At 47.7% G+C, this 57,671-nt stretch carries 38 protein-coding genes (2 of these 38 running past the window's edge); 15 read left to right on the plus strand and 23 right to left on the minus strand.

Annotation, left to right across the window (positions count from 1 at the left end; genetic code table 11):
* The 12 genes from ACJJI7_RS20815 to ACJJI7_RS20870 form a co-directional block, all read right to left on the minus strand.
* Positions 1-465 carry the beginning of an OmpA family protein gene (locus ACJJI7_RS20815; RefSeq protein WP_444901298.1) on the minus strand. It extends 4,746 nt beyond the left edge of the window, so the window shows 465 of its 5,211 coding nt (coding positions 1-465); the start codon lies at positions 463-465; its stop codon lies beyond the left edge, outside the window.
* A complete protein-coding gene (locus ACJJI7_RS20820) occupies positions 465-13,514 on the minus strand; it encodes an isopeptide-forming domain-containing fimbrial protein (protein WP_444902628.1) in 13,050 nt (4,349 codons plus the stop codon). Before ACJJI7_RS20820 ends, ACJJI7_RS20815 begins: the two co-directional genes overlap by 1 nt.
* A gap of 297 nt (positions 13,515-13,811) precedes the next feature.
* Complete coding sequence (locus tag ACJJI7_RS20825) at positions 13,812-15,191, minus strand: AgmX/PglI C-terminal domain-containing protein (protein WP_282953117.1); 1,380 nt, start codon at positions 15,189-15,191, stop codon at positions 13,812-13,814.
* Between the two features lie 9 nt (positions 15,192-15,200).
* Positions 15,201-15,746, minus strand: a complete 546-nt coding sequence (locus ACJJI7_RS20830) for an ExbD/TolR family protein (protein WP_282953116.1) — start codon at positions 15,744-15,746, stop codon at positions 15,201-15,203.
* Entirely contained in the window at positions 15,743-16,333 is a 591-nt protein-coding gene (locus ACJJI7_RS20835) for an ExbD/TolR family protein (protein ID WP_444901297.1), read from the minus strand. The genes ACJJI7_RS20830 and ACJJI7_RS20835 overlap by 4 nt, the downstream gene beginning before the upstream one ends.
* Positions 16,333-17,064, minus strand: a complete 732-nt coding sequence (locus tag ACJJI7_RS20840) for a MotA/TolQ/ExbB proton channel family protein (RefSeq protein WP_020413199.1) — start codon at positions 17,062-17,064, stop codon at positions 16,333-16,335. Before ACJJI7_RS20840 ends, ACJJI7_RS20835 begins: the two co-directional genes overlap by 1 nt.
* 69 nt (positions 17,065-17,133) lie before the next feature.
* The gene (locus ACJJI7_RS20845) at positions 17,134-17,457 is read right to left on the minus strand and encodes a hypothetical protein (protein WP_020413200.1); all 324 of its coding nucleotides are present in this window, start codon (positions 17,455-17,457) and stop codon (positions 17,134-17,136) included.
* A complete protein-coding gene (locus ACJJI7_RS20850) occupies positions 17,454-18,038 on the minus strand; it encodes a tetratricopeptide repeat protein (protein WP_020413201.1) in 585 nt (194 codons plus the stop codon). Before ACJJI7_RS20850 ends, ACJJI7_RS20845 begins: the two co-directional genes overlap by 4 nt.
* A gap of 69 nt (positions 18,039-18,107) precedes the next feature.
* A complete protein-coding gene (locus ACJJI7_RS20855) occupies positions 18,108-21,245 on the minus strand; it encodes a tetratricopeptide repeat protein (protein WP_020413202.1) in 3,138 nt (1,045 codons plus the stop codon).
* Entirely contained in the window at positions 21,245-23,263 is a 2,019-nt protein-coding gene (locus tag ACJJI7_RS20860) for a tetratricopeptide repeat protein (protein ID WP_020413203.1), read from the minus strand. Before ACJJI7_RS20860 ends, ACJJI7_RS20855 begins: the two co-directional genes overlap by 1 nt.
* 2 nt (positions 23,264-23,265) lie before the next feature.
* Complete coding sequence (locus tag ACJJI7_RS20865; protein ID WP_020413204.1) at positions 23,266-23,775, minus strand: hypothetical protein; 510 nt, start codon at positions 23,773-23,775, stop codon at positions 23,266-23,268.
* 425 nt (positions 23,776-24,200) lie between these two features.
* The gene (locus ACJJI7_RS20870; RefSeq protein ID WP_020413205.1) at positions 24,201-25,220 is read right to left on the minus strand and encodes an NADP-dependent oxidoreductase; all 1,020 of its coding nucleotides are present in this window, start codon (positions 25,218-25,220) and stop codon (positions 24,201-24,203) included.
* Positions 25,221-25,368: 148 nt separating this feature from the next.
* Between ACJJI7_RS20870 and ACJJI7_RS20875 the strand changes: the two genes are divergently transcribed.
* A complete protein-coding gene (locus tag ACJJI7_RS20875; RefSeq protein WP_282953109.1) occupies positions 25,369-26,277 on the plus strand; it encodes a LysR family transcriptional regulator in 909 nt (302 codons plus the stop codon).
* Positions 26,278-26,291: 14 nt separating this feature from the next.
* Here ACJJI7_RS20875 and ACJJI7_RS20880 read toward each other — a convergent pair whose 3' ends face one another.
* Both ACJJI7_RS20880 and ACJJI7_RS20885 read right to left on the minus strand, forming a co-directional pair.
* Complete coding sequence (locus ACJJI7_RS20880) at positions 26,292-27,680, minus strand: MFS transporter (protein WP_282953108.1); 1,389 nt, start codon at positions 27,678-27,680, stop codon at positions 26,292-26,294.
* A gap of 98 nt (positions 27,681-27,778) precedes the next feature.
* Entirely contained in the window at positions 27,779-29,170 is a 1,392-nt protein-coding gene (locus tag ACJJI7_RS20885; protein ID WP_475717103.1) for an MFS transporter, read from the minus strand.
* A gap of 331 nt (positions 29,171-29,501) precedes the next feature.
* On the opposite strand from ACJJI7_RS20885, the gene ACJJI7_RS20890 reads away from it, so the two are divergent.
* On the plus strand, positions 29,502-29,930 hold the full coding sequence (locus tag ACJJI7_RS20890; RefSeq protein WP_282953105.1) for a DUF4174 domain-containing protein: 429 nt from the start codon (positions 29,502-29,504) through the stop codon (positions 29,928-29,930).
* 73 nt (positions 29,931-30,003) lie between these two features.
* Here ACJJI7_RS20890 and ACJJI7_RS20895 read toward each other — a convergent pair whose 3' ends face one another.
* Entirely contained in the window at positions 30,004-31,242 is a 1,239-nt protein-coding gene (locus ACJJI7_RS20895) for an alkylhydroperoxidase-related (seleno)protein (protein ID WP_444901296.1), read from the minus strand.
* A 261-nt stretch (positions 31,243-31,503) separates the two neighbouring features.
* On the opposite strand from ACJJI7_RS20895, the gene ACJJI7_RS20900 reads away from it, so the two are divergent.
* The 5 genes from ACJJI7_RS20900 to ACJJI7_RS20920 all read left to right on the plus strand — a co-directional run bounded on the left by ACJJI7_RS20900 (position 31,504) and on the right by ACJJI7_RS20920 (position 35,619).
* Entirely contained in the window at positions 31,504-32,151 is a 648-nt protein-coding gene (locus ACJJI7_RS20900; RefSeq protein ID WP_444901295.1) for an NAD-dependent epimerase/dehydratase family protein, read from the plus strand.
* A gap of 90 nt (positions 32,152-32,241) precedes the next feature.
* The gene (locus ACJJI7_RS20905) at positions 32,242-32,601 is read left to right on the plus strand and encodes a hypothetical protein (RefSeq protein WP_282953102.1); all 360 of its coding nucleotides are present in this window, start codon (positions 32,242-32,244) and stop codon (positions 32,599-32,601) included.
* Between the two features lie 13 nt (positions 32,602-32,614).
* A complete protein-coding gene (locus ACJJI7_RS20910) occupies positions 32,615-33,199 on the plus strand; it encodes an exopolysaccharide biosynthesis protein (RefSeq protein WP_020413213.1) in 585 nt (194 codons plus the stop codon).
* Between the two features lie 446 nt (positions 33,200-33,645).
* Positions 33,646-34,350 (plus strand): 2OG-Fe(II) oxygenase, encoded by a 705-nt coding sequence (locus ACJJI7_RS20915; protein WP_282953101.1) that lies wholly within the window; start codon positions 33,646-33,648, stop codon positions 34,348-34,350.
* A gap of 627 nt (positions 34,351-34,977) precedes the next feature.
* Positions 34,978-35,619 (plus strand): hypothetical protein, encoded by a 642-nt coding sequence (locus tag ACJJI7_RS20920; RefSeq protein WP_020413215.1) that lies wholly within the window; start codon positions 34,978-34,980, stop codon positions 35,617-35,619.
* A 180-nt stretch (positions 35,620-35,799) separates the two neighbouring features.
* On the opposite strand, the gene ACJJI7_RS20925 is transcribed toward ACJJI7_RS20920, so the two are convergent.
* Genes ACJJI7_RS20925 through ACJJI7_RS20935 form a run of 3 tightly spaced genes read right to left on the minus strand, consistent with a single transcriptional unit; the run spans position 35,800 to position 38,298 of the window.
* Positions 35,800-36,429, minus strand: coding sequence for a CPBP family intramembrane glutamic endopeptidase (locus tag ACJJI7_RS20925; protein WP_444901294.1), 630 nt, complete (start codon positions 36,427-36,429; stop codon positions 35,800-35,802).
* Positions 36,430-36,442: 13 nt separating this feature from the next.
* Entirely contained in the window at positions 36,443-36,985 is a 543-nt protein-coding gene (locus ACJJI7_RS20930; RefSeq protein ID WP_020413217.1) for a GDYXXLXY domain-containing protein, read from the minus strand.
* Entirely contained in the window at positions 36,982-38,298 is a 1,317-nt protein-coding gene (locus ACJJI7_RS20935; RefSeq protein ID WP_444901293.1) for a DUF2157 domain-containing protein, read from the minus strand. Before ACJJI7_RS20935 ends, ACJJI7_RS20930 begins: the two co-directional genes overlap by 4 nt.
* Positions 38,299-38,524: 226 nt before the next feature.
* Between ACJJI7_RS20935 and ahpC (ACJJI7_RS20940) the strand changes: the two genes are divergently transcribed.
* Positions 38,525-39,091, plus strand: coding sequence for an alkyl hydroperoxide reductase subunit C (gene ahpC, locus ACJJI7_RS20940; protein WP_020413219.1), 567 nt, complete (start codon positions 38,525-38,527; stop codon positions 39,089-39,091).
* 174 nt (positions 39,092-39,265) lie between these two features.
* Here ahpC (ACJJI7_RS20940) and ACJJI7_RS20945 read toward each other — a convergent pair whose 3' ends face one another.
* Entirely contained in the window at positions 39,266-40,360 is a 1,095-nt protein-coding gene (locus ACJJI7_RS20945) for a Gfo/Idh/MocA family protein (protein ID WP_444901292.1), read from the minus strand.
* A gap of 384 nt (positions 40,361-40,744) precedes the next feature.
* On the opposite strand from ACJJI7_RS20945, the gene ACJJI7_RS20950 reads away from it, so the two are divergent.
* Positions 40,745-41,359 carry a glutathione S-transferase N-terminal domain-containing protein gene (locus ACJJI7_RS20950; RefSeq protein WP_475717104.1) on the plus strand — a complete coding sequence of 205 codons (615 nt, stop codon included), beginning with the start codon at positions 40,745-40,747 and terminating at the stop codon, positions 41,357-41,359.
* Between the two features lie 100 nt (positions 41,360-41,459).
* Here ACJJI7_RS20950 and ACJJI7_RS20955 read toward each other — a convergent pair whose 3' ends face one another.
* Together ACJJI7_RS20955 and ACJJI7_RS20960 are read right to left on the minus strand one after the other, a co-directional pair.
* Positions 41,460-42,656, minus strand: a complete 1,197-nt coding sequence (locus ACJJI7_RS20955) for an MFS transporter (RefSeq protein ID WP_444901290.1) — start codon at positions 42,654-42,656, stop codon at positions 41,460-41,462.
* A complete protein-coding gene (locus tag ACJJI7_RS20960) occupies positions 42,653-45,925 on the minus strand; it encodes a Gfo/Idh/MocA family oxidoreductase (RefSeq protein ID WP_444902626.1) in 3,273 nt (1,090 codons plus the stop codon). Before ACJJI7_RS20960 ends, ACJJI7_RS20955 begins: the two co-directional genes overlap by 4 nt.
* A gap of 480 nt (positions 45,926-46,405) precedes the next feature.
* Between ACJJI7_RS20960 and ahpC (ACJJI7_RS20965) the strand changes: the two genes are divergently transcribed.
* A complete protein-coding gene (gene ahpC, locus ACJJI7_RS20965) occupies positions 46,406-46,972 on the plus strand; it encodes an alkyl hydroperoxide reductase subunit C (protein WP_282953091.1) in 567 nt (188 codons plus the stop codon).
* A 75-nt stretch (positions 46,973-47,047) separates the two neighbouring features.
* A complete protein-coding gene (gene ahpF / locus ACJJI7_RS20970; RefSeq protein ID WP_444901289.1) occupies positions 47,048-48,598 on the plus strand; it encodes an alkyl hydroperoxide reductase subunit F in 1,551 nt (516 codons plus the stop codon).
* An 87-nt stretch (positions 48,599-48,685) separates the two neighbouring features.
* Here ahpF and ACJJI7_RS20975 read toward each other — a convergent pair whose 3' ends face one another.
* On the minus strand, positions 48,686-49,675 hold the full coding sequence (locus tag ACJJI7_RS20975) for a right-handed parallel beta-helix repeat-containing protein (protein WP_444901288.1): 990 nt from the start codon (positions 49,673-49,675) through the stop codon (positions 48,686-48,688).
* Positions 49,676-50,826: 1,151 nt separating this feature from the next.
* Between ACJJI7_RS20975 and ACJJI7_RS20980 the strand changes: the two genes are divergently transcribed.
* Positions 50,827-52,338 carry a lytic polysaccharide monooxygenase gene (locus ACJJI7_RS20980; RefSeq protein ID WP_040628755.1) on the plus strand — a complete coding sequence of 504 codons (1,512 nt, stop codon included), beginning with the start codon at positions 50,827-50,829 and terminating at the stop codon, positions 52,336-52,338.
* 202 nt (positions 52,339-52,540) lie between these two features.
* Here ACJJI7_RS20980 and ACJJI7_RS20985 read toward each other — a convergent pair whose 3' ends face one another.
* Entirely contained in the window at positions 52,541-53,827 is a 1,287-nt protein-coding gene (locus ACJJI7_RS20985) for a hypothetical protein (RefSeq protein ID WP_444901287.1), read from the minus strand.
* Between the two features lie 220 nt (positions 53,828-54,047).
* On the opposite strand from ACJJI7_RS20985, the gene ACJJI7_RS20990 reads away from it, so the two are divergent.
* The 3 genes from ACJJI7_RS20990 to ACJJI7_RS21000 form a co-directional block, all read left to right on the plus strand.
* A complete protein-coding gene (locus ACJJI7_RS20990) occupies positions 54,048-54,554 on the plus strand; it encodes an ester cyclase (RefSeq protein ID WP_282953085.1) in 507 nt (168 codons plus the stop codon).
* 429 nt (positions 54,555-54,983) lie between these two features.
* Positions 54,984-55,583, plus strand: a complete 600-nt coding sequence (locus ACJJI7_RS20995) for a DUF4360 domain-containing protein (protein WP_444901286.1) — start codon at positions 54,984-54,986, stop codon at positions 55,581-55,583.
* 422 nt (positions 55,584-56,005) lie between these two features.
* A protein-coding gene (locus ACJJI7_RS21000) for a TonB-dependent receptor plug domain-containing protein (protein ID WP_353376704.1) crosses the window boundary here: on the plus strand, positions 56,006-57,671 show its 5' portion. The gene runs 443 nt beyond the window's last position; only the first 1,666 of its 2,109 coding nucleotides appear in the window; the start codon lies at positions 56,006-56,008; its stop codon lies off the right edge, out of view.

The raw sequence follows: 57,671 nt of genomic DNA on the forward strand, positions 1-57,671 counted from the left end.
CGTCTCTCCCAGTTCGTTTAATTTTGCCCGCAATAACTCCACAGTTTCTGCCGGAACCTCGTCATCCACTGTGTAAAACGATATTGGTTCAATAAAGTCTTCTACAATAATCGGGTCAAGCGGTGGAATAAAAGTGGTGGCATCCTGCAGCCATTGATTAGTAGGTGCACCCAGCAACATACCTTCGGTATTACTACCGATAGACGTTTCCTCAAACTCAACTTCGGGCCCTTCCACTTCCGAAGCCAAGCCGGGAATTTTCTGCCATACCTGCCACCAGCTTGCTTCCTGGTACGGAGTGTTTTGCGCTGCAGCTTTCTCTTGACCTTGCACGGGAAGAGTTAAAGCCAGGGCAATCGCTGTGGCAAGACAGTGTTCGCGACGACGGAAAGTCCTGGTCATTGTTTCCATTGAGCTACCAGAGCTGCGTAACCGACCCATATTGCTGCGCTTGACCGAGGACATTACTCCAATCCCCCCTTACTGGGCGGCGCTCCACGCCGCCAGAACACTTCAGTCTCAATATTCAAGTCGTAGTCGCCATTACTACGCGCCCACTCATCGGCAATCTCTGCCTTGATCGTTTGCAAACGCTCTTCCACCAGATCCGGATCTTCATTTTCCGCAAGGTAGGACAGGCGCAATACTGATGGAGCTTCACTGAGTTTTTCCAACAACAGCTCAATACGAGACTGCCACTGGGGACGCAACTCAGTAGAGCCCGGCTCAAATACCGCCTCGGCCATATCCAGGCGTACTACCCGATGCAAGCTGGCACCGAAGTTAAACTTCACCATCTTGCCTCGAGTTGCACGCATCACCCGCGGGTTTTCAGTAGTGAGACGATATCCGCTAGGCAAGCTGCGGTCGTCGAGCTTGAGCACAAAATTGGAACCGCGATCAGCATTTGGTACTACTGCACAGGTGATATGGAATCGCCCGTGAGCATCAGCTGTGGCATTTAAGCCGGTTGCAGTAACTACCCTTGCTCCAGGAAGGCCACCCTCACCGGCATCCTGGTAGCCGTTCATATTTTTATCATCGAAGACTTTGCCGATGACATCAGTGCAATCGAAAGTGGGGTCCGGCACCACGCGCACCGTGGCTGAGGCTTCACCGGACGCAACCTGGCCGGAGAGCTGGTTAAACATACGCGCGCGGTTGACATACTTACCCTCGCCTACACCGGAGCCAACTACCAGCAATAGTTTCAGTTCACGTGTTTGCTCGGCTTCCACATGCAGATCGGACCAGATCAGCTGTAGCCCATTCATCACCGGCTCCACTGGTTCGCCATCCATGCGCGCCGAACCAGCTACGTATTTAAAGCCTGCGGGGAAGAAGTCCACCAGCTGCAAATCCGAAAGCGGTATAGGCAAGGTATTGCCAAAGGTAATGGTGTAAGGCACCAGCTGGCTTCGGGTTACATTCAACATCGCCGCAGTTTTGGTAATGGAAAGTGCACCTTCCAGGTGCGGGTCCATGGCGATATGGTTATTGAACAGCTGGCTGTCTCCTGGAACCTGATCACCGTCCAGTGTCAGGCGCAGGTAATAGTCGGTAGCTGTATCGCGTGCTTCTATATCCAACGGTGGGAGCGCTGGAGATAGCTGTACTTCACAATGCTGAGCCGTGCCAGGAATCATATCGGCATTGCTGCCGAGGCACGCACCCACATCGAAGCCCGCAGTTTCCTCATTGGTCTGTGCAGGAATTACCAGGGATTCACCACCGACATAATCCTCATCGGCAATCTCCACTTTAATCAGGTAATCCGCATTGGCCGGGCAAGCGGCGTCATCGAAATTAATATCGAATTTGTAATAACCACCTGCACGGGTTACTTGCCCCTGCTGCTTTTTATCATCGAAGCAACGATCCGGCAGCTCCTGACCAGAGCTGGCGCGCAGCATAGTCAACGTAGCTCCGGTGATAGGAGCACGCAGAATAGAGTTATAAATCACTCCATTAGGCGTGAGCGGCAGGTTCAGGTCTTGCGGATTGGCTCCCGACTCCACAAAGATCTCGCTGATACGCTGAGGACCATTGGTAAAATCAGAAACCGGATTACCCAGGGATGCTGTTTTTTCGCCGGCATCTGGAGCGGTGTAACGCATCTCATAACTGAGTCCACCATAGCTATTAGGTACTAGCCCCTGAAATTGGAAGTAGCCATTTTCATCGGTCTGAATGGTTTCCAACAATGCGTCATTGAAGTAGAGATCTACGGCCCAGTTCAACAATAACCGTTCATCCATATCGACTTGGTTATTGAAGTTCACATCGTGCCACAAGTAGCCTGCCAGATTGGCGATTCCCGGTGTGCCACCAACATCAAGAGCAACGCTGGCCTGGTTGGTTGAAGGTGGATCATTCCAATGCACTTCCGCGGTGTTCAACACCGTATAACCAATTTCCAGGTTATCGGAGAGCTTGGCCTGGAAACGCAATACAGCACTTTCACCCGGTAACAAATCTCCATAAATAGCGGAGTAATCTGCAGTAATTACGGTACCGGCTATGCTGACTCCATCTACCTGACCATTAAGCATGGCGGAGTCTGTAACATAGGTAAGGACACCATCGCCAGCAACCATAAGATCATCAGTAATACTCACCATGGTCGCCGGTACACCACTGATATTTTCGATGGTCACCAGGTATTCAAGCACCACACCAGCTTCTGCTGCGCCGCCACCGACAACAGCAACTTCTTTTACAATCGACAACAGCTGCGCATCGCCCACAACCACAAGTGTCGGCTGTGCACCATTGGCCGGATTGCCATCCGCGTCAGTGAGTACCAGTGGCAGCTCCTCTGCGGTAACGCTGCCCTGATTGCTGATCACAGTACCCCTGGCAGCATCCACATTCACCATTACATCAAAAGTTACGGTGGCAGTTTGTGCAGAAGTAATCACACCCTCATTGGCACCCGGCAAGGGTGGCGTTAGGTCATCCGAAGCTACTGGCAATTCAGTATTTAGAAGCGACATACCACCGGCGTTATCAGCGACAGCCATACCATTTAAGGTGGTGCTGCCGGCAACATAAGTGGTATTTGCGGGCACTTGGTCAGTGAGTGCCACCTGCAGTGCATCAACGCCCCCCATATTGGATATTGCAATGGTGTAACGCAGTACATCACCGGGATCGACAATCCCCATAGAGATATTGTCCACGGCAATTGCCACCGTTTTATGAGCGATTAAAAGGGGAACATCGCCAACAATATCTATAGTCGGGTCGTTGGGAGCATCTGTAGCAGGGTCATCCGATGGCGCTTCATCGAAGGGTCCACTGCCTGCACCTTCGCCATTAACAAAGCCTTGGTTGGAAATTATGGTACCGTCATTGACATCATTAATGGTGACATCAAAGGTGATTACAGAAGCCGCGGCGCCAGTTGCAGTTGCACCAATAAAGCCATCGGCCTGACCAGGTGTATGAATACTCATACCAGCTTCAAGAGGCGAAGCACCACTCACATCTGAAAGCGCTGAACCGTTCAAGGTCGTAGAGCCAGCTACATAGGTGGTATTCGCCGGGATCTGGTCGCGCAACATCGCATTAACGATATTTTCGTTACCGGCATTTTCCACGCGAATGGTATAGCGCAGGGTATCCGCCACCATCAGTAAATCCGGGTCACCGGTGATATCTGCTGAGGTTTTATGAATCACCAGCAGTGGCTCGGACTCAATTAATATCTGGGTAGGATCTTCATCATCCGCAACGTCAGGGTCGTCAGTACCGTTGATATTGGGATCATCACTGTTTTTCAGCAGCTGACCAGGCAATTGCACCTGAGCCTGGTTCAACACCGGCGTACCGCTGTCGATCACAGCTGCCAAAGTGACCTCGTATACCAGCTGAACAGAATCACCAGTATTTCCTGTGGCCGCCAAATCCAGGTTTTTCACCTGTAAAAAGCCGCTGCCGTGTGTGCCAGCAGACGCATCAGAGTTACTGCTATCGCTACCCACCGGCGCTGTCACCATTTGTAGTGAACCCGACTGGAACAATGGCAGGCTGTTCAGACGACCCAGATCATCAGTAATTTCAATACCACTAACATCTGCACCACTCAGGTTGGTAAGCGTGAGTGTATAGCGCAGTACATCTGCCGGAGTGGCCAAAGTTGCCGGATTTTCTGCACGGGTAACATTCTCAACGGTTTTGTAGAAAGTTACCTTGGGCACAGAGGCGCTTACGGTATAGGCATCTTCGTGATCGAGTACGCCTGGCGTGCCATCAGTGGGCGCCGGGCGTGTGTACTGGCGAGCTTCCGGTAAGCCACTATCCCAACTGTGCCAGAGTTCCACACCGGCAATATTGGTCAGTGTATCGCCATCGATGGTATCCACGTCCAGGGTGGCATCGTAACTCAACAACAGGTGGTGGTCCGCAGCCAGCATAGCCGCCGCACCCATGGAGGTGATCGTGAGAGTGCAGCTGGCTTCATCAAAAACCGTATTAAAGTCAGTTCCTGCTACCAGAGTGGCAACCGCAGTGCCTGCACCATCAATAATTTGCGCAGCAAAATTATTCGGAGGAGTTTCACACATACCACCGGGATCTTTATCCGGCAGAATATCGGTCACTGTAATATCCCATGCGGGGCCAGTGCCAACATTGTGAAGGTCGAGGGTGAAGGTACCTGGCAATCCAGACTGCACACTGGCAGGGCCGGTTTTAGTCAGAGTGATGGCCGTTGGCTCCACTACCTGCATATCAAGGGTCGTGTTTCCGGCACCGGCACCCTGCCCGGCGGCCGCATTATCATTGTCGTAGTTATAGCTGTAGCTGGCGCTATTATTAAATGCCAACCCATCCACATTGGGTGGATTGCTGTCGCGCAGGCGCAGAGTCACATCAATAACCACCTGTTCACCCGCCGGTACATCAATGCCGCTAGTGGCATCGGCAATGACCAGCGCAGTGCCCGATCCACTATTTTCTGGAGTGAATACGTTGCTGCCCGATACTTTTGCCGCGCCGACAAATTCCAGGTCGGCTGCAGAAGTACTCAGGTCCATCAGCACACTGACATCGTGCAGGGCTGTGGGCTGCACGGTTTCCGGAATAGTGATGCGGTAATTAAACGGTTCGCCAATCGAAGATGTCGGCTGGGTATTTTCAATAAGCAACGGCGCTGCATTGGGCGTATTGAACTGCACACTGACTGGTGCTGTAGGACCGTAGTCCTCACGCATATCTGTGGTAACCGCGGTCGCACCCAGGGATGGTAAATTATCGTCATCTAATGAGTAATACAGCTCGACATAAGCGGCATTTTGCAGATTGAGACCTGCCCCCAGATTGGCATCTGCCTGAACGCGATACACCATCTCCAAAGCCTGGCCAGGATTAATGGCATAAACTGTGCCCGCAGAGAAATCCCAAACTGCCGCACCAGTGGCGTTGTCAAAAGTCGGGGCAACAATAGTTGCTGCAGCGCCATTCACAGTAAGGGACTGCACATTGACACCGCCCTGGCGCAGGCCAATGGGGATCATGTCGCGGAAGACCGGATCGTAGGCCGGCGCTGATCCGTTATTGGTAATCGTTATGGTGTAATCGACAATATCACCGGCAGACAAGGTAGTGCCGCCAGCAGGGGTAGCGCTGATTGCCGCAATGAGATCCGGCTGTAACAGGTCCAGGGTATCACTATCATTTCGCAGCTCGGCACCGGCGGCGGCATCGAAAGTGAATTCCACATTATTGGTTAGCGCTGTATTACTGGCCGGCCAGGGGTGTACGTCCTTATTCAGAACCCTTGCCTGATAGCGAAGTATAAATTCATCGTTAGTGAGATTGTTATCACCACTGTTGATCAGCTGTGCAATATTCCAGCTCAGTGTTGTCGTGCCGGTAGCGGGATCACCGGTCTGCACAGGTTCGGCAATATCGTTATGAGCAAAAGGTGCCGCCGATGCGAAGGGTGCAGTGGTAACGCCATTAATTGATTGGGTACCTACAAACACCATTCCCTGTGGCAGGGTATCGACAATTAAGGTATTGGGAGCGGTGCCCTCTGGCAGGGACAAACGCAGCTCGTATTCCACCAAGTCACCGACACGCAGCTGTGCATCTGCACTACCGTAACTGTCGTCAACGCGGGTTTTACTGATTGTGCTGTCATTGGCAGCGGTTAGCTGAGCGGCAATATTTTCCAGCACATAATCATTCAAACCACCAATACCATCGGCACCGTTTCGCTCGTAGGGGCTACTGTTATCCTCATCCAGGCTGGTCCACTCAATACGGGCAGAGGCAGACAGCGAGGCTTCAGCCAGCACTTCATCCAGCACCAGCACATCAAATACCAGTAGGCTGTTAGTGCCAGCAGCGATATCCAGGTCGCTGTTTGCGCGATTCCACTCCAGTAACTGCGCAGCATTAATACCATCCCCACTCACAGTAGGATCAGCCTGGGCGACACCGGCAAAGATCACACTGCCCGGAACAAATTCCAGGCCAAGGGACAACTGCTCCCTGACCAACAAATCGTAAGCAGCGGCGTTTTCCGGATTACCTGCGGCGGTGAGATCCAATGTGAAACGCAGGATATCGCCAGCATCCGGGTCGTTACCAGGGTTAGTCTGGTTAGCCACAGAATTTGTCGCAGACAAATCCGGCTCCACGATAGTTAAGGTCGGTGCAGCACCCGTGCCACCGGCTTGAATCACACCACCGCTTGTAGCGGCATAGGAATAGCTGGCTTCATTATTGAAATTATGACCCGCCTGTGCCGTTGCATTGTTTGCAACCCGGGCACGCAACTCGAAAATAGCGACAGCACCAGCCGGAATAATATCCAGGGTCAGGGCAATATTGTTGTTAGTGGTGTTATCGGTAAATGCACGGCCATTAATTTCCTGCAGCTGGATCAGCTCCAGGCTCGGGTCCAGTACATCGGTAATTTCCACATCATAGATGGCCGATGTGGTTGCACTACCTGGAACCTGTATACGGTAAACCACTTCCTCGCCCACCGCTGCCGTAGCAGCACTCTGCAGAGTTTTTTGCGGCGCAGTGACTGTGGTGGCGACAGTTCCCATCGGATAGGGTGTACCCAGTGGAACAGGAGCATATTGCTCTCCGCTTTTTGCCGGCAGTGACCAGAATTCATTGACCGTGAAGGTATTTACCCAGTTTTCGCCACCGCCAATATCAGTATAAAAGCCAATTTCGTAATTGATATCCAGGCAGGCTCCCGCTTCGACAGGCACCAGGAAAGTGAACTGCATATCGTCGCCACGATTACCTGGCGCTGTGTAGGTGTACTCGGTGCCCTGTGTGAGGAGTGTGCCATCCAAAGTGACCTGCAGATTGGCGATGGAGGCCTGGTCCATCTGAGTAGCCAGGTCATCAGTCAGGGACAGATCGTAGGCTGGCGCCAAACCGGAGTTACAGGCGTGCAGAGTAAACTGCATCACATCGTTGGCCGGGTCCACATTCATATGGGAGCTTGGCCAGGTAGCGTCCGTTTTTGTCAGGCTGTCGATCACCGGCTGCAATATCGTAATGTCGGCACTATCTTGCAAGGTACTGACAGCGCCGGTGTAATTAAGCACGGCTGTATTGGTCAGGGTCGCAGTCGGCGCTGCAATACCCGAACCCGCCACTACTTTGGCGGTGTACTCGATAACAAATTTATTGGTATTGCCGAAGTTGCTGAGGATATCCCCCAGGTTCCAGGTGACCGTACCTGTGTCCCCTGCTGCGGGCACAGCAATGGCTGAATAAACAAAATCATTCAGGTTGTCGTCGTAGGGCGCAGCAGTATCATCATTCACACTGACAATGGAATTAAATTCCAATCCGCTCGGCAGTGCATCATTAATAGTCACTGCCGGTGTCGTACCCGCTTGCAGGTTCAGGGCCAGTTGATAGGTAACCGTATCGCCAACCCTCAGCGTGCCTACTACAGAAGCGGTATCAGAATCTGCAACAACCGTTTTCACAATACCGGTGTTGTCCACAGTATCGATACTGGCTTCAGCCGGACCCTCACAGTAATCGTCTGGTGCGGATACTGCCGGGCAGCCGTCACCATCACGCTCGTAAGCCAGCTGGTTAATGCTGCTGTCGTCGAGGGACGTCCAGTCAAGCATTACGCTGTTGCTAATCGGCGAACCAAATACTCCTGTTACCTGGGTTCGATAGGTAATAACTAAAGTTTCACCAAGCTGCAGGTCCAGAGTGTTATCGCCATTATCACGCCCCCAAACCAGAGGGCCAGTGGGTGCTGCCGCAGGTGTTGCAACAAAACCAGTAACTACACCACCATTAATTAATGCAGTTGGGGTAAAGCTGCTATCAAACTGCAACTCCGATGGCAGTGTATCCACTAAATTCAAATCAAATGCCGCAGCAGTAGATGCGGGATCATGGGCAACGGTAATCACATACTCCAGTACATCGCCACCCACCGGTAAATTGCCGGGGTTAGTCGCATTGCTGACCGCTTTATTGATAGTAAGCAGAGGTTCTACCACCGTAACTGCGGCGGTATTGTCATTTAAGTTTTCTGTCGCCCCACTCTCACCGTTACTATATGTCAACCCCGCACTGTTCTGACGCGTGTCACCATTATTGGTCGCAAGGTCATTCTCCACGCGAGCGAAATAAGTAATTCTTACTAAGGGGTCCAGAGTACTGCCGGCAGTATCATTTTCACTGGCAGTATCGACTGTACCAATATTCCATACAGCGTTACCGGAAGTATTATCAGTAGGGAAACTGTTGAATACCCCCTCAGACGGGGCCGCACCATTAATGGTTTCAAGACCTACAAAATCATAGGTAATATCGAAATCTGCATTGTGGCTCAGTACATAGCCTTCCGGGCTGCCAAGCTGGTCGGTAATCACCACATCCCGGCTGATGCCTTCCGGCAGGCGGATTTCCAATTGGAATTTTTTATGCGCACCTATAGTAGGAACTACAGTGGGCTCAAGATCGGTTTTAACCAACTGTAACGCTGGCACCTCTGTCTGGGCACTAGCTGTAGTTTCGTAATCATTAATCGGATCGCCGGTATTGGGTAATACACCAATACGCATACCATCGTCTGCACCATCGGTGCCGATAGAATTACTGCTGTTTAAAGCAATATCATTGCCCGGCAGGGACTGCCAGCGCGATTGGATGGTGTTATCCAGGATTTCATGGGGCTCTACGCCCTGCTCTACCCGGACATCAAATGTAAAGGTTTTAGTCTCGCCTACAGCAATGGCGTAATCCGCATTGCTGCGATTCCAGCTGAAGATGGGCGCATTGGCTCCGATAGTAGTGACATCGACAACCTGAGGCGGATCAGTACCACCGATATTGCCCAGGTAAACCAGCTTGGTGCCTGTGAGATCGTCGAGCACATGTAGATTGTAAGCTGCCGCAGTACCAGTATTTTCTGCCGTTACAGTAACGGTAAGAATGTCATCTGCATCGCTGTTAGCAACTGAAAATGACTTATTTAATTGTATTTTCGGTTCCTGTACAGTAATTGCGTGAGAATCAAAGGGTACAACTACGGTAGTCCCTGCTTCATCAACATAACTCACCTGTGCAGTGGTATAGCTACCGCCATTCCCAAGCATATCGCCGTCATCAGTATTGCTGCTGTTCTCAATACGTGCAATAAATTCCACCGGGAAATCAAAAAGGCTACCCGTGACAGTGGTAAGCTCCTGATCACCAAAATCCCACTGTACATAGTCGGCTGTGCCAGTGCTCGTACAGGTAGCATTAAATGTACCACCGGGAATAAAGCCGGCGGCATCGTAAGGTGACGTATTCAGGTTAACCGCTTGCCCTTCGATACAGCGCATACCAGCCGGCAACTCATCACGAATTACAAAGTTACGCAATTTAGCCGCGGGAATTTTCGCTGTCAGTTTATAGCGGACTTCCTCTCCGACAACGGCTGTATCGCTGTTGGTGCCACTGGCAATGCCATTAGAGAATTCCAAGGCTTGTTTAGGCTCTGCCTTAACTTCAATAATCTGCATACGCGCTTCGGCGTCTGCAGATTTATAGTGGCGTGCACGCCCTGCTGCAGGAGTTCCATCACCAATACCATCATTATCCGCATCGCTGTCGATTTGTGGCGCACTCTGGTTACCATAGTCTCCTTCCAAACTATCGTAACGAGCATAGAAAGTATTAGTAAACGTCTGCAGCGGTGCTACGGAACGATGTGGTTTCACTCGATAATAAAGAGTGACAGAGTCACCCGGGTTAATACGCTCAAGGGCCGTGGAATGTTCATAAGAGAAGGTAATTACTGCCGGTGTCCCGCCATCACTGCAGTGGAGGGCTTCAGAGTAGTCATTTGCTCCAGTAGTTATACCCACCAAGCCGTCATCGCCTGCGATGGTCTCTGAGGAACCATCTCCATCGTTGTCCAAACCATCACTATCCAAGGGCTGCACGCACATTTGCCCGGAAACATCTAGTGTGTCAGTTACAACCAAATCATAAGCAGGGGCTCGATTTACACCGCCATCGGACGTACGATTAGTTAAAGTCAGGCGGAAAACATAAGTTTGGTCACGATGACCCTCGTTAGTAAAATCAACGAAATTTGCACAGCTGGTGCCTATACCATGCAAATTTTCGTTACAGACTTTTTTATCGATTTCGATGTGGGGCTCAGAAACAGTAACAGATTCGGACCACTCGGAAATATCGGGAAAGCCGGGTACTGTTGTAGGCACACCATCAATATTGGTCAGCACCCCACTAGTATTATAATTATCTACCACGATGGTTTCGGTATCAAATACTGCGGTAAATTGCGCACGAGCATAGTCGGTACTGGGGTTTGCATGCTGATTGGGGTCAGCGCTTTCAGTATCTATAGGATCATTTAATAGACGCGTGGTCATATCCGATAGGAACCAACGATCCCGTTCGGTAATTTTTGAAGTTACCTCCCATAGAAAATCTGTCTCGCTAAGGGGAATATTCAGGCCTCCACCTTCTACAATATCACCAGAGGAAATTACAACACAGTTAGCCTGAGAAACCGGATGCGGCAGAGTTACATCTACACAGTTTAGCGGCGCATCTGCTATATAACCCTGGCCATCCGGTAAGTCATCACGCACATCAATATCGCGCACTTCAATCAGAGTAAATCCGGGTGTGTCAAAGCCAAACCAGCCACCGGCCTGGATTTCAAAGCGGCACTCTTCACCAATAAGAACACTGCTATTGGGGAATGCTGCCTCAGAAGTCAATTCATTACACTGATCAGAGCGTTCCTTGATCAGATTAAAACCCATTACACGAGCGCGCATGCCATCGAGGGTGTAGTTATTAGCCAGTTGTTTACCTGGTGTTGTTTCAGTCAGAGTGGCAGGTTCAGGAAAGTTCAGGGGTGTATCATCAGATAATGTAATCTCCCCCACCACATCGGCACGGAAAGTGAGATCGTCATCGGTTGCCGCGTGGTTTTTTTCCACTTGAAAAACGATACGCTCAGTTGTTCCGGGCTCAATAACACCTCCCAAGTTGGTGGTATTACATCGATAAACAATAGCTGAAGAAGGAAGGTAATCTGGCTGATTCCATACAGGATGCCCAGGTACAGTACCTGGATTTGGACTACCAATCGCAGTACAGGCACGATCGCTGGACAATACTCTCATTGCCTCACCGAAAGTCACATACACACTAAAATTATCCGCATCATGACCACCATTGTTGGTCACATCCACCGTTAACTCGGAGGTGCCATTGTCCCGTACGATATACAAAGGGTGTACTGTACTAATATCAAGATCTTCTGGATCTGGTGTCACCGATTGATTTTCAACCTGGGTAGGCGGACTGGTGCCAGGACAGAAATCTTCATAATCAATAGTTAGAACATTATCAGATAAACGGATATTGCTGTTCGGATCTTTGCCATTTGATGCCGACTCCTCTTCAACATCAAGATCGGCAATCTTGTCATAGAAATTTGGTTCGGTGGTGACAATACGAAAGCGAATCTGAATTTCATCGCCATAACGCATCATATTTTGCTGATCTGAATAGTTGGGATGTACAGTGCTACTCAATAGGCGAAATTCTGGTTTGTTGTTTTTTAGAGGGTCTGTATCCCACTGATTCCAGTTGCTCCCCACGCGCCATTCGAGAGTATCTGCTTTACCCGGATAAGTGGCACTATAACTTGCACTATGATTATCTTCACCGCGACGTTCGCGGACAATTTGCGGTGTATATGTGGTATCTACCACATACTCATCAGGCAGATCACTAACGAACTGGATATCCTTAACTGATCCACCTGTCCGGTTATTGACAGTAACAGTCACAAAACCAGCCGAACCCAATGGCTGGTTCAGGTTTGTACCGGTTATCGCCTGGGTAATATTGAGGTCGGTAGTTACCAGGGCCCGCATTTCTTCGGAGTCAGGTCTTGGGGCATTTGCCGTGGCCGGATCAGAGATCCCCCCTACTCCGGTATCATCATCAATTTCACAACCCCACTGCAAGTCAGAGACAGTATTTGTACCATTGCTGCAAGAAGTATTGACTTTACCCACCAGGTAAATGTTTAAGGTTGAATTTGCAGGAATATCCGTACGTCCGGGGCCATTGGAGAAAGCTCCACTCAACTCAAAATTATTAATGCTGTTATTCGCAGATACACATCCAGAACCTACCGGGTTTACTCCATTATTATTTGCAACTGAAAGTGCTGCACTTTCACTGGGGCAGGCATAATTGATATCCATATTGGGGTTGGTCATCAAATCATCGAATCGCACATCCTGCATATCGGCATCTCCACCATTAGAGATAGCGATACGCCAGATCACATCATCATTGATATTGCCGTAAACATCGTTGGTATAGTTGGTCTGCGCCGCATCAATATTCCTCCCACGTTTATCCATGGATGGAAGGGGTTCACGTATGTCCAGCTCAATACTGTCTGTATCAGTTGTAGTGGGATAGCTACAATATTCAAAAGTCGCTGTAGCATTCAAGGTACGATTGTTGTTTACCAAATCCTCTTCTCGGTCGACCTTACTGCGTACACCAAAAGTAATTGTCATCGTGGTGTTTTCATTGCGCGCGGCAAGTGCGGAGAGATCATTCTGATCCCAGCGAATAACCGTCCCGCTTATGGTAGGCTCACTCAATACAGAGCCTGAACTTACTCGAGTAGAACCCGGAATATACTCTAACTCAGAACTACCCAGATTTTCCGTCACAATAATATTTTCAATATGCTGGGTTCCCATAAAACCACTGGAGATTCCAGGCACATCAATCTCTATCGTTACCTGCCCATCTCCACAGAGTTCACACCAGCTATCACTGAAGCGGTGATCCAGAATATTAAAGTTAACTGGGTTATCGGGAAAAGAGGGACAATTATGGTCAGCCAGGGCCTGCGGCGCGAACATGATTGCCCAGATACATAGCAGTACCAAGCCAGCAAGCAAATTATTCCAGGATTTCCGTCCAGTTACTTCTGACATCATCGTCACTTATAGCCGCCACTTTTCTATTTCAAAACCCTTGACAATGCCCAAGAACACTGCCGCCGAACAGACACAGTCCGGTGCGCGAACTTTAAATACAGGGTGAAAAAGTGGCCGTGAAGCAGGTCATAAATAACAGTCAGGTAAGGGAACTTTTTTGGGGATTGCCAAGTGGTTCTCAGGCTGGGGGATAGAAAAGACTGATCAAGTGGAGGGGAAGAAACCCAACTCCTCGGCGCCTTCTAAAATAGCAGCCTCCTTCTCACTTAAACGAGAAGGAGGCGGAGGCAATACCACCTAGTTGTTCGGGAAGAAGTCGATTGGGAAAAGAATGGTGATCGTTGGAACACCGGCCTTCTCGCCAAAATTAAATCGCTTCACCCGCGCTACAATCTTGGCGTTGAGTGCAGGCGAATCCATATCGCTGGACTCCACTTCCGCAAGGGATACCGAGCCATCAGGCTCAATGGTAATCCTCAAGACCATCTTACCCTGCAAGGCGGGGTTGTTACGCAGTTCACGGTTGTAAATGCGATACAGCGAAGCCTTATAGCGGTCGAAGACAATCTGGATTTCCTCGTCGGTACGAGACGGACCCACACCATCACTGAGCGGTCGGTCCTCGCCGGCGAAATCACCTTCTGTGCCAATGGAGCTCTCCACTCGCGAGAAGGCTACACCACCCAGGGATGATCCAGTACCACCCACATTGCGACTAAGCTCTGCAGTATTAATACCACCACTACCCGCAGTTGCCGCTGCAGTAATCAGCGAACGCTGACTACGGTTTTCCTTCTTACCTGCAGTGCTGAGCTGTGTTTGTTGGCCCAAACGATTGTCCAGGTCATCCTGAATAAGATCCTGGAAATTATCCTTAAAGGCGAGAACACCCGCACGCTCAGCTTTCTTACGCGCTTGTTTTTTCTCCACTTTGGATGGTTTCGGATCCTGCTTGGCCACTTTCTGCTCAGGCTTGGTTTCAGGTTTTTTCTCCTCTTTCTTGGGCTTGGCTTTTTCTGGCTCAGGTGGTGGCTTGGGTTTGGTCTTCTTCTCGATTACCAATTTGGCCAGGCGCTCGGGTATCTCCACTATCTGTGTTTCGGGTTCAGGCAAGGTATATAGAGGAACCAGATAACCCAACAGTGCCGCAATAAACAGTGATGCGAATACACAAATACGGAAGCGCTTTTCATCCTCACCCTTGGTATGCCAAGGCATTTCCATCGGGCGAAAAGTGGGCTGCTCATATTCACGGGTGATCTCGAATTCAAACTTGGATTCCTCTTCCTCACGGCGCAGCTCATCAGCGCGCTCATCGAGGGCAAAGATCTCCTCATTGCAGTATTCGATATTATCCAGGATATCCCTACGCTTCTGATGAAGCTGATCCAGGCTTTCGTTATAAGTACGAGTTGACGCCCCAATCCGTACGATAACCTGCTGGGAAGCATCGGTCCGATAATTCTCAGCCCAAAACAATTCACCTGCGCCGATGTCTTCGAGTTTTCCAAGGCGCTCAGAAATTTCATCGAGCAACTGGTACTTGGAACCATCGACTTGCAATTCAGCCAGCTTCTCTTCGATCTGCCGCTGCTCATCCTCGAGCAGATGCATACGCTGGCGAACCGTATCAAGCGCCTCGCTGACCGCCTGCTGTTGTTGAAGAAAATTACTCACAAACTTCCATTAACCCTGAGATGCTTTCTGAATTACCGCCAGTGATACCTTGGTGTAGCCCGCTTCGGTGCAGCTGGACATCACCTTTTTCAGCAAACTGAACGGAATGCCCCTGTCCGCAAGAATATTCACTTCGGGTGGCTCCGGTCCCTGCTCACCTTCCATTTCAGCCTCGCCCTCATTTTCTGCGGCAGAGGCCTGGGCTATACCGATTGCCTTACCCAGCTCTGCGGTCATGGCCTGCTTAATAACATCAATCACAACCTCTTCACTTTCGAGCACCTCACTGGTTGCGATAACAGATTTGGATTCCACCAGGATCTCCTCTGCAGTCACCATCAGGGTTACGGTTTCCCTGGGTTTGGTCTCAACCACCGAATCCGGCAATGTAATCACCTTGGGGGGCTCCAGCGCTTCGTTACTGGAAGTATTGGTCAACAGGAAAAATACCAGGATAGTGAACACATCCATCAGGGATGTCAGATTCATGCCTGAAGTTTTTTTACGCTTATGGCTGCGAGCCATGCGCTTCATTCGTCGGCTTTCATGTCTCACGGCGCATCTCCTATGGAAATATCAGGAAACAAAATCACCTTCTCCACAGCTTCCGGATCACTGGGGTCACTGCCTTCAACCCGAACTTCTGCACCACGCACGGTATCCATGACACCCACAAGATGCTCATAAGCAATATCCGCCTCCATCAATAAAATGGAGTCTGTTTTTTCCGGATAACTGGCTTTCACCTGCAATAAAAACTCAGTGAGTTTTTTCAGGTCGTACACTTCAGCTGTCGGTAATACTGCGAGGTCCGTATTCTGCCCATCGGCTTCCACTACAGTCACACCCGGCTGGACAGTCTCCCTTTCTTCAGTGGCATTCAAATTAGGGAAACGCGCAATTACTTTCTCACCATCGCTGATTTCCAGAGCCTGCTTTCGCACCACTACTTCCACGGTCACTGTGGGGTCATCCGGTGCACCACCGCCAGCCCCGCTCGGCATATTCAGTTCCAGGATTGTTACCCGTGAAAACACCGCCGACACCAGTAGGAAAGGTACCAGTACCACCATCAGGTTAAGGAAGGCGGTAATGTCCAGCTCCGGGGCTTCTTTGTCTCTCCCGTGACGCCGCCTTCTCATTATGCAGTTTCCGTTTGCAATTCTTCGGTTTCGACTTCATTCGCAGATTGCTCGCCAGGCTGTTTTTCTGGCTTGGGTGCATCCATTTCGAAGCGACGACGGGTTGAGCTGTCAATCAGGTTGGAAGCTTTTACAGAGACCATTTCCAGGCTATCGATAATTTGACCGGTCAGGGAGTTGAGCAGTGCGTGCACTATCAACAGGGGAATACCGGTCATCAGGCCAAAGGCGGTGGTGTTCATCGCTACGGAAATACTGGCAGAAAGTAAATCAGCTTTTTCCGCCGGGTTGGCATTGGCTACCGCAGTAAAGGCTTCGATCAAACCCATGATGGTACCGAGCAGCCCCAGCAGCGTGGCGATGTTGGAAAAGAGCGCAACATAAGGTGTGCGTTTTTCCAGCTGAGGTGTTATCTCCATCATGCTCTCTTCCATCGCGATCTCGATATCTTCGCGACGACGCACCGCACCCTGGCGTGCCAGACCCATGGACAGCAGTTTACTCACACTGGAGTTATCCTGCTTAACCAAGTTGCGCGCGCGATCAAAATCCCCGGAGGCGAGAACGGGTTGTAATTTATCCCACATGGCACGGTTTGTATGGCGCTCATAATGCAGGCGAATAAATCGTTCAATCGCTACGGCGCCGCCCAAAGCGGCAACGACAAGAATGGGGTACATAAAAGTACCGCCCGTCTGGAAAAACTCGATGACGCTGTTAAAAAAGTCCATTACAAACCCTCTTGAGAAATACTGCAGTAATTTGTTGCTGCTCCAGTCTTACCCGGAGAAAGGACGGCGTTAATCGCCGGACAGGCTGAGCTGGTAGAACTCCAACTCACGCATGAAAACTTCCTTGTCAAGCGGCTTAAGTTTGTCATCCATCAGACTGGAGACAAGATCGCTTTCGACACCGACTTCGGAACTTTTCCAGGGGACAATATAGAGAGACTTGGGAGCTTCCTTGTTACCGATAATGGAAATACCCGATAGCTCTTTGATCTTGGAGTCCACTTTCTTTTCCTTGGACTCATTTTCTTCTTCACTCCCGGACTGCGCAAAGGCAGCGGGGAGAGTTGTGAAACAGACAACCAATAGCAAAATCCATTTAAACTTCAATATCACTTGCCCGCTCTCCGCTTAAGATCCGCCAGCCAGATGGAAACATCCTGGTCCTCTGGCTCCAGTTGTACATATTGCTGGAATTGTGCCAGAGCACACTGGAGATCTTGCAGATAGAGATCACACAATATGCCGAGATTTTTTATCAAAGGCAGGTATTCGGGGTTTTCTGCCAAAGCATTCACATAAATTTTCCGCGCATCCGCAAAACGCCCCTGCTTGCGATAGAGCACTGCCAATTCATTGGTTGCGACCGGGTGTTTCGTATCCAGCTCGAGAGCCTTCAGAAAAGCTGTCTCCGCGTCTTTCTCACTTCCTACCTGATAATGAGCAATTCCCAGGTTGATATAAGGGGCCGGAAGGCGCTGCTCCCGCTCCACCACCGACTGCAAAAGCTCAATAGCAGGCTCGTACCTATTTTCGGCCAAGTATTCCAGTGAGCGCTCAAAGTCCCTATTAACACTGCCCGAAACCTTCACCGAGGAATAGTCAGAAATTTTTCCCGTCTTGGTTTGGGTGCCCGCACAGGCCGTGAAAAGCAGTGCAAGCCCCAGTAGAAAAAATACTCTCAATTTTGTATGCATAACCTTCAGCCCCGCACCTTAATGCTACTAGCTCGAACCTTTTATTTATTACCGCGTCGGCAGTTGCCCTTACTGACCGGAGACCGCTTCACCAGGGCCCAGCTGCTCAGGTGCTGGCGGCAGCGGTACAATACTTTGCAGATACTGCCCTGCTTCCTCGGCCCTTGCATACCGGGCCGGCATCAATCCAGCAAGCTTATCGATACTCCTGTCAATCCAGGGGTTATAGATACCTACCCCCAGAAGCTCGACATTTTTCTGGTGGACCGAGATCGCCTTTTCCTCAAATGGGTAAATCTGATCCTCCAGAGCCAGCTCGTATTCCTCCAGTTCCAACGCATTTAAATTAGTAGGCCGCTCGGAATCTTTGAGAGACTGACTGAAATGCAAATAGATTTCTGCAAGATAATAAGTCGCCGCGGCAGTGACATCTGCAACCTGGTAATCAATCAAATCTGTGAAAGTGCTGATAGCTGCTTTCATCCGCTTGCGCTTCAAGTTCAAATTCTTTTCAATGGGCTTCACCAGGGCTATCTGGGTAAAGGCAGCGTAACTCGGCTCGGCAAGTTGCAGTGCTGCATTACCTGCAAGGTAGCGGGTGCGATCAGTACGCTGTGAGCCACCGCGCAATTCAATACGGACCATCTCACGAAGCTCTTTCATATAGAGCTTTTCATTCCCACCTGCTTTATAGATATCGGCGATTCTCTGCCGTGTTTCGAGAGCAGGCTCCATGGGGTTGGGGAAAAGGCCCACATAGCGGCGCAACACTTCCAGAGCTTTTTTGCTGTCTTTTGCTGCACTGTACAAATCCGCTGCCTGGGTCAAGGCTTCGCGGCGGATCTCCTCATCCTCAGACTCGCGCTCAATACGCTCAAATTCCGCCGCAGCCAGCAGTAATTCACCACTCTCCTGGTACACCACTGCTAATTTCTTGGTTACGTCTTTTGCCAGTTCATGCTCAGGGAAGTTAGTGCGAAAATTGTTGAGCACTGTCGCAGCCTGGGTCCAGTCTTTCAGGATAATCAGGGAAGCGGCGGCATCATACTCTGCCGTAGCCAGCAGGGTTGCCCCGGGAGCAGCGGTACGAATACGCAGGAAGTGTCCAGCAGCTGCCGCATGATCTTCCTGCGTACGGGCCATATCGCCCTGCTGGTAAATCGATGCTGCCAAGTTATCGATCAGTCCAGCGCGATCTTTAGCATCCGCAGCGGTAAGAGTCAGGGTTTCCCCATAGGCTACTTCAGCATCCTCAAACGCCTGAACATCAAACGAGGCATGTGCTACAAGCATCCAGCTGGACCGGCGAATCTCCTGTTCCGCCGCCGGGAATTTCTCCAGCAATGATCGGCCGTTTTCGATAGTGGGGGTATAGTCCTTGAGGCCATACAAGTCCTCTACTGCACCTAACATCACCTGCGGTGCCTTCCCATGCGCAGGGAAAGTATCAGCAAAAGTCAGAGATGAACGGATAATCTCGCGTAATAAAGGAGCACGCTGGTCTGCCGAAGCTTCTTTCAGGTTATTTGCCAGGTGTTCGCGGTAAGCGTAGACGGCCGCATATCCCGCCTCACTGGAATCCTTGTGGGCCGGATATTCATAAGCTGTGCGCTCATACTCCAAAGCGGAGCTATGGAAATCCCTATTCTCCAGCATCAAGCCGGCCAGCTGGTAATTAATCTCCGGTGCACGCTCAGTTTCACGGAAGGATTCCAGGTAGCTGCGATACCAGTGAATTGCTTCACGATAGTGCTCGGACTTTTTATCCTTCAGCTTCTTGTTCTGGTAAGCCGCATGATAGTGGCTGGCGAGGTCAATCAGGTTTGCCTGCAGGAACTCGACCACCTCTCCGTATTCATTGATATCGAATACTGTCCAGTATTCAGCTTTGAGGGCATAGGTGTTGGCAAAGGATTTCTTGGCTTCAAGTACCAGCTTGGGAAAGCCACCCTTCGCGTAGATTTCAATTACGCGAATAGAGAAATCTGCAGAAACCTTGTGCAGGGGATTACGCTCAACAAAAGCAGTGTAGGATTTTGCCGAGTCCTGATAGCGACGCTTATCCAGGTAGTATTCGCCCAGATGGCTGTACACCAGGTACTCGTACTGGCGCGCCCCCTTGCGGGAGAAATAGTCGACAATCGAATCGGGACCTTCCAGGTAAGAGAAGCTCAAGCTCACCACACGGAAGGTATCATCGATATGCTTTCGCTCTACCTCGTTGGTCTGCTGGTCGAAGTCATAACCTTGGGAAACTTTGTAATCGAGCATGGCGATATAATCATCCAACGCCATCTCGTACATGTCCTGCTTGAACAGGGACCAACCGCGCTTGTACAGGGCCAGCTCATAAAAGCTGGAAACCACTCCGATATTAATCACCTTACCGTAGGCTTCCTCAGCATCCAGGTATTTCTTACGGGTAAAGTAATACTCTCCCAGACGGAACCAGGATTCATCAATGTGACGGGAGTCTGGATATTTGGCAACCAACTGTCGCAAAACATCCACTGCATTTTCAATCTGTCCCGCCTCTTCATAGGCTCGGGACAGCTGATACATCACCTGGTCGTTGCGGTCGTACAGCGGGTATTTTTTAAGTAGATCGAGATATAGGTTAATTGCTTCCCGGGCATTGGCAGACATCAGCGCATCGGGATCATCCGCAGGCAGTGGCAATGCAGAATTGTCTGAGGCAATCTCAACATTGCCACTGGCACGCGCCTCAAATTCATCATCAGACTCTATCGCACCTGAGTTTTCCCCTGCCACCTGTTGGGCCCGAGTAACCGGTGCGGCGACTTCGGCGGGTGCATCAAGGGTATTCTCCGCGGAAATTTCCGCTGCTTCTATAGCAACTACCGCTCCACTCGTACTAACCGCGCTGGCACCACTGGCGATTCCATCAATAGCAGCATCCTCAGCCCGGTGCGCCTGTTTAATTTTCAGGTCGGCAATTCGACGCATCGCCTCCGGGGTGAGATTCGATTCAGGCGTTTCCTGTAGGTAACGTTGGTAACTGGCGAGGGCTTTCTCCAGGCTTCCGTCGATATACTCCTCTTTAATTTCAATATCGACATTTTGCAGGCTGCCAATAGTCTTGCCGCTATTCACGGCACAGGCATTGAGCATCAGTGCAGCAGTGGAAGCCAGTACACATCGACGCGCAATAGTCATACTCAGCAGACTGGAATTAAAGCAAGGCATCAGGCTTCCCCTCCATCACTCACTTCGACTTCCGCATCCAGTTCGGGAAGATTTTCCTTTGGCAGGGATTCGCGGTGCTGCTCAATTTTGAGCTGGTCCTCACGCTGCTCCTGCAATTCATTGGCACGGTCATAGCTGTCGGCCAAGGCAAATCTCGCTTTGATTTGATAGCTTTCCAGCTGGGTACGACGGCGCTCCAACTCCTGGATTGCCAAAGCCTCCAACATACTGCCCTGACGTGCCATCAACATTTCCAGGCGCTGTTGGCTGCTGCGGATCTGCGCACGCAAGCGGGTAATCTCTTTGTTGTAGCCGGTGTAACTATGTGTGGCCGCCTGGCGGCTACGCACATAGGACTGGTAAACCACCTGTAGCTTTTCAATTTCTATATTGAGTTCCTGCAGGTGTTTATAAGCTTCTGTAAGCCGCTGGTCATACTCAGTGGAAAGGCGAAGATCTAAAACACCCTGCAGGCGCTCTACCCGGCTACGCGTCGCCTCGGTAAAGCCCTGCGGACGCTCTGTGATCTGTTGATGCAACTTCATCAACTCCAGGCGTGCCTCCTGCTCATTTGCGGTGGCAAGATATTCCGGGCGGCGAGAAACCAGCATCTGTTCAATACGGCTGGCAAATATATCCCGCTGCTCAATACGTAGTTTGATACGGGCATCCAGCTTGCGAAATTGCTCGTCGAGCTGCGGCAACAGGGGTTCGTAATAAGCCCTGCGGATACTGATAATATCTTCGTAGGCGCTAAGGCTTTTGAGCCACTCTTCATTGCGCTCAAAGAGATCGTTTAGGTCGCGGTAGTTTCGCAGGAATTCCTGATAGTCATTGGATGCCATCAGGTCGAGGAGATAATGAGTCTCAGGGGCATCTGGCAGGTTGCGCAGTGCCACCACCCAGTTCTGTACCTGGGTTGCCTCTTTGCGGCGCAATGCCTCAAGGAACTTGCCTTCTCGGATACTGTTGATCGAAGCGGTCAACGTATCAATCTCATTGCCGAATGAATCCAACGCACGACCATAATTAATTGCGGCTGTACTGTGTACATCCAGCTTGCCATAGGCATAGGGTACGGCGAGCATGGCTTCATGTACGGATTCATTGGTGCCTTTGCGGTTTTGCAGCATTTTCCAGGGCACCAATGCTCTCCCATAGCGACCGGCACGTGCCTCGACCCAACCAGCGCCCAGCAACGCCCGATTGGAAAACGGTCCTTCGAGATTGACGCGGTCAAAATATGGGCGAGCCAGTTCTAATTCACCGGCCTCCATTAAATGCGAACCTAGCAATAAATTGGTTTTATCATACAGCGCCTGCGCGGCGGGCTTGCTGCTGCTCTTCTTACCCAAGGCAGTCAGTTCCAGTACACCACGGGTTTCTTCGCCAGACTTTAACTGGGCGATTCCGAGGTTGAACTCAATAAACCCGGCAAGGGATTCTTCCCCCTTCAAGTCTTTTAGTAATTCCACCGCTTCATCAAAGCGCCCCAATTGCATAAATACCCGCGCACGTAAGAACTGTTCTTCCGCACGCACACGCTCGGGTACACGCCCTTCTATCATTTCCAGAGCATGCAAGGCATTCACTGGTTGCTGCTTGTGGTAATGAATTTTGGCGAGGCGATAGGCAGCCTCATTGCGTACCGCCTGAGAAACATTACCTTTAAGCACGGCTTCAATTGCGCGCCCAGCCTCCCGATGCATGCGATAGGAAAGCTCCAGGTCGCCCACGGAAAATTCTGCCTGCCCCAGATGCGCACTGAATGGGTCCAGCTCCGGCTGATCCAACCGATAAAACTGGGCCAGCTCTGTATCCAGAGCCACAATCGCATCAAAAAAGTTTTCCTGGTGAGCATGAAACATGGCAGCACCAAAAAACAGGTCGCGCAGCTCCTCACGCTCTTCGGCATTAACCACACCTACGAGGATAGGCAAAGTACACAGGGAGGCCGCCAAAGCTCGCAGTATTGCTTTAGCCGGGACCGGCAGTAGCGACAGCAGAGATGTACACATGGTTACCAGTCCTTGAAGTTAATCTCAGACTCGGCTCCTAAGATGCTGATCTCAACAAATTTCGGCCCCACAGCCTTATCTACCTGGTAAGAAGCTTCGGCCCGATACTCGCGGCCGGAGGGTGTTTTACCGATGAAGCGGACTTGCAAAGGATGCGCGCCAGTCTGGACGTTACCGGTATATAATTTTTGCACGCCACCTTTTTGTAGGGATTCGATTTCGCGATAGGTATATAAATGGTGCGCAACAATTTCGCCGTTTAGCCTGACCTCTACAGATTCCAGCTCAAAGGGATGCTCATCGGCAACAGAGACAAAAAAGGCCACTTGTGAGTTAGAGGGAAACAGTAGTTTCTCTTCCAGCTGCGAGAGAGTCGCAGTCAGGTCGATCACATCCTTTTTTACATCCTGGATTTGCTCATCCAGACCACGAATATCATCGCGACTGACATTTTGCGCAGAAACCACGCTTGCCAATAGCAGCAGGATTGTTACCTGTAGAATTCTGAACATGTGATCTACCTCTGACCCTACCTTTAACAATGAAACCAGCGATGCGGAAGACCCTTGCGGGCCACATTGAAATGCCTGTACACAGGGACCCTTCAGCCAGCGGCATTGTATTGAATACAGGAATCGGCAGATGTGAGGAAAGTCAAATCTAGCGAAACAGACAGGTGGGAATTTTTCCGATTTTAGAGGGGCGCAGGGCAGGAAAGTGTGAAAGAAATCACGTATTTTATCTATGCGATGGCCAAGCTCTGATTACTATAAAACAGCTTGCATTACCTTAAGATTGTGCCACTTATTGATAAACCTACAATAATAAAACTTTTGTACTGTAAGAGTTTATCCGGCCCCTTAACTTGACCGCCCCTGTTTTTGGGGCGGTATTGATATCAAATCAAATTATCTATTTTAAGAGCTTTACTACCCACTTAAGCATTAGCTGACTCCCCCATGGATACAATAACCTTGCCTTTCGCACGACCGGTTTCCAGGTATGAAAGCGCCTCAAGGCTCTGTTCAAAGGGGTAAATCTTATCAATAACAGGGCTGATAATATTGTCCCGACAAAGGGAGCCCAATTCCTCAAGCTGCGATCCGTTTGCCTCCATAATCACCATCCGGTAGAGCGCTGTCTTTTCCTTTGCAGCCTTCATTACAGAACGTGCTTTAAGCCTGAGCAGCTTGCGCAGGAGCCAGCCGATACCAAATTCCTTCGCCGTCTGAGGGTCCAATACACCGGAGATTGAGACAACCCTTCCGCCCCGCTTCAGAACTTTAAAAGCATCGAGCGTGTATTGCCCACCCAGGGTGTCATAGACCACATCAATATCAGAGAGGAGATCCAGGTAATTTTCCTTCTTATAATCAATTACCTGATCCGCGCCCAGTTCGCGTACCCACTCAACATTGGCGCTACTTGTTGTGGTAATGACATAGGCCCCATAGGCCTTGGCGAGTTGAACTGCCACAGAACCGATACCACCGGAACCGGCATGAATCAGTACTCTCTCACCTTTTTTCAGGCCGGCAACCTGAATCAGGGCCTGGTAGGAAGTCAGGCTCACCAAGGGGATGCTGGCAGCCTCCTCATGCGTCAGATTTTTTGGCTTTCTCGCCAGGTGTGAGGCATCCACGCTCAGGAAATGCGACAGTGTTCCCACATGATCCTCCCCAACGCGGGCGAAAACCTCATCGCCGGGCTGGTACGCTGTAACGCCACCGCCTACAGAAACCACTACGCCACTGAGATCGCGACCAATCCCTACCGGAAGATCCAGCTTTTTGACGGCCTTCATATCGCCACGCATCACCATCAGGTCAATCGGATTGATACTCGCTGCATGGATTCGTATCAATACTTCACCTGTTCCTGGTGTCGGCAAGACCGCCTCACCAAAAGCCAGGCTGGTGTTGATATCACCATAGCGAGTTATTTTAAGTGCTTTCATAAATATCTCTGGTCATCCGTTCATTTGATGTCAGCGATAGTGCCCCCCGCCCACCTTGGGAAACAGATGACAATAGGTGGAAGTCTTTTGTCTTTTTGACAACAATAAGGAGAAATACTGGGCGGTATGATCACTTGGGGAGGTAATTATGGACAAAATCAGGGCGTTACGTTACTTCAAGCGAGTAGCAGAACTATGTAGTTTCACTGCCGTGGCCGAGGAGTTTGACGTACCAGCTTCCTCCATCTCGCGCAGAGTCCGCGATCTGGAGCATTCCCTGGGTATTGAATTGTTACAACGCAGCACTCGCCAGGTTGAGGTGACTGAACTGGGGAAACTCTACTACTCCATGATCGGCGAGGCCATTCGCCAACTGGAACAAGCTGATGAACTGGTCAGCCAGACTTTTGAGGCTCCTAGTGGACTTGTTCGAATCAGCTGCCTCCCCTCCTATGGTGAGCAACACCTGACTCCCCTGCTGGAGCAGTTTGCCCAACGCTATCCGGATATTGTCTTTGACCTGCACTATAGCGACGATCTCACCCAGCTGGGTAAGGACCCGGTTGATATCGCTATACGCGGAGGCTACGCTCCTGACGAACATGTTATCGCCAAGCGCTTGTCAAAAAACGAATTCTCACTAACCGCTTCACCTGAATATCTCAGCTCCCTGAAGCAAGAATTTCCCCTAAACAAGCAAGCCATAGAGTCCGCAAACGCATTGCAATACCGGGGCCCCAAAGGGCCTATTGACTGGCACTATTTCAACGGCAATTACTGGGAGCCAATCGAGCTTACCACTCACCTGATCAGTAATAATGGCAAAGCCCTACTGGCTGCCGCTTTAAATCATCGCGGTATGTTCTGTGTGCCCTCATGGAGTATTTGTGAACACATAGACTCTGGCGAGCTGGTAGAAGTGCCTACCGAGGGCAAGGTATCGGTTAGTCCCGGAGGGGACATTGGCATTTTTCTACTCTACGAACGCAGCAAATATCAGATCCCCAAAATTAAACTTTGCGTGGACTTTATATATTCAAATTTGGGCAAGCTGTAAAAATATCGAAAAATTTACTCAACACGACTTTCCGGGGTGCCCCTGGCAATAAAAAATACCCCAACTATCAAGCTAGCAAAAACCAAAAATGCATTTAACAAAAAGGCCCGACCAATACCAGAGATCATATCTGGAGCAAATGCCACCACCACAGCATTCAGGCCCAACCCCAAAGCGCCACCCGCAACCTTAAACATAAACAGGATTGCGCTGGCAAGGCTCTCCCGTCCAGGCTCGACTATTGTTACAACCAGGGTTGTTGCGGCAGGGTTAAACAACCCCAGACCAAGCCCCAACAATACTAAACCTGGAACAACATCTATGTAACGTGATTCACCCGATATAGCAGAAAGTGATGCCATACCTGCCCCCATCAGGAAAATCCCCACACAAATTATAAGTTTCGGCCCCAAACTTAAATAGACTCTCCCCGATAAAAACGAGATAAAGACGAAGGAAATCATTAGTGGCAGTAGCGCCAAGCCCGAATCAAGAGCCGAGAATCCGAGCACTTTAGAGGAATACTGAGGCAAATAAAGAATCACTGAAAAGAAAACAACCGATGTAACAAAACTAATGGCACCCACTACTGTAAATTTTGCGTTAGTAATTACATCACCGGGAATCAATGCATCCCTGCCTTTCTTTACTTCCAAAAACAAAAAGATCACAAGAGAAACAAAAAAAACGAAGAAAAAATACAATGTATATAAGCGATTGAACCCGATCTCCGCGGCAACATACATACCAAACAAAAGACTAAACACTGACACCATTAGCATAATTACACCGGCATAATCGACCCTGACCGATGATTTAGTTGGCGTATCCTGTGGAACAAACTTCCAGCAAAGAAATACAGATAACAGGGTTAGGGGTATATTGATCAGGAAAATCCACCGCCACCCCCATAGATCAGACAGTGTTCCTCCCAGAATTGGCCCTATTGCATTTGCCAAACCACATACCGTCATCACCAACCCACCTACCTGGCCAGCCCTGCTGGGTGGCACCAATGTATAGGCAATTCCCAGAATTGATGGCCACATCAGTGCAGCCCCAGCCCCTATAACAATTCTAGAAATCAGCAAGGTTGGCGTATTAAAGGATAAGCCCCCGATCAACGAAAATAACAGAAAAATAGTACTACCAATAAAAAATAGCCTACGGCGCCCATAGATATCAGCAAGACGTCCACCCGTAACGATCAATACCCCAAACATCAGCCCATAGCCATTGATAATCCATTGGGAGGTAGTGATATCAATATTAAATTCCTGTTCAATCGCGGGAATTGCAGGAGAAAAAGCCGTGAAATCAACAGTGACAAGGAATAAAGCGAGGTTGACTGCCAAAAAGCCCAATTTCTGAGACTTCGAGAGCGTCATCTGGAAATATGACATAAACAGCAGCCTTACCAAAAACCTCAAGTCAACTCAGCGATGAAGCCCCTTCAACCGAAAAACCAATACAGCCTCCACCAACTCACAAAAAATGCTTATCATTCAGTACTACCTCTCTCACGCTCAGTCACAGTGGGTGCGCTCATAAACAGGAAAGCAATAACAAACCCTACAAATGCAAAGCAGGCATTTACTTCAAAAGCCCTACTAATACCTGTAGTAATATCGGGTGCAAATCCTACAATAGCGGCATTAACACCGAGTCCCACCGCACCGCCAGTGATTTTCAACATATAGATAATCGCACTGGCCAGGCTCGCGCGACTGGGGTCTACTACAGCGATTACCATTGTGGTTGTAGATGGATTAAATAACCCCAGTCCAGCCCCAAGGATAATCAATCCAAAGATATACTCACGGCCATCACTTAACCTGGAGATATAGAACATCCCCAGACTCATGGCCAGGATCCCAACACAAACCAGAATCTTCCCCCCGGCCTTTTGATAGAGTTTACCGGCTATAAATGAAAAAACCGCAAAGGCAATCATCAAGGGAACAAGTGTTAAACCCGATTGCATAGTGGTAAATCCACGTACATTTGTCAGGTACTGGGGCAGATATAAAATAACTGAAAAGAAAGTAATAGAAGTAAAAAGAGTAACGGCTCCGGCCGCAAAGAACCTCTTATTTTTAATAACATCCTCAGGAATAAGAGCTACCTCTCGTTGGTGAGACTCTATATAAATAAAAACTGCACTAAATACCAGAAATCCCACCAATAGCCCGATTACCAACGGGTGCATAAAACCAACCCCCGATGCATAATTCAGGGCCAGGAGAAAACTCAGCAGAGAAGCAGTCAGAGTGATAACACCCAGATAGTCAATACGTTCATCGGGATCAAAGGGAACATCTCGGGGAACAAATTTCCAGCACATAAGTGCAGCGGCAAACGCTACTGGCAGGTTTATAAAAAAAATCCATCGCCAGCTGAACATATCCGCCAATAACCCGCCCATTACAGGTCCAAGGGTGTTCGCCAAGCCACAAACAGCCATAATCAGACCACCGGTTTCTCCAGCGCGCTCTTCGGGCATCAGGCTATATGCCATTCCCAGAATGGAGGGCCACATCAACGCTGCCCCCACCCCCATGAATGCCCTGGCGGCGAGAAGCATCGGCACATTCAGGGCAAGGCCGCCCATCAAGGAGAACGCCAGGAAAATTCCTGCTCCAGTGATAAATGCCCGTCGCCGCCCAAAGATATCCGCAATTCTCCCTCCGGTAACCACCAGTACACCAAAGACAAGACCATAGCCATTGATAACCCACTGGGAGGTGGTGATATCCATACCCATCTCCCGCTCGATCGCCGGGATCGCGGGAGAGAATGCAGTGATATCAATAGCAATGATAAATAGGGCCACGAATATGGCCAGCAAGCCTAGACGGGGGGAATTGGGGTCCTGCTCCTGGATGTGTGACATGGACGTTACCAACTCCAAGGGTTTCAGCCTGGAATTACAATCCGACCAGATTCCAAGTTAAGTTCCCGGAAAGTCCCAAGTTATACCCCATACCCTTGGATGTGCGCTATAGCCTCAGCAGCGACGGAATTTATAAATTTCCACCCCAACCGAGACAGAGAATAGGTAGCAATAAGTTTAGTTGAGAGCACTCGGCTAAAATATAGATATTGGTGATTCTTCCCATCCACAGCCAGGTTTTCTCTACGCTAGTAAACAACTCTTTATGCTATTTAAACAACGTAAGCAGAGATGCTGAAGTCACCAACCGGCCCATAGCAGAGATATTCTCATGCGCAAATACATTGCTCTTATTTTGTTAATCTTCGCTCCTTATCAATTTGCGGAAGCAGACCCAGTGAACAATCTAAGCAGCTTCCAGTGGCAGAAACGCATATTACTCCTCAACAACCCTGCCAATGAGGCAGAGACTATGCAGTCTCTACTGAAGTTGGGCCCTCAATTTGCAGAAAGGGACTTACTGTGGTTTGTCTTTTCCAAGGGCAATATCGAGACGAATTATCCAGGGAAAATCACCAGCGATTTCAACGCTAATATCAAGGATCAGTATTTCAAGGGCGATGGCGAGCAGGTAGTCTTGATTGGAAAGGACGGCGGCGTGAAATATCGTGCTGTCAAGTATGCCCCCACGGAAATTTTGCGGCGTATCGACAGCATGCCGATGCGCCAGCAGGAGACAAAAGATGGCTCCTCTCCTTAACCCCCAAGGTATCACTGGCGCCCACACGCAAAAACACTGAAGGCGACCCTTTAGCTATAAGCCCACACAAAGCTTATACCCTATCCCTTGCCCTCTTGCCGGCCATTTTGAATAACACCGGGCGCACTTTGGCTACCAACCAACCCAGTGCCTTGCCACCAGCTGTAGTCTCTGTTGCCTGGGCGTATTTATTCAGTGCCAGCTCACTTTGGGCTTGTTGACTTAACAGGTCGACCTCTTTATCCAGCTCTATTCCTGTGGCGTTGGCAATACGATTCATGCGCTGGAAACTGCCGATTAGTGCCGCCACATCCACTAAAGCGGAACTACCGTGTTCCTGCTCCAGTCTCTCCTTGGTGGGGGGGATCAGCTGTACATCCTCGCCCATGACCGCATCCACAAAAGCGAGAAGTTGCGCATAATCCTCTGCTCCATGGGCGTGATGTCTTCCACCGCCATTGCCTCCTGCAGAATCTTCAGAAATAAGCAGGTTGGCAATATCTTCCTGTTTTCCCTGCACTTCACTACTCACTTGGAGCAACATCGCGTGTGAGGCCGCACAGTAAAAGCACTCGTTGTTCATCGACACCCTAGTGGCCACCAACTCTATCTCAGTACGAGAAAGAGCGCGATCGTGATTCTCTCCCACTTGCATGACCTGAAAGGGCATAAAGTAATAGCGGTTTTCCATATAGCGCTGGCAACGCACAGCATCCGGCACCAAGCTCAGGGCCCTGAGTACATTAGTAGGCCTGGGAATATCCTCGTACAGATCCTGCTCGGCACCCGTGCACTGGCCCTGTCCAATCATAGGCACCCAGGCAACACCCTCTTCCAACCCTGCGGGTGTGTATTGGGAGGGCACTGTGTCCTCCCCGGCCAACGCCTTGGGGAGCTCTTCTAAATCCAACCCCAACGCACGATGGAAGGTATCCACATTCATGGCAAAAACAACAACCGCCACAAGCTCCACATACTGGCCCATGGAGATTTCCGAAGGTACCAGCTTTTTCAACCACTCCTCACTCAGGCGGGAGGGATCAGTCACTATTCGATGAACAGTATCTACAACCGCTTTGGGAAGATCCGAGCGGCTGTCGTGCAGCCCCTCCACCTGATAAGGGGAGAGCGCCTTTCTTCGCTCCCGACAAAATTCGCAGTCGTAGGCCGCACGCACTTCCCTGGCAATAGCAATATGATCTTCTACAGACCACCAGTTGCCCGTTTCTCCAATAAACCGCCAAGCCTTTAGATTTGCCTTGCGTAAATCATCGCGAATGGGATAAGGCACGTTCGAATAATTAAATGGCATCGCTTATACAAATCCCTATGACTAATAACCAAAATACTAGGCCGCCAATCGAAGGAGTATTACTCAAGGCATTACGTTCTCCAGTATTCAATTCACGACTACTCTTCAGACTAATTCCCCCCAGCATGAAGTACAGTTCAATTTGTCATTAATACCGGTGATTTAAGGATTCTCTACAACGCCAGGCCCACAAAAAGCTTGAAGGCAACACCCCTGGCAGGCCATCATCCACACGCATTCCAAACAAAGAAGTCGGAAGCTATGGCTAAAAAAGCAATTGTTATAGGTGCAACTGGGCTGATTGGTAGCCACTTGGTTGAGCAGCTGGCACAGGAAAAATCGATAGGCGAAATAGTCGCTCTGACCCGCCGCCCCTTGTCCTTTTCCCATCCAAAAGTTCGCAATGAGCAGGTTGATTTTGAACACCTAGAAGAGTACGCAGACCTGTTTCATGGTGACTTGCTGTTCTCCTGCCTGGGCACCACCAAGAAGCAAGCGGGCGGCCTGGAGCAACAATTCAAAGTGGACGTGGAGTATCAATTTCGTGCTGCACAGCTGGCAGCAGATAATGGGATTGCCCACTACCTGCTGGTATCCTCCAGCGGTGCCAACACGAAAAGCAACAGTGCCTATTTGCGCATGAAAGGGGAACTGGAACAAAAGATCCTGTCACTGCCCTTTGCCCGCATCAGTATTTTCCGCCCTTCTCTGCTCATCGGTAAACGGGCCGACCTCCGCCCTGCAGAGAAAATAGGCGCCATTATCTTACCCTGGGTCTGCCGACTACCCGGATTACATCGTTATCGTCCTATTACGGGCTCCCAGGTAGCCGAGAAAATGGTAGCCGTATGCGAAAAAGCGGGAACAGGCGTAGAAACCTTCACCTTGGATGAGCTGTTCTACACCTGACTTTTATTTCTGCATCCGGGGCATCAAGACTGGCGATCAGCGCCACAGGGGCACAGACTATCAATAGGTAACCGCTTCCCGGTAAGCACTATGTTGTTGTCTGTGCGCCTTCTCACCCCTTTGCTTTTTATCTGTTGGGCCCTATTCCCCAGCTCCTCCATGGCAGACTGTCGCCTAGATCGACAGCAACAGAAGCGCTGCGGCCCCGGCCAGTGTGCGCGAGATAGCGATGGAAATGTCTATTGCGCTATTCACTCCGGAGGTGGAGCCCTCTCTGATATCAATGGCAATATTGTCTGTGGTGTAGGGTTTTGCACCAAAGACTACCTCGGCAAAGTCTGGTGTTCAAAACAAAGGGGTGGCCTGGTTGGGCGCGATAGCAAACAGAAAGTTGAGTGCCAGGGAAGCTGCGCACGGGGCACGGCGAAACTCTGTGTGCCAGGGCGCTGAGGGCTAGCCCATCATGTCACAAGAGATTACCGGTCTTAGCCAGTTGCTGGATCAGATAAAATCCAGTTGCCAGCACACCGAGCGCATTTCCCTACAGCTGGTACTGGAATCCATCGGGCGCAGGTCATTCGCGCCCTTCCTGCTATTAGTTGGGTTAATCCTCTTCTCTCCCCTAAGCGGAGTACCCGGCTTATCTACCGTAATGGCCACTCTCTTATTGCTCGTCGCTATACAACTGCTGCTGGGCCGTAGGCACGTTTGGTTGCCACAGTGGTTACTGAGTCGGTCCATCTCGCGGAAAAAAATGAATGACGCCTTACAATGGCTGAGGCGGCCAGCAGCATTTGCCGACCGCTGGATGCGGCCGCGCCTGGATTTTATGGTGCGGCGCAGTGGCACCTATGCGATAGGCACTATCTGCTCACTGATTGCATTAACCATACCACTACTGGAACTGGTGCCCTTCTCCGCAACCACAGCAGGTTTTGCCCTCACCATTTTCGGTCTGGCGCTCGTTACCCACGATGGCCTGCTCGCACTGATTGCCTGCATAATTACCGTGCTACTCACCTGGCTTCTCGCCCATACCCTACTTTGACAAATATTGAGCCATCTGCACCGTCGTCTTATGCACTGGTATTATAATTGTAGGCTTGCCGCTGTTAACGGATTTATTAAACTCAACTCTAAAAACTTAACCCAGCATAAGCTTATTCAAACACGCATGAATGAGTTTTCAATTTTAAACATCAAGTTTAGCGGTGATTAACGTAAAATAGTTTGCACACCATCAAACCAGACCAGTAACACACTATTACCAACACGACCTAATCCAAACATGTCAGAAAGTACATTTCATCAATTCTAAAAAAATATCCCCGATCAATGACACATACAAAAACAAACCCGATATGAATTAGCCTTTAAAAAACAAGCTTATAAATAGATTGACCTGATACAAACAAAATTGTATTTACTATTGACCCCTACTGTTAGCAATCCTAAACTTGAGCGTCTAACATGCAGTTTCATTGGACAACCCACATGACAGATTTTATCGAAGTATATGATGATGCCCTTCCCTTAGATTTCTGTCAGCAGGTGATCAAACTTTTTGAGAGCAGCCCAAGCAGGCAAGTACAGGGAGTAACCGGAGGAGGCGTTGACCCGTCTAAAAAACTAAGCAAAGATATCTATTTAAATCAACACTCTGAATTTAAAGATATCTTAGCGCAAACCATTGACTATACTTCAGAATATATAACCGAGTACTTTAAAAAGTATTACTTTCTGCTTATAGGTACCTTTGGACTTACTGTCATCCACCCCAAAACGGGGGAGCCGGTTAAACTCACCCAGGATAATTATGAAGAAGTCGGCGCTCCGCAAGCACATATTTTGATGCAGCAGTTGTTCCGCTTAGGGCATATTAACGCCCAGAAATACAATAAGGGGGAAGGTGGCTACCCCTATTGGCATAGTGAAGTTTTTCCACAAATGCCGCACAATGAGGCCTTGCATCGCGTCCTCTTGTTTATGTTTTATCTAAATGATGTTGATGAAGGTGGGCATACTGAATTTCACTACCAAAATAAAACAGTAAAGCCCAAAGCTGGCCGAATGGTGATTGCTCCAGCAGGCTTTACCCATACTCATAGGGGTAACGTACCCAAATCAGGAGATAAGTATATATTAACTTCTTGGGTCCTATTCAATCGGGCAGAGCAAATATATGGTGCGGCAAAGTAATTCAGATAAAGGCCAGTTTTTGCTGGCCACTTTTCTTTTTTTAAGTGAACGTCTTAGGGCTTGCCGGCCATCCCAACCTGTACGACACCTCCTCCAATATCAATAGAATACGCCTCCTCACTCAGTAAAAACAACTCACCAGATGCACAAAGACAGTTCATGTTCCGCTGAAGAAGCGAGACAGATCCTTCCTGAACCTGCCTCCACACAACTAAAGTGTATTGACCGACAATAAATGCGTCAGTAGCTGATCTCGCTCAAGTTGTTTCTGTCAGCAATCATTAACCTACCAGCAAGTCATAGATTAGCTTTTAAGTGAACAAGCCCTTTTGGGCATCAAAAATACCTGAAGAACCGCAAATCGTGTAAGAAATGTGGAGCAAAAAAGGAGTAAATAAGGAACTTTTGCTTAATTCGCCAACTTAGGTAGTTACCAAAAAATTGGCATGCTAAGTTCAAGATTGGAATTTACATTACACTATCAATTATCAAATTAATTTTATTATCTGATGAAATGAAGAAATCGTCGACTATCGACCTGCATTTGAATAATCTATAAACAGTATCATCTTAGCGAACAACCGGATATCGCGCATAGTTAAAATCTAACGAAAAGGAAATAGAGATATGCCAAGTTATGACGATTTCTTAAGCGAATTGGACAACGATATTGAGACGGCCTTCAAAAAGTATAAACTGGATTTCAATACTCAGGAATTTGATATTAAGAATGGAGTGTATCAAACCGGAATCGACTTTGTATTCAGGGACCCAAATATAATCCTGATGAAAAAGGATGACAAATCCGAAAAAAAAGCGACTTATATGACCTGGGCTCGTAAATCAGCCGTATCAGTAACTTTAGATAGTAAGAGCCCGCCCTACTTTATGACATCGCACCTTAGCGGCTGCCGAATGACCCTTAAATTTCACGATGACGCAAGACATAGCGTTACAGTCATGCATGTTGCCGGTGATACTAGTTCAGGGACAACCTGGAATGGTTCTAAACAAAGGGATAAACTGGAAGAAGAGGTAGATATTCCTGCTCCAGTAAAGCTCGAAAGAAGGCTTTCGGTTACGGGCTTTAAAATGAATGGAGTATCAGGACCCAAAAAGATGAAAAAAGTACTCGCGAAAGGAGGTACTACCTTCTACGACAGCCTTGCCCGCTGTTTTGGTGTGCGCGGCGAAGATAACAAATGGAGATTCTACGTCCAAAATTTAAATAATGATGAACAGGTCATAGGCTTTTTTGAGATTGTATAACAATATATTTATGCGGTGGTCCAAATTAACATTCTCCCTATTGTTAACTGGCTACCGCATAATCATAATCGAATCATCAGGCCTAAAATAGATCAACAAGCCACCTGTATTTAAATAATTTTTTTGTTTTCTCCAGGGCAGACGGAAGGTGCTGCCCCAGACAAATAGTTTCCCAAATCTCTATTTGTCCAGTGGAACTTCCAGGCCTAACATACGAGGATATTTTGAAAGTACCATGAGTGCGAGCAAGTCATAAACTGCGTGCCAAATAATCACCCCCAATAAGCTGCCTGTCTGCTGATAAGCAACCCCCAAAACCAATCCAACAACAAATGTCAGCAGGAAATATGTAAATGATGCCCAATGCAGAAAGGCAAAAATTAGTGAAGCACCCAGCAACCCGATTAAAGGGGAACTGAGCTGTGATAGCCATACCTGTAGAAATCCCCGAAAAAAAATCTCCTCACAAATACCTGCAACGATAGACAACAGAATAATCTGCGTAGTAGATATTCCTGAGAATAATTGAGTCAGCTGCGCACAGTGGCCGCGCAGCGTACAACCGAAAGATGTAGGAGAGCGGGTAAGAATTACAACAGCGGTAAAACTAAATAGTGCCCCACAGACTCCCCAAACTACTGACAAAAATGGAGAGTCGCCAGGTATAGGAAGTTCAATCCCGGAGAAGCCAATCGCAACAAGGGCAAATAGCAAACCCCCTGCCTCAATCCACATCATGACAGAAAAAATTTGTCTGCTGCTCAATTTATCCGCTGTCTTCTTAAACACTGAATTTTTGTCTTCCGACACAGGACATGCTCCATCAACCCCCTTGCTCGCCAGCCCGCTCTTCACCAACAACAGTTTTAAGGCTTACCTGGCCACTGGGCGCCACCATTAACTCTGCCACCCCCCCTTCTCGTAGATCCTTCTCAAGCTGCAGCGCCTTTTTCTTGGGAGCAAAGTAAGCCTCTATGCCGTACTTAACACGATAGCTATCGTCATTACCCCAAGGCCTTGTGTTGGATATACGCCCCCTCAGGAATATACCCTCATCGGGCTTATCAAAACTCGCCGAAGAGAATTCATAAAGTCCTGATGGAGACTTCTTCAGGGAGACATAAACCACCTCTCCCTGGCGCACCTGCCTGCCAGCAGACAGTGCCGATTTCTTAATCTCGGAAAAGCCATAGTTCAAGCGGGCGTAATTACCTCGGAACATGGAGCGGGGGTCCACCGGGATAGTCTTAACCCGAATTGGCTCGCCAGACCAAAGCGGTACCTGAGCCTTCACGTATAGGCCAGCAAGAATCAAAAACTGTACAGCAATCGCTGCAACTAAGGCGAAGAAAACCCCCCTCTTCATCGTGCTTCCTCCCTGCCCTGATGGAACTTCCAATACTTGGCCGCCCCCAACAAAAGGCCGGCGAACAGGATGAAAATCAGAGCTGCCCCCAGGTAATCTCCAATAAGGTCGATATAACGTAACAAGGCGGTGAGCAGTATCGCCACAACTCCAAGGAAGAAATAATGTGAAATACCATCGTGAACCCCGCGATATATCAGCCAAATACCACTGCCAATCAAGGCAAAGTTGGCAGCCACCTGCAGGTAAATTGCCAGATCTATATTATCAATGGTAGTTACCAAAGCCAGGACTCCAGCAAACAAAACAAGGAGGGCACTACTGGATAACAACCTTCGCGTAGGCATCGCCAATACCACGGTTACTGCAGCCATGGCTGCAACCACCAGCCACATGGACCACAAATGATCCCAATTCGCTTCAATCAAGGACTCCCAGGGAGATTCAAAGCTGAAAACCAATAAGGTGATCAACGCAAAACGCAAGCACCAAATGGAGATTACCGCCGAATAATCCCGAGCTACGGAGGATTGCTTCAAGGCCAGCCAATGACTGAATACATACAGCATTACAAACAAAGCAATTGCCACCGGTAAGCTCTCAGCCTGCAGAGCCAGCTTAAAGCCCTGCTCTTGTATGCGCCAAATCTCCGCCAGTGAGTATTCAATCCAAAGGCCAATGCTTCCCAGTATCACCAGCAGCAATAAAACACTCGCCCGTCCACGTAGCAGAACAAAAAGGGAAACAAGAATGAATAACGGAAATAGTGCTGGGTAATATCCCATCACTACCTGCAGGTAGAACCAAATTAGCGCAAGGATATTGGCTTGTAGCGCTATCCAGGGGCTCCTTGTAATCAGGGCAAATGGGATACAGCCAAGCGCCCACCACAAGAGCCCATCGGGCATATGCTCACCTAAGTGATAAATCTGGGCGATAAGAATTATCGAGGCACCAAAAAAGAAGTTCCCCAATAGGAAAAGCCCCTCGCCTGCACGGGGATTGCGCTTGAAATATACATGCAATGCAGCACACTGGATCGCGACAGTGAGGGCGATCAAACCTCCCATTCTCAATGCGCGGGGAATCTCATCCCAGTTGGCGCCTACCAAAGTGATTAATGCCAGGGCAATAAACAAGTAGCCAAGGCCCACCAATACGTTATACCCAAGGGAACGCTGGCGCGCCTTGTGGTAGTCCACCTCGTAGCGAGCACAGATCAACTCGGCCTGCGCCTCACTGATCAGTCCATCATCTACCCACTCCCCAGTCTCTTGTGCCAGGTCGTGCTTTAACAATCGAATCAGTCGCATACCACTATCCTGCGGAAAAGTATCCATCCCGGTGCGATCTACTACTCGCACCCTGAGTCAGCGCTGAGTATCCCTAAAGTCGCCCTTACCCTCAATGAACAGCCGCAGATAGTCAAAGGCTATCTGCGGCATTTAAATTGTTAATTTCTATTAAAGTTGACCAACCCATAGCATTTAAACCATCAAAGAACACAGACAAACAACGGAATTTCAAAAGGAGCTATCCATGTCCCGTTACATCGAATCCCAACTCAAGCCGTTCAACGCCAAGGCCTATCAAAACGGTGAGTTTCACGACGTCAGCGATTCCGATGTCAAAGGCAAGTGGGCTGTATTCTTTTTCTATCCTGCCGACTTCACCTTTGTCTGCCCCACTGAGCTAGGCGACCTGGCCGACAACTATGAAGAGTTCAAGAAACTGGGTGTTGAGATTTACTCCGTATCCACCGATACCCACTTTACCCATAAAGCGTGGCACGACTCTTCCGATACCATCGGAAAAATCCAATACCCGATGATCGGCGATCCCACCGGCACCATTACCCGTAACTTCGGCGTGATGATCGAAGAGGAAGGTATCGCTGACCGAGGCACCTTTGTGATCGACCCAGAAGGGCGTGTCCAGATCGTTGAGATCACCGCAGGCGGTATTGGGCGTGACGCCAGCGAGCTGCTGCGCAAAATTAAAGCTGCTCAGTACATCGCAGCACACCCAGGCGAAGTATGTCCAGCTAAATGGAAGGAAGGTGAAGAAACCCTAGCACCATCTCTCGACCTAGTAGGAAAGATCTAAGATTTCCCAAACCCTCACAGGATTGGAACTGGCTTTGCCCACCATTTGGTGGGCATTGTCATTAACTGAATCTAATCTTTGCTGGAAGTTTGAGAATCAAGGAAGAAGCAAATTTCTAACGTTCTCAAACAGCCTGGCATCAGGAGTACCCTTAAATGCAACCAACACTAATCTTCAGCTTGCCTTGCTCTTAATGATGCGATCACAGCTTATAAGCAACTCTATTACTTGTAACGATTCTTCCAGAGGAGCTTGCGGACATTCTGTTAAACCCGCAGCAATACACCGTTGTACAGCGGCAGCCTCATAATATAGCCCTTCTGAACTCGGGAAGTTAAACTCGCCTTCAATAGATGGTAAGGGGAACTCCAGCTTTATAATAGTGTTTTCTGGCTTCCGACGACTCCCACCATATTTGACTACTGTAACACGTGTAGGACTATGGGCAGGAGAGTGCACTCGAATCCGTCCTTTCGAACCATAAATATCCATCTCTTCAGCTCCTTCATATAAAATACTCCAGGTCGCAATTGCCGTTAAGGTTTTTCCAAAGTAGGCATGTAATACTCCAGCACCAACTTGGCCAAAACCATAACAGTCTATAACCCCCGCACACTCACTATTCTTAATATGATCTCCACATATCATTAGAGCTTGATGGACTGGATAAACACCTGCATCAAAAATACCACCAGACTTCCAGGTCGGCGAATCTAAACCTTCATCACGCTTCAAATCAAAGCTTAAATCTGCTCGGACTTGTTCCACCTCCCCAAGGTCGCCACTCTTAATTAAATTTCTACAATATTCCATTACGGGAAAGAAGCGCATCCACATGGCCTCAATGCAAAAAAGTCCTTTTCTTTTTGCAAGGCTCTTAATCATAGAGACTTCACCCGCCGAGAGAGCTATAGGTTTTTCTATTAACAAATGTTTCCCAGCATTCAGAGCTAATTTTGCATGATCCGCATGAAATTCAGTGATAGTGGCTACATAGACAATATCTACCAGGGGATCATTTACTAATTCTGTATAGTTGCCATAGAATTTCTCGACCCCATGAGATGATGCAAATGCCCTTGCACGATCAATATTGCGTGCTGATACTGCGTAAATTTCCGCTGACTCCAGATAATTAAGCACCAAGGCAAAATCATTGGCAATCTTGCCACACCCAATAAAACCCCAACGGAATTTACGATCTACTCCTAAGGGAAGATTATCCAATGGAGTAACAACATATCCAGAATCAGACTCATAGGGATTCATAAAACAATCTCCTTGAAATCATGATCCAAATACCTACAACATTCTCACCTTACTGTGAGTACAATGAACGAATTTAAACAAAACCACATAGATTATAAGTAATCTGTCACAGAAACGTATAAAGAAAATAAATAATATAAATTACCGACTATAAAGCCAATCTCAAACACATCATTGATGACCGGCTATTCTTCTGCCAAGTGAAGCTAAAAACACACTATAAATCATATAAATAATTTCCGGTTGATTTATATACGTCAAGACAATATACAATAGCAACACAGCTTAGGGCCCAAAAATGAAAACAATGGAGAAATATCTATGTACCAACTAATAATTGCTAACAAGAACTATTCTTCTTGGTCCCTAAGGGTTTGGCTTCTTATGCAACAAATAAAAATACCATTTAGTGAGAGGCTAATTACTTTTGAACAAGGTAATAGCCGGGAAAAATTTAGCAGAATCTCTCCCACGGGATTACTACCATGCCTTATAGATGAAGACACCCTGATTTGGGACTCGCTAGCGATTGTGGAATACTTGGCTGAAGCCTTTCCAGAAATTTGGCCAAAAAACAAACTTGTAAGAGCCTGGGCCCGCAGTGCGACCTGTGAGATGCATTCAAGCTTGCAATTTTTTAATAGTAAATCTCTTAGTTGTGCGACACAAGTAGAATTAAAACACTTACCTGAGAAATCTAGAGAGGATATCATTAGAGTTGATAGACTATGGCAAGAGGGCCTAAAAAAGTTTGGCGGCCCCTTCCTGGCAGGCGAAAATTTTACTGCTGTAGATGCCTTTTTCTCTCCTGTGGCAATTAAAATAAATAACTACAACTTGCCTATCGCTGATATATCTCAGCACTACGTCAATAGAATCTTAGAATTACCTTACTTAAGGCAGTGGATTAAGGAGGCTCTGAACGAACCGTGGCGAGTATTTGAGTATGAAGAACTTGAGAAGAAAGTTGGAATCATCATCAAAGACCTACGATCTTAGATTCAGTGTGAGTTAACAAAATTTAAAAAATATAATAGCAACTGCCTTCTGTAGACTAAATAAATAAATATTTACGAAGCATGCCCCACATAACTTTTAATTATTTGTGCGATTTATTTTTTTCTATACACGCCATAAGTATACAACATACCACTCCCAATGTGAGAAATACCGGGACAACGTTAATAGCTATACTTATACCGTAATGGTCGTTCAGCCAACCCACCATAGCATGTGCAAAAATCAGAAATACACCTCCCAATCCCAATGAAAACGAAACAGTAAATGGAGGGTTTCTTGAGCTTTGAGCCAACCACTCCATCAGGTAGGGGAACAAGTATGATAACGTTAAACCGCAAACCGGCAGCCATAAAGGACTAAGCCAATAACCAAGAAAAAATGCCACAGCTGTGCCAACAAATGAAACAATTAGCCAAAATAATGCGCTCCCCCGGAGAAGTACGAAAGTGAAGAAGATTCTTCCAATGCACAGCAAACCAAAAAAAATTGATAATAATATATCTGCATCAGCAGCCCAGGCACCCCCTCTATCCTCTAGAAAAAGCACCAGTCGGCTAGCGAGGATGTGCTCTGCTCCATTATATGCAGAAACTATCAATCCACCGCCGATAGCAATCCACCATTCTTTAGGCTCATGCTCGCGCCTTGTCTCCACTCGATAGGCACCTGGGTTTATCTCTCCACCTCCTATTCGCCGCTCCCCCTTCCTTTTAAGTAGACCGCCCAGGATAAGAAGCAGAATGACTACTGAAATCCCTCCAAATAAATAGAATCCACCCTCCCACCCAAAGTGAAACTTGTACATTAATCCAGGCAATAGGGGGGATAAGACGGAAGCGACTCCATATGTACTATGCAATCCACAATAACCTTGCCGGGTAAGATTTTCAGGCACAAAAAGTGGAATCGCCACATTGATCAGTACCATACTACCGCCGGCACCCAAACCAAAAAGGAAACTTCCCAATATAAGCACCGCAAATGAGTGTATATATTCAGAGATACCTGACAGAAACGAGCCCACCCCCATAAACATCACGAATAGCGCCAGACCGGAGATCACTCTCACTTTTTTCACCCATAATGCCCCAGATAAAGTCATAAGTAAGGCAGAAAAAGTAGACAGAAAGAAAAAAGTAGATCCCTTCGTTGGTGAAATAGAAAAAAAATCCAAAATTCTCGGGTAAATTGGAGCTTTATATACCTCTATAAAGCCCAGTAGAAATAGAGCCCCATAGCAAGACAGCAACCCAAACCAGCAGATACCGCGACTCACGCAGCCCTTCTTTTAATATATTGGTCACATTCAGTAATCATTCGGATCGCCTGGATGGAGTTATCTAGAGGAAGTTGTGGGCTCTCAATCAGTTTACCCTCCAGACAGGCTTGAACAGCTCGGGCCTCGTAATACAGGCCTTCCGAGTTGGGGTAATAAAATTTACCTCTAATTCTTGGTAATGGAAACTCAAATAATCTATTATCGTTACTAGTCCTTCGATCACCTTTGATTCTAGTCACTGAGACTTTTGTCGGGCAATGCGCCGGAGGGTATACTTTTACTCTCCCTTCAGTACCATAGATTTCCAGTTCTTCCGCACCCTCTACCAAGTGGCTCCATGACAGCACCGCCGTTGCCCCAGAATTAAAGTGCGCATAAATTAATCCAGCACTATCCTCTCTGTATCCATAATCGTCAATCATTCCTGAGAATTCTAAATCTGATGTACCCCTACCCAATACCATCAACGCGGCATGAACGGGATAAACGCCAGCATCCATACCAGCCCCGACTTGCCACTTTGGAGATTGGAGCCCTTCATCTTGAAGCAAATCAAAACTCAAATCTGAACGAAGCTGACATACCTTACCAATATCTCCATTGCTTATAACATTTCTACAATACTCGATAGCTGGAAAAAATCTCATCCACATGCCTTCCATGCAAAATAATCCCTTTCTATTGGCGAGCTCTTTTATCTTTATAGCATCTTCGACGCTAAGCGCTAACGGCTTCTCAATAAGAACCGGCTTCCCTGCCATTAGGGCTAACTCAGCGTGCTGTCGATGTAACTCGGGAATAGTTGCAATATATACAATGTCGATGTCTGGATCAGTAACTAACTCTAGATAACTTCCATATACTCGACATGCTCCATGTTTATTCGCAAAATCTTTTGCTCGATTCAAGTCCCTTGCCGCCACAGCATGAATTTCAGCAGACTCCAGATAATTGATCACTATCGCAAAGTCATTGGCAATCCTTCCACAACCAATAAATCCCCAACGAAGTTTTTGGGCCGCAAACTTCTCCCGATTGTAAACGCTGGCAATTTCTACACCCTCAATCAGGCCTTCTTCGTCCTCTATCGTATCAGGATCCAATAATAACTCTGGGTGGTGGAAAAGCTTCTCCTGCAGATTATTCCAAGCATTTTCCAGATGTTTGCTCTTTATCTTGTTAACCCATATGCACCTTCCAAGGGGTGCTGGTAGAGGCGCTCGTAACGTACCTGAGCGATGGATCGAGATCTGTGTTATCGCAGTTTTGTAAACGTCCAGGCTAAGCCCTTTCACACTAGCTGCAAGCCCCAACTTCACGTAAATACCAAACAGCAACTCAACTTCTGCCTTGGATATCAGCCCCATCTGCTCAGCTACCAGTGAAGTAAACAGGCAATCAATGCCTACAGCTTCGCCATGCATCAACCTAAAGGCCTCATCACGCTCCAACCATCGGGATAAAGTATGGCCAAAGTCCATCGGCCTTGATAAATTTTCTTCCTTCAAGTCCCCTGCGATACTGTCAAGCATGGCGTCGATGCAATTTATCAGCAGATTATAGGATATATCACCGGGTAGGCCATCAGGATCTAAAAATTTGTTTTTCAATAGAGATGCACCCTGCTCTGAAAGAATATCGAGTACATCTTTATTAAAAACTACACCCACTTTGATCATCTCACCAATTGCACTTTTCAGCACTCGCTGTGGATTAGTTTTTAAGAAGGTAGGATCAATTATGGTATGCAAGGGACTGTGAAATGCACCAATCCCATTTTTGATATTGTGGTTTACGCTAACCTTAATGCCGATAGATGAATCAATCATTCCCATTAGGGTAGTTGGGATACGTATCCAAGGTGTATTACGTCTCCATATCGCACTAACAAACCCAATCGTGTCAGTTACTGCTCCCCCCCCCATCGCTACGATTGGCTCCCTGTAACGCAGAGGGTTTACCTTCCATATTTCATCGATCATCTTTAAAAGACTATCAATATTTTTTGACTGTTCACCGCCTTTCATTACGATTGGAATAAATTTAACCCCAACGGATTTTTCCCATTCATTGACATCTCTTGCATACAACTCCCATACCTTGTCATCAACACAGCAAATAATTCTGTTCTTTGGTGGCCTTAGGAGTTCAATAAGAAACTGGTTGCCGGGATCAAACAGTCCTTGATGGTACCAGATTCTCTGGTTGGTCGGAGCCTGACATACAGTGTCTGAAACTTGAACGATAGAGTGATGGTTTTTGTCTGCTCGCACTTGCGCCTTAATACTGGGCTCAATCACCGCGGCTAACTCAAGAACACTACATGCATGCTGTAATCGCGGTAAGCTCTGGTATTTCTCATCATCGTCACCCAGAATAGATTCAATAAAAAGCCGCTTCAGGTCACGATAATCCTGTTCAAACAGGTAGCAATACCACATCGCCCCCTTTTCTTTTCTTGTAAGCTCAAGAGCGCGATCAAGCTTGTCAGGCATAGCTTGCCGAATAAATATGGGTCTGCCTCCAAGCCCCTTTCGCATCACTATACAGTTTTCTACGCCTTCACAACGGGTAGCCAGAAAGGAAAAACTAACGCCCAAGTTGGTTTTCAGGGTAAAAGAAAGCTTCTTGAAATCCTCTATATCGCCAAATCGCTTTTGTGATGTTTCATCTCGGTTTACCACTACATCAACAATATTGTGAGGAGCGAGATTCCACTTTGCTGTACAGAGCTCAAGTTCATGGCAGCATTGGTTTAGCAACATTCCTTCGGCATTTTGCCTGAAGACGCTTTCTAAATTGGCCTCGGGATGCGGGTTGTGGTGAATAAATCCAACACTTCTAGACTTCAGCTTCCATTTCGCATTAACTCTCTCAGCTTCATTGACGTAGCTGGCGATATGCTTTTGATAACCAACTACAACATTGACATGCTTCTCATCGGCAATCCTCTCCATTTCACGCAATTTTTCCAGGGAGTCAGCACCAGGCTTTTCCAAGTAAATATTCCTATACCCTTTGGCTATTACAAATTCAAAAATCTCTTTCGTTGACTGGGTTCTTACCGAGATCACAGCCAAGTTTTTATAGGAATGATTTACCTTAGATAATTGATCTAATGAAGAATAGATTTTAAAGTCACCAAATTGGGCCCTGAGTCTTGCCATCTCCTCTTGAAATGCCATTCCTTTATCGGAAGATGCGACATTACCTGATAGCCAGTACTCTTCAACAACGGCATCTACCACTACATTTGGCATTTTCATCAGCTGCAAAAGATGCAGCCACCCGATTGACTCTCCAGGCAGACCAACTCCAATTACTGTGACATGCACCACACTCGGACTCATAGCGGCAACATTCAACCTCTTGTCAGTCCAAAGCCACCCAGATCCACAGAAATCCGGCTTGCTCCTTTAATTCATTGCTAGCGTCTTTCCATTTAGAACCCAAGCCTTTTTTGCCCCTTGGGCTTAAAAAGCAATGACCACTTTAGCGATCTAACACTTCCCTATTCCGGAAGTGTCAAGCGGGCATCAATAAAACTACTTCTGACAGTTTTGGCTTAACAGAAGTATTCCGAAATCCTTAACTCTGGCCCAGACCAATCAGCTCCACATTAATGATTGAAAAAAACTATCACAGATATTTACATTAATAATTTTTATTAAAATATATAGATCGATAGTATAAATCCCGTTCCAAAGACAACGACTGACAAGACAGTGATGAGTAAGGAGTTATCCATGTCACGTTACATCGAATCCCAACTAAAGCCCTTTGACGCCAAGGCTTACCTGAACGGCGACTTCTTGGATATCAGCGACGCCGATGTTAAGGGCAAGTGGGCGGTGTTCTTCTTCTATCCCGCAGACTTCACCTTTGTGTGCCCCACCGAACTGGGCGATCTGGCGGATAACTACGAAGAGTTCAAGAAACTGGGAGTGGAGATCTACTCCGTATCCACCGATACCCATTTCACTCACAAGGCCTGGCACGACGCTTCCGACACTATCGGCAAGATTCAATACCCCATGATTGGCGACCCCACAGGCACCATCACTCGTAACTTTGGAGTGATGATCGAAGAGGAAGGTATCGCTGACCGCGGCACCTTTGTGATCGACCCCGAAGGCCGTATCCAGATTGTCGAGATCACTGCCGGAGGAATTGGCCGCGACGCCAGCGAGCTATTGCGCAAGATCAAAGCAGCACAGTACATCGCCGCTCATCCCGGGGAGGTCTGCCCAGCTAAGTGGAAGGAAGGTGAAGAGACCTTAGCGCCCTCCCTCGATCTGGTAGGAAAAATTTAAACCAAATACCTCTGACCCGGCCCACCAACCGGTGGGCCACAACCAATCTGAACTAGTTAGAGAAAGGACACACCGATGTTGGACGCAAACCTGAAAAAACAACTGGACACTTACCTGCAGAATATCGTCAAGCCGATCGAGATTCGTGTGTCCACTGATAACAGCGAAAAATCAAAAGAACTGGAAACCCTGGTAGATGAAATCTCAGGGCTCTCTAGCAAGATTACCGCACAACAGGGCCAGGCCAGGCGCACACCAAGCATGGCTATCGCCCCTGCTGGAGAGGAACCCCGTGTAAGCTTTGCCGGCATTCCCCTGGGCCACGAATTTACATCATTGGTTTTGGCGCTACTACAAGCTGGTGGCCACCCCTCCAAGTTAGATCCCGAGCTGTTGGAGCAAGTGCGTAACTTGGAAGGTGAATTTCACTTTGAAACTTACATTTCCCTCTCATGCCAGAACTGCCCGGATGTTGTTCAGGCACTGAACCTGATGGCCACCCTTAATCCGAACATCACCCACGAGATGATCGATGGTGGGCTGTTCCAGAAGGAAGTTGAGCAACGCAATATCATGGCCGTACCTGCGGTCTACCTAAACGGCGAACATTTCGGCCAGGGTAGAATGTCCCTTGAAGAAATTGTCGGCAAACTGGATACCGGCTCCGCAGAACGTAAAGCTGGAGAATTGAATGAAAAAGCCCCCTACGACCTTCTAGTAGTTGGCGGCGGGCCGGCGGGCGCAGCGGCAGCCATCTACGCCGCACGTAAAGGCATTCGTACCGGACTGGTAGCCGAACGCTTTGGCGGCCAGGTGATGGACACTGTTGGTATTGAGAACTTTATCTCTGTACCTTACACCGAGGGCCCCAAGCTCGCAGCCAGCCTGGAGCAGCATGTTAAAAAATATGGTGTAGATATTGTTACCGACCAGCGCGCAGCAAATTTACAGCGCAACGAGCTGGTAGACATTGAACTACAAAGTGGCGCCACCCTATCCAGCCGCTCAGTAATACTGGCCACGGGTGCACGCTGGAGAGAGCTGGGCGTTCCTGGAGAAGCAGAATACCGCACCAAGGGCGTAGCCTACTGCCCCCACTGCGATGGCCCATTCTTTAAAGGCAAGCGCGTAGCGGTTATTGGCGGCGGCAACTCCGGTATCGAAGCAGCCATCGATCTTGCCGGAATCGTTGAACACGTCACCGTACTAGAATTTGCCGATAAACTGCGTGCAGATGAAGTATTGGTACGCAAAGCACAGCTGATGGACAACATCGATATTATTGTCAATGCACAAACCACGGAAGTATTGGGCGATGGCAACAGGGTCAACGGCCTTGCTTACACTGACCGAGAGTCAGGCGAGAGCAAAAAGCTCGATCTGGCCGGCGTCTTTGTGCAGATTGGCCTGGTACCGAACACGGAATTCCTTAAGGAAACCGATATAGAGATGAACCCTATGGGTGAGATTGTGATCGACGAGCGCGGAGCAACCTCTATCCCCGGCGTTTACGCCGCTGGTGATGCCACTACCGTACCCTACAAGCAGATTGTAGTTTCAATGGGTGCAGGGGCTACAGCCGCACTGGGCGCTTTTGATTACTTAATTCGATCTTCAGTTGAGTAATGATAATAATTAATAGGGGCCAGCAAAAAGCTGGTCCCTAATCAGTAAAAAAAGCATTATGCATTGGCCACTAATTGACTGAATAACTTACAAGCCCTTCAAGCAATCAGGGCTTGAGGTATCAGCTGTATTATTTTCCCAGGTATTCAGCTGATTGGTACAGAAAGCATTTTCTGTGACATCAATTAAGTCGAACATGCCACTGCCCTGCGCCGTATTATCCTTGATCGTATTTCCTACTGCATTTGTCTCAATAGCAATCCCCAACTCAACACTATCTATAACATAATTATTATTGATTAAATTCCCGGTTACGACATTATCCACATCAATACCATCCTCTCCATTCTCCCTGATAACATTTCCTGACATTGTGTTGAAGCCAGTCTCTATATCAATACCATCATCTAAATTAAAACTGATAAAGTTATTGGTTACCGTGGTATTTTCTGCATTAATCAATAACCCGTTGATACCACTGTTAACTATTTCATTTAGCGTCACCAGTGTATTTTGACCACGAACAGCTATACCATCTATGCCATTGTCATCTATAAAATTACTGCTAATAGTTGTATACTCTCCCCCTTCAGTGATTGCTACTCCTGTACTTGAAGATCCTGGCCCTGAACCGATTATTTCACTTCCAGAGATGAAATTAAAATCGCTTATTACCTCAACACCATCCGATGTTGAGTTACTAATCTTTGTGTTCAAAATAGAGTGCGAACCAACTCCTTCTAAAATGATTCCTGTAGGGCAAGCGTCAACTTCACCGCCAGCTACAAATGAAGAAAGACCTTCTACCAATACCCCAGCGATTCCAGCACCTAGAGAATTATCGCAAGTTATCTTGCCCTTACCGAGCATCCTTAAATACCCAGAAGGCCCAACGATAGTAAGCGCATATGGGCTATCAACTGTTAGAGGGCAATGCAACTCCTCTGTCAGAAATGTTGGTATAAGTATTCTATCACCGCATTCAACCGCAAACGCTTGGTGTGGCACAAGAAACCCACACGCCATAAGAGAAGAAAATATAGGACCCGCTGCCAGATTTAAACTCTTCAGATTCATTGTTAATTCCCTGTATTTATAAGGCATTCAGCGCCAAAGAAAATCCGTCTGTAACCCCATAGGGGGGGTTCTAGCAGCGTAGATTGAAAACAACTGGAAGATTATTGCCTACATATCTTTTTTATTCTGAATTCGAGATTTTTTATTCTGCTTCTACATGTATGACCTGTATGTTTGACATGCCCTGAAACCCGCCCAATAAAAAAGCGTCAAATCGGAATAAATACAAGAAGATCACCCTAAATTTATAACGTCACAAAAAACATCATCACGCAGCAAAATACGAATTGAAGACTTCACTTTATAAGGAGCATCTTATGACAGCCAAAACTTCACCGCTTATAAAATAGGTATGATCTCAATGGTGAAGGAATAACATATAAAATCGAATCTGGACCATGCGGAATGATAGTAAAACATAAAGCACATCGTTTAAACAATTAACTCCGTTCAATTAGACTTCTTAATCTAGACCAACAACCCTTAGAGAATTTCACCATACTGGTCAATCAAAACATCAGATCACAGTTAAAGCGAGAACGGGCCCCTATAAAACCTATCTCTATTTACTTCAGCCAGAAACGCCAGCAAACTCATTTCAAGCGAATAAATCTATATTTTTGTTTTCCATTACCCCAGTAAGTGAGGCTCATACCCGGATATAGATATTTCGGCACATATATCTAAATTAACCATAGACGGCAGAACTTTTCCCTTCCTCCTTACCCTCTCCAATTGATTGATGACGGATAACGGTGTCGCGATATGCCTAAAAGCGAAGTTGATCCTCACTATCATCTCTAGAAAACGGACAGAAAAACTGAAAATTAATCTATCAAAGGGAACCCTCACCCTAGCTGAGGGTCAGTTCAATTAGTGTAAGTGAACGAGTTCATAAATTTATCCAAGAATTTTTTTCTACAAATCTATGAAACAGTAAAAAAGATTCCAAGGCAAAGAAAAGCCAACTTGCTTCACAGTTTATGCTAAGAAATTATTTTTAAAATGCCAAACAGGCCGAATTAACCCCTTTTAACGGAGCCGCTCAAACAGCAAGATTTTCTTGCTAACAGTTCAACCATAACCGTGAATAATTTTATTCATCTAAGAAAAACGGGCCTAAGAAAGATATAGAAACCTGGAGTAATTTCATGCTACTAAGAACTAAATGTGCCATTGCAACAATGCTACTAATGCCTTTCAGTATGCAGGTTCAAGCTCATGGCTGGTCTGAATACCCAAAGGCCAGGCAAAAAATTTGCTATGACCAGGGAAACATCTGGTCTGGAACACCACCTAACCCCGCTTGCGCACTGGCAAAAACTATTTCTGGATCTTATCCTTTCCAGCAGCACAATGAATTTTCTATCAACATCCCTGACTACAATAATTTTACAGCCGTAAAAAATGCCATTCCTGATGGGACTCTATGTTATGCCAATGACCCCCAGAAAAAGGGCATGGGTGCAGCAACTGAAGCCTGGACCCGGGTTGAAGTCAGTGCGGGAACCTTCGAGTACGTATTTCACGCAACAGCACCACACAACCCATCTTTCTGGCAATTTTTCCTAACAAAACCAAACGCTGATCTTTCGCAACCCCTTGCATGGGATGACCTGGAGCTTATCCAGGAGGTGGGAAATGTGCCTGTTGTGAATAGTCAATATCGCATGAATGTTACTATTCCAGAAGATAGAGTGGGTAATGCAATTTTATTTGTACGCTGGCAGCGAGAAGATGCAGCGGGTGAAGGCTTCTACAACTGTAGTGATATCACCATTGTAAATGGTGATGTTGAGCCGCCTACCGAACCTGATCCCGGTACTACGGAGCCATACCTCATCCAGGGTAACACCTTTATTCCAGAAGACATTAATATCGATTCGGTAGATGTAGGTGACACCGTCAATTACAAGGTATTCAATAAAAATGGTGAGGAACATTCATCATTTTCACTGGCAATTACCGAAGACAATAAAAATGATTGGGATAGACTGCTCGCCTCTCAGGTTACCGGCTGGTATCAATCAAATCACAATGGAAATGTCTTTATCGGCCGCTGGCATGAGGAGATGAACCACTACATGTATTTCCAGGGTGATTTACATGGAAACTATTTCAACTCCAAAGATTCTCGCGCTTCCGGCGAGTTCACTATCACGAGTAATGGAAGCGAGTTAATAGCCGCTATCACGCCCAAGGTTTTAAAACCTCTCGACATAGCAAAGGTGGAGCACGGAGATTTACTGGTACTCTCACCGGGAGAAAGCACAGGAGATATCACTGATACCGCGTGGTCACAAGTAAGTGGAAGCCCTGTTGAAACAGCGACCGGACCTAGTGGTGCACTGGTAATTGATACGTCAAGCTTAACCAATGAACATCATGAGTTGAGCTTCAAATTAACGGTAAGCAGTAACTCTACTACGGATGACGAGGTCTACTCCTTTGTAGTTGAACCATCATCTCCTACTGATCCTACTGATCCTACTGATCCTACTGATCCTACTGATCCTACTGATCCCAATATTCAAGCTTGGGATAGCAACCAAATCTACACCGCAGGTGATCAGGTAAGCCACAATGGCCAAACATGGACTGCTGGATGGTGGACCAGGGGTGAAGAACCTGGCACAACCGGGCAATGGGGAGTGTGGCGCTAAGCCACCCAACAAGTAACTTTTACTTTATTAACCTAGGGGGCTTGTGACAATTGACACAAGCCCCCTTAACCCTTTCTAAGTTGCAACTTAGTAACGGTATTGGAAATTTCTAGGCGCTCCCACTCCTAAAAATCTCTAGAAAAGTAGCCAAAATACAGCCAGATCAGTTTTTTCTAGATGCCCTGCCCTAGCTGATTGAAGATCAAACACCTGAGATTAACTCATTAACAATATCCATATACTCATCGATATACTTAGAGATACTTTCCTTACTTATCAAAGGTTCACAATAACCAAAAATAAAAACCGAGTTTCGGTAGGTCGTATAATTGACTACCATTAGCGGATTTATGCCATTAGTTAATGTAATCATTGGCTTCTGTATTTCAAAATATCGTATTTCATCTGCTAAAAAGCGCATATTCCCCACGTTTGAAACAATTATGCCTGCCGGGAAAGAGCTTTGTTGCGCTGTAACTTCAGCAGCCATACGGGTTATGTCTTCCATGTTGTAATCAGAACTTAGATTTTTTGTCATCGGTCTCTGCTTGAGTAGCACAGCGTCAATCTGTTCATTCAAACTTCCGGCAACATCGATAATATCAGCTGAGACAACATTGGGAGGAAGAGCCAAACTGGTAGTTTCTGAAAATGAGCCGATATGATCGAAAGGTATATTAGGACTGCACAATCCTCGTGCATCCATAGCCAGAATAACTTCTGTTAATTTTTTGTAACCAGGTATAGCTCTTGCAGCAATTGATGCTATGGCGCAGTAAACCGCAGTAAGTTTTACCTTGTTTTTTTTAGCCAGCTGGGCCAACAAATCAATCTTTTCCGGCGGCATGAGATATGAGATGGCACAGGCCTTGCGTTCAGAGGGAGCGGCTTCTTTCTCTACTGCCCAGCTGAAATCTCCTTTGCTTTTATGTTCAAGCTCTTCCTCTCCAAAATATCCAGAAGCTTCCAATTGGCTCGCTATGCTTTCCTGTAGGGGCAGAGATTCGACTTGTTCAAGGTTTGTGTTAGAGCGAAGAAATCTATCTAAATCTGAGAACAGTGTCATTATTGACCTGCCATCGAGTACTGCATGAATATTGATCATAGAGACCCACTCGACCAGTCCCTCTTTATTAAGGTACAACCTCAAACTGTATACATATTTTTCACTATCCAGACAGTTCAGCGCATGGGTCTTAAACGCTTCTTCAAGGTTTAAGTCGCTCTTTAGGTGGCATACCTCCAGAGGGATATCTTTAAAGTCAACATCACAAATCCAGCGCAGTCGCTCCTCCCTTTTCACACGAGCACGTAGAAGTGGATGGCGTTTATGAAGGTAAGCCAATCCCTCACGTAGAGGGCCTACCTTTAAGGGTTCGCAAACCCTTATAAAAGACACAAACTGCAAACCGCCGTGAGACAGCCTGGTCATCTCGACAAATAGTGCTTCTTGGGGGCCAAGCTCCCTCGAGAATGGCTCTAAGCTCATAAAAAACACGCCAAGTATTAAGAATACTGATATACCGTTGCTCTAGACAGTCACCCGCTTAATCATCTACTCACTGTTATTCAGAATAATTCCATATAAAGGCCGAAACCAGTTCTAGATCGTCAAGATCTCCTCAGACAGAGTGCAATTTAGATGGCGCAATTTACGCTAGCACTCATACTTAGTATCGAATTACTTGTTCAATTGTTGGGAGGATTTTATGCCTAAACTCTTATTTCCAGTGGCTTTGGCGATATTTCTTGGCCTCACTGGTGCCACCAGTGTAATTGCACAATCCGATAATCTTCAAGAAAATAAGAAAATTGCGCTAAAAGCTATTGACTTTTGGAAAAGTGACTCAAAAATTGATCCGTCAACAATATTCGCACCTAACTATGTGAATAATCTTGACTCTGCAGTTAGCCCAGATCTTGGAAAGCAAAAGCGTAATCTAAAGGAATTTGAAGCTGAAGTTACAAAGTTTCGTGCCGCATTTAAGGACTTGAAAGTACTCAATAGTATGCAGGTAGCTGAGGGAAATATGGTTGCCACTCATGTTACGGTTAGCGCCAAGCATGTTGGGTCTTTTATGGGAGAAACACCAACAAATAAAACTATCACCTGGGACTGCGTGGAGTTTGTCAAGATAGAAAACGGAAAAATTGTTGAAACCTGGGTCACTTGGGATAAATATGACTTTTTGAAACAAATTGGTATCTTAAAATGATGCCCATTCAGTCTATCAATATTATGTGATCACTCATCGGGCCCTGGTAATCCTACGCCAGGGCCTTCCATTTATAAAAACTACTTTAAAAATTATTCTATAAAAATATTACTGTTACAGAAATGACGAACCACCAACTCGCGCACACTACCAAGGCTTCCTCTAGTAGCTTTCAACTAACCTCGGATCAATCTATCACACTAATTAACTATCATTGAATCTATTCGTGACCCCGCCCACAAATATAATCAAACTTAAACCACCACCAATAATTACATCTGTAATTAATTGACATTAAAAATCTTAATTTTACAGTGTGAGGCAAATAATCTAGAAGGAGCTTTTATAAACAGAACAATTAATCGAGATGTCACATACAGGATTTATAAAGATCAGGCCTCTTAACTTTTCACGGAATGGAGAGTATCAATGTTTAAAAAACTTCTAGCACTCGCACTTTGTTCAGTTTTTTCTGGCCCAATTCTGGCAAAAACATTGCTCATTGATGGGCAGCAAATTGAAATTGGAGAAATCGCTGTTAACGGTACCGGCTGTCCCGTAGGATCTGTAACAGCCACGGCGACAGATAACAACGAAAATATCGCTATTCTATTTAGTAAGTACAGCGCAGTTACAAACTCTTTAACCCCAATTGCCAGCTCCGACTGTAACTTGGCGGTGCCTTTGAGCGTGGAACCTGGATTTTCAGTAGGAATACTGGATATTGATTGGCGAGGCACGGTATTTTCTGCCGATGGATCACATATTAACTTCCACCGAGAGTACTTTTTCTCTGGCAGCCAAGGTCCAAGCCATGACAATAACTGGAATAGCTCTGGGTTTGAGAACTTTGTCCTCAATGATCGCCCACCATTTGCCTACTATTCCGGGTGCGATGGGGAGGCCCTTATTGCGAGAGCAGATACCGTTGCAACAGTAATCGGCGCTGACAGTTTATTTTCTTTACGCTCTGCCGATGTTGGAGCACAGTTGCTTTTGAATATACAAATTGTTCCTTGCGATGAGTAATTAAGGGCAACTGTTGTCACTCCCCACCCTTTGTAAGGTGGGGAGTACAAAAAATTTTAATAATAAAAACGGCCTCTTTAACCAGCTTGGCAATATTGATATCAGCAATTAATTAAAGATTAATCATTCAGACATACGGAGTGACTCAGCTCAGCAAAGCCAGAAAGATAGGTAATCGCTATATACTTTTTCCCTTCAATAGAGGCTCAGCCATCCCGGCTAGGCAGACCTGAATTTATGTAAGCGGCCTCACTCTAAATTTCGGTCACTTTTAATCATTGAATAACAGGCTACCTGCCCGGCTCTAATCATACTCCGCCCGCTCCAATCCCCAAGACACCAAAACTACCACCATTGCCCACTTGATTTGCAAATGCGAATCATTACCATATGAGAAAAGTTCACTTCTGGGAAATCAACCCATGTTTCGCAAAAGCTTGATCGCCATCACCCTCTGCTCCGCAATCCCTGCCTCCTTTGCCGATGACGCGCCTTCCGGACAAAACGCTGTAATGGAGGAGACCTTAGTGATAGGTGTCCGCCAGCGACTGTATGAACGCGGCGCCCTTTTGGACGCCATACAGAAGACTGAAGTCGTAGACGAGAGCCTGATCAAGTCCCAACAAGCGGTAAACCTGACGGATGCCATTGAGAAATCCCCCGGCGTACGGGTTTCCAATGAGTGTTCTATGTGCGGCGTCAAGCGGGTAATGCTGAATGGTATGCGCGGGGAGCACTCCACCATCCTCACCGACGGCGTTCCCTTACACACGATGATGGCTGGCTACTACGCGGTAGATGCACTGGCCACCACCGGCATCTCACGTATCGAAGTGGCCCGCGGTGCTGGCGCATCACTGCTGGCACCCGAAGCAATCGGCGGAACCATCAATGTGATTTCCAAGGAGATAGAAGAAACTGGCGTCAATATAAATGCCTCCATGGAGGACAACGACAGTTATTTTCTTGGCTTGATGGCAGGCTATCTGAGCGATGATGAACGTACCCGCACATCGCTGGTCATCCAGGATGACAAACATCACCAGATGGACAACGATGATAACGGCGTCAGCGAGGCGCCGTTACAGGAAAATACCAGTTACGTGGTGCGTCTCTCGCAAGACCTGGGCGAAAGGGACAACCTGATCCTTCGCGCGGCCTACACCGACTCCAATATTTTTGGTGGACCCCAGGGAGACAGCATTGGCTCAGTCTTGCACGGATACGATGGTGTGGAGTCTGACCACTTATTTGTCGACGACGATGTGCGACAGCAATATATCGGTAAACCCTGGGAAACCACCGAATGGATAGCCACCACCCGCAGTGAAATTTCCGGCAGCTGGCTACACGAATTTAACGAGTCCTATAACACTTTGCTGACAGTTGCCTGGTCTGAGCATAAACAGGACTCCTTTTACGAGGGGTTCGACTACAGCGCTACCGACACGCTCAATTACTTCGACCTGCGCAACAACCTGATCCTGAACGACCAGCATATGCTGACGTTTGGTGTCGACCTTCGCGATGAATCCATGCGCTCCGACTCTGCTGCGGGTGCGGAAAGCGACAACTACATCGAAGATAGTTTCGACTACCAAACTACCGGCCTTTACCTGCAGGATACCTGGACAGTCTCACCAGATCTTGAGTTGGCACTAGCCATACGCCTGGATAATGCCAAAGCCGATTTCGTCGCCGAGCAAAAACCCGGTACTGAGATCGATGAAACTGTGGTGGCCCCGCGTATAGACCTGCGTTACCTGCACGACGATCAATGGACCTCCCGCGTAGCGCTGGGGCGAGGCTACCGAGCCCCCCTATCCTTTTTCGAAACGGATCACGGCATCCTGGATGCCGGAGATGGCTTTGCCATCGACATTGAAAGTCTGGAGAAGTCTCTATCTGCAACTTATGCGCTGAGCTTCGAAGGAGAGCGCCTTAACAGTACCCTGTCATTGGCATTTACCGAAGTAGACAACCTCGCGGCATTAAGTGAAACCGAGGACGGGGTACCGCTGCTTACCCAAATGCAGGAAAGCGCCTCTGTAGGTGCTGCCGACATTACTCTCAATTATGCGCTGAACG

The organism is Microbulbifer variabilis (assembly GCF_056232115.1).

Bases quoted from the DNA above. Each gene is read 5' to 3' on its own strand.
- ACJJI7_RS20900 (WP_444901295.1), top strand. From the start codon at position 31,504: ATGGCTAAAAAAGCAATTGTTATAGGTGCAACTGGGCTGATTGGTAGC.
- ACJJI7_RS20980 (WP_040628755.1), top strand. From the start codon at position 50,827: ATGCTACTAAGAACTAAATGTGCCATTGCAACAATGCTACTAATGCCT.
- ACJJI7_RS20945 (WP_444901292.1), bottom strand. From the start codon at position 40,360: ATGAATCCCTATGAGTCTGATTCTGGATATGTTGTTACTCCATTGGAT.
- ahpF (WP_444901289.1), top strand. From the start codon at position 47,048: ATGTTGGACGCAAACCTGAAAAAACAACTGGACACTTACCTGCAGAAT.
- ACJJI7_RS20820 (WP_444902628.1), bottom strand. From the start codon at position 13,514: ATGATGTCAGAAGTAACTGGACGGAAATCCTGGAATAATTTGCTTGCT.
- ACJJI7_RS20905 (WP_282953102.1), top strand. From the start codon at position 32,242: ATGTTGTTGTCTGTGCGCCTTCTCACCCCTTTGCTTTTTATCTGTTGG.
- ACJJI7_RS20950 (WP_475717104.1), top strand. From the start codon at position 40,745: ATGCAACAAATAAAAATACCATTTAGTGAGAGGCTAATTACTTTTGAA.
- ACJJI7_RS20930 (WP_020413217.1), bottom strand. From the start codon at position 36,985: ATGAAGAGGGGGGTTTTCTTCGCCTTAGTTGCAGCGATTGCTGTACAG.
- ACJJI7_RS20975 (WP_444901288.1), bottom strand. From the start codon at position 49,675: ATGAATCTGAAGAGTTTAAATCTGGCAGCGGGTCCTATATTTTCTTCT.
- ACJJI7_RS20850 (WP_020413201.1), bottom strand. From the start codon at position 18,038: ATGCATACAAAATTGAGAGTATTTTTTCTACTGGGGCTTGCACTGCTT.
- ACJJI7_RS20990 (WP_282953085.1), top strand. From the start codon at position 54,048: ATGCCTAAACTCTTATTTCCAGTGGCTTTGGCGATATTTCTTGGCCTC.
- ACJJI7_RS20860 (WP_020413203.1), bottom strand. From the start codon at position 23,263: ATGTGTACATCTCTGCTGTCGCTACTGCCGGTCCCGGCTAAAGCAATA.
- ACJJI7_RS20995 (WP_444901286.1), top strand. From the start codon at position 54,984: ATGTTTAAAAAACTTCTAGCACTCGCACTTTGTTCAGTTTTTTCTGGC.
- ACJJI7_RS20865 (WP_020413204.1), bottom strand. From the start codon at position 23,775: ATGTTCAGAATTCTACAGGTAACAATCCTGCTGCTATTGGCAAGCGTG.
- ACJJI7_RS20870 (WP_020413205.1), bottom strand. From the start codon at position 25,220: ATGAAAGCACTTAAAATAACTCGCTATGGTGATATCAACACCAGCCTG.
- ACJJI7_RS20895 (WP_444901296.1), bottom strand. From the start codon at position 31,242: ATGCCATTTAATTATTCGAACGTGCCTTATCCCATTCGCGATGATTTA.
- ACJJI7_RS20985 (WP_444901287.1), bottom strand. From the start codon at position 53,827: ATGAGCTTAGAGCCATTCTCGAGGGAGCTTGGCCCCCAAGAAGCACTA.
- ACJJI7_RS20960 (WP_444902626.1), bottom strand. From the start codon at position 45,925: ATGAAAATGCCAAATGTAGTGGTAGATGCCGTTGTTGAAGAGTACTGG.
- ACJJI7_RS20910 (WP_020413213.1), top strand. From the start codon at position 32,615: ATGTCACAAGAGATTACCGGTCTTAGCCAGTTGCTGGATCAGATAAAA.
- ACJJI7_RS20855 (WP_020413202.1), bottom strand. From the start codon at position 21,245: ATGCCTTGCTTTAATTCCAGTCTGCTGAGTATGACTATTGCGCGTCGA.
- ACJJI7_RS20935 (WP_444901293.1), bottom strand. From the start codon at position 38,298: ATGCGACTGATTCGATTGTTAAAGCACGACCTGGCACAAGAGACTGGG.
- ACJJI7_RS20885 (WP_475717103.1), bottom strand. From the start codon at position 29,170: ATGTCACACATCCAGGAGCAGGACCCCAATTCCCCCCGTCTAGGCTTG.
- ACJJI7_RS20915 (WP_282953101.1), top strand. From the start codon at position 33,646: ATGACAGATTTTATCGAAGTATATGATGATGCCCTTCCCTTAGATTTC.
- ACJJI7_RS20890 (WP_282953105.1), top strand. From the start codon at position 29,502: ATGCGCAAATACATTGCTCTTATTTTGTTAATCTTCGCTCCTTATCAA.
- ACJJI7_RS20920 (WP_020413215.1), top strand. From the start codon at position 34,978: ATGCCAAGTTATGACGATTTCTTAAGCGAATTGGACAACGATATTGAG.
- ACJJI7_RS20840 (WP_020413199.1), bottom strand. From the start codon at position 17,064: ATGGACTTTTTTAACAGCGTCATCGAGTTTTTCCAGACGGGCGGTACT.
- ACJJI7_RS20880 (WP_282953108.1), bottom strand. From the start codon at position 27,680: ATGTCATATTTCCAGATGACGCTCTCGAAGTCTCAGAAATTGGGCTTT.
- ahpC (WP_020413219.1), top strand. From the start codon at position 38,525: ATGTCCCGTTACATCGAATCCCAACTCAAGCCGTTCAACGCCAAGGCC.
- ahpC (WP_282953091.1), top strand. From the start codon at position 46,406: ATGTCACGTTACATCGAATCCCAACTAAAGCCCTTTGACGCCAAGGCT.
- ACJJI7_RS20875 (WP_282953109.1), top strand. From the start codon at position 25,369: ATGGACAAAATCAGGGCGTTACGTTACTTCAAGCGAGTAGCAGAACTA.
- ACJJI7_RS20835 (WP_444901297.1), bottom strand. From the start codon at position 16,333: ATGAGAAGGCGGCGTCACGGGAGAGACAAAGAAGCCCCGGAGCTGGAC.